The sequence below is a fragment of the Adlercreutzia sp. ZJ141 genome (genome assembly GCF_011038965.1).
In the GTDB taxonomy this organism is placed as follows: domain Bacteria; phylum Actinomycetota; class Coriobacteriia; order Coriobacteriales; family Eggerthellaceae; genus ZJ141.
Window position 1 is genome coordinate 1 of record NZ_JAAKEB010000014.1, and the last position, 56,314, is coordinate 56,314.

45 protein-coding genes are annotated in these 56,314 nt (G+C 55.9%); 17 read left to right on the forward strand and 28 right to left on the reverse strand.

Annotated elements, in window-relative coordinates:
- Positions 1 to 239 precede the first annotated feature (239 nt).
- The 4 genes from moaA to G7Y44_RS07605 all read right to left on the reverse strand — a co-directional run bounded on the left by moaA (position 240) and on the right by G7Y44_RS07605 (position 5,146).
- A complete protein-coding gene (gene moaA / locus G7Y44_RS07590) occupies positions 240 to 1,247 on the reverse strand; it encodes a GTP 3',8-cyclase MoaA (RefSeq protein ID WP_165248793.1) in 1,008 nt (335 codons plus the stop codon).
- A 136-nt stretch (positions 1,248 to 1,383) separates the two neighbouring features.
- Positions 1,384 to 2,514 carry a sulfate/molybdate ABC transporter ATP-binding protein gene (locus G7Y44_RS07595; RefSeq protein WP_165248795.1) on the reverse strand — a complete coding sequence of 377 codons (1,131 nt, stop codon included), beginning with the start codon at positions 2,512 to 2,514 and terminating at the stop codon, positions 1,384 to 1,386.
- Positions 2,511 to 4,034, reverse strand: a complete 1,524-nt coding sequence (gene modB / locus G7Y44_RS07600) for a molybdate ABC transporter permease subunit (RefSeq protein WP_241158172.1) — start codon at positions 4,032 to 4,034, stop codon at positions 2,511 to 2,513. Before modB ends, G7Y44_RS07595 begins: the two co-directional genes overlap by 4 nt.
- 179 nt (positions 4,035 to 4,213) lie before the next feature.
- Positions 4,214 to 5,146 carry a molybdate ABC transporter substrate-binding protein gene (locus G7Y44_RS07605; RefSeq protein ID WP_165045054.1) on the reverse strand — a complete coding sequence of 311 codons (933 nt, stop codon included), beginning with the start codon at positions 5,144 to 5,146 and terminating at the stop codon, positions 4,214 to 4,216.
- A gap of 891 nt (positions 5,147 to 6,037) precedes the next feature.
- Here G7Y44_RS07605 and G7Y44_RS07610 point away from each other — a divergent pair.
- A complete protein-coding gene (locus G7Y44_RS07610; protein ID WP_165248797.1) occupies positions 6,038 to 7,816 on the forward strand; it encodes an AAA family ATPase in 1,779 nt (592 codons plus the stop codon).
- Between the two features lie 620 nt (positions 7,817 to 8,436).
- The gene (locus G7Y44_RS07615) at positions 8,437 to 9,828 is read left to right on the forward strand and encodes a TrpB-like pyridoxal phosphate-dependent enzyme (protein ID WP_165248799.1); all 1,392 of its coding nucleotides are present in this window, start codon (positions 8,437 to 8,439) and stop codon (positions 9,826 to 9,828) included.
- A gap of 172 nt (positions 9,829 to 10,000) precedes the next feature.
- Here the strand turns inward: G7Y44_RS07615 and G7Y44_RS07620 are convergent, their stop codons facing one another.
- The 22 genes from G7Y44_RS07620 to G7Y44_RS07725 all read right to left on the reverse strand — a co-directional run bounded on the left by G7Y44_RS07620 (position 10,001) and on the right by G7Y44_RS07725 (position 33,976).
- Positions 10,001 to 11,584, reverse strand: coding sequence for a helix-turn-helix transcriptional regulator (locus tag G7Y44_RS07620; RefSeq protein WP_165248802.1), 1,584 nt, complete (start codon positions 11,582 to 11,584; stop codon positions 10,001 to 10,003).
- Positions 11,585 to 11,867: 283 nt separating this feature from the next.
- The gene (locus G7Y44_RS07625) at positions 11,868 to 12,551 is read right to left on the reverse strand and encodes a ferric reductase-like transmembrane domain-containing protein (RefSeq protein ID WP_165248804.1); all 684 of its coding nucleotides are present in this window, start codon (positions 12,549 to 12,551) and stop codon (positions 11,868 to 11,870) included.
- A gap of 33 nt (positions 12,552 to 12,584) precedes the next feature.
- Complete coding sequence (locus G7Y44_RS07630) at positions 12,585 to 13,337, reverse strand: TorD/DmsD family molecular chaperone (RefSeq protein ID WP_165045044.1); 753 nt, start codon at positions 13,335 to 13,337, stop codon at positions 12,585 to 12,587.
- A 206-nt stretch (positions 13,338 to 13,543) separates the two neighbouring features.
- Positions 13,544 to 14,158: a 4Fe-4S dicluster domain-containing protein gene (locus G7Y44_RS07635; protein WP_165045042.1), complete on the reverse strand. Its 615-nt coding sequence runs from the start codon at positions 14,156 to 14,158 to the stop codon at positions 13,544 to 13,546.
- On the reverse strand, positions 14,158 to 17,040 hold the full coding sequence (locus G7Y44_RS07640; protein WP_165248806.1) for a molybdopterin-containing oxidoreductase family protein: 2,883 nt from the start codon (positions 17,038 to 17,040) through the stop codon (positions 14,158 to 14,160). Before G7Y44_RS07640 ends, G7Y44_RS07635 begins: the two co-directional genes overlap by 1 nt.
- A 26-nt stretch (positions 17,041 to 17,066) precedes the next feature.
- Positions 17,067 to 17,843 (reverse strand): hypothetical protein, encoded by a 777-nt coding sequence (locus G7Y44_RS07645; protein WP_165248808.1) that lies wholly within the window; start codon positions 17,841 to 17,843, stop codon positions 17,067 to 17,069.
- A gap of 431 nt (positions 17,844 to 18,274) precedes the next feature.
- Entirely contained in the window at positions 18,275 to 18,625 is a 351-nt protein-coding gene (locus G7Y44_RS07650) for a winged helix-turn-helix domain-containing protein (protein WP_165045036.1), read from the reverse strand.
- 36 nt (positions 18,626 to 18,661) lie between these two features.
- Positions 18,662 to 19,933, reverse strand: coding sequence for a 1-deoxy-D-xylulose-5-phosphate reductoisomerase (dxr, locus tag G7Y44_RS07655; RefSeq protein WP_165248810.1), 1,272 nt, complete (start codon positions 19,931 to 19,933; stop codon positions 18,662 to 18,664).
- A gap of 98 nt (positions 19,934 to 20,031) precedes the next feature.
- Positions 20,032 to 20,934, reverse strand: coding sequence for a phosphatidate cytidylyltransferase (locus G7Y44_RS07660; protein WP_165248812.1), 903 nt, complete (start codon positions 20,932 to 20,934; stop codon positions 20,032 to 20,034).
- Between the two features lies 1 nt (position 20,935).
- Positions 20,936 to 21,715 carry an isoprenyl transferase gene (locus tag G7Y44_RS07665; protein ID WP_165248814.1) on the reverse strand — a complete coding sequence of 260 codons (780 nt, stop codon included), beginning with the start codon at positions 21,713 to 21,715 and terminating at the stop codon, positions 20,936 to 20,938.
- A 405-nt stretch (positions 21,716 to 22,120) separates the two neighbouring features.
- Positions 22,121 to 22,678: a ribosome recycling factor gene (gene frr, locus G7Y44_RS07670; protein ID WP_165045028.1), complete on the reverse strand. Its 558-nt coding sequence runs from the start codon at positions 22,676 to 22,678 to the stop codon at positions 22,121 to 22,123.
- Between the two features lie 109 nt (positions 22,679 to 22,787).
- Entirely contained in the window at positions 22,788 to 23,504 is a 717-nt protein-coding gene (pyrH, locus tag G7Y44_RS07675; RefSeq protein WP_165045026.1) for a UMP kinase, read from the reverse strand.
- A 206-nt stretch (positions 23,505 to 23,710) separates the two neighbouring features.
- Positions 23,711 to 24,223, reverse strand: coding sequence for a DUF2752 domain-containing protein (locus G7Y44_RS07680; protein ID WP_206214431.1), 513 nt, complete (start codon positions 24,221 to 24,223; stop codon positions 23,711 to 23,713).
- A 6-nt stretch (positions 24,224 to 24,229) separates the two neighbouring features.
- Positions 24,230 to 24,901 carry a DUF4234 domain-containing protein gene (locus G7Y44_RS07685; RefSeq protein ID WP_165248816.1) on the reverse strand — a complete coding sequence of 224 codons (672 nt, stop codon included), beginning with the start codon at positions 24,899 to 24,901 and terminating at the stop codon, positions 24,230 to 24,232.
- Positions 24,902 to 25,134: 233 nt separating this feature from the next.
- Positions 25,135 to 26,043 carry a LysR family transcriptional regulator gene (locus G7Y44_RS07690; protein ID WP_165248818.1) on the reverse strand — a complete coding sequence of 303 codons (909 nt, stop codon included), beginning with the start codon at positions 26,041 to 26,043 and terminating at the stop codon, positions 25,135 to 25,137.
- Positions 26,044 to 26,046: 3 nt separating this feature from the next.
- The gene (locus G7Y44_RS07695) at positions 26,047 to 27,021 is read right to left on the reverse strand and encodes a LysR family transcriptional regulator (protein ID WP_165248820.1); all 975 of its coding nucleotides are present in this window, start codon (positions 27,019 to 27,021) and stop codon (positions 26,047 to 26,049) included.
- A 57-nt stretch (positions 27,022 to 27,078) separates the two neighbouring features.
- Positions 27,079 to 27,837, reverse strand: a complete 759-nt coding sequence (locus tag G7Y44_RS07700; RefSeq protein WP_165248822.1) for an energy-coupling factor transporter transmembrane component T family protein — start codon at positions 27,835 to 27,837, stop codon at positions 27,079 to 27,081.
- A 1-nt stretch (position 27,838) separates the two neighbouring features.
- A complete protein-coding gene (locus G7Y44_RS07705; protein ID WP_206214432.1) occupies positions 27,839 to 28,825 on the reverse strand; it encodes an energy-coupling factor ABC transporter ATP-binding protein in 987 nt (328 codons plus the stop codon).
- Positions 28,822 to 29,658 (reverse strand): energy-coupling factor ABC transporter ATP-binding protein, encoded by an 837-nt coding sequence (locus tag G7Y44_RS07710; protein WP_165248824.1) that lies wholly within the window; start codon positions 29,656 to 29,658, stop codon positions 28,822 to 28,824. Before G7Y44_RS07710 ends, G7Y44_RS07705 begins: the two co-directional genes overlap by 4 nt.
- 40 nt (positions 29,659 to 29,698) lie before the next feature.
- The gene (locus tag G7Y44_RS07715; protein WP_165248826.1) at positions 29,699 to 30,271 is read right to left on the reverse strand and encodes a hypothetical protein; all 573 of its coding nucleotides are present in this window, start codon (positions 30,269 to 30,271) and stop codon (positions 29,699 to 29,701) included.
- Positions 30,272 to 30,702: 431 nt separating this feature from the next.
- Complete coding sequence (locus G7Y44_RS07720; RefSeq protein ID WP_165248828.1) at positions 30,703 to 32,475, reverse strand: DNA repair protein RecN; 1,773 nt, start codon at positions 32,473 to 32,475, stop codon at positions 30,703 to 30,705.
- Between the two features lies 1 nt (position 32,476).
- Entirely contained in the window at positions 32,477 to 33,976 is a 1,500-nt protein-coding gene (locus G7Y44_RS07725) for a Fic family protein (RefSeq protein WP_165248830.1), read from the reverse strand.
- Positions 33,977 to 34,441: 465 nt separating this feature from the next.
- On the opposite strand from G7Y44_RS07725, the gene G7Y44_RS07735 reads away from it, so the two are divergent.
- The 3 genes from G7Y44_RS07735 to G7Y44_RS07745 all read left to right on the forward strand — a co-directional run bounded on the left by G7Y44_RS07735 (position 34,442) and on the right by G7Y44_RS07745 (position 37,477).
- The gene (locus tag G7Y44_RS07735; protein WP_165248834.1) at positions 34,442 to 34,762 is read left to right on the forward strand and encodes a type II toxin-antitoxin system HicB family antitoxin; all 321 of its coding nucleotides are present in this window, start codon (positions 34,442 to 34,444) and stop codon (positions 34,760 to 34,762) included.
- 28 nt (positions 34,763 to 34,790) lie between these two features.
- Complete coding sequence (locus tag G7Y44_RS07740) at positions 34,791 to 35,696, forward strand: MarR family transcriptional regulator (protein ID WP_165248836.1); 906 nt, start codon at positions 34,791 to 34,793, stop codon at positions 35,694 to 35,696.
- 146 nt (positions 35,697 to 35,842) lie between these two features.
- Entirely contained in the window at positions 35,843 to 37,477 is a 1,635-nt protein-coding gene (locus G7Y44_RS07745; protein ID WP_165248838.1) for an FAD-dependent oxidoreductase, read from the forward strand.
- A 294-nt stretch (positions 37,478 to 37,771) separates the two neighbouring features.
- On the opposite strand, the gene G7Y44_RS07750 is transcribed toward G7Y44_RS07745, so the two are convergent.
- Positions 37,772 to 39,841, reverse strand: coding sequence for a leucine-rich repeat protein (locus G7Y44_RS07750; RefSeq protein ID WP_165248840.1), 2,070 nt, complete (start codon positions 39,839 to 39,841; stop codon positions 37,772 to 37,774).
- Positions 39,842 to 40,029: 188 nt separating this feature from the next.
- Here G7Y44_RS07750 and G7Y44_RS07755 point away from each other — a divergent pair, with 188 nt between their 5' ends.
- From G7Y44_RS07755 to G7Y44_RS07770, 4 genes are read left to right on the forward strand one after another with little or no spacing between them, the layout of a single operon-like run.
- Entirely contained in the window at positions 40,030 to 41,550 is a 1,521-nt protein-coding gene (locus G7Y44_RS07755) for a vWA domain-containing protein (RefSeq protein WP_165248842.1), read from the forward strand.
- Positions 41,551 to 41,553: 3 nt separating this feature from the next.
- Positions 41,554 to 43,131: an ATP-binding protein gene (locus G7Y44_RS07760; protein WP_165248844.1), complete on the forward strand. Its 1,578-nt coding sequence runs from the start codon at positions 41,554 to 41,556 to the stop codon at positions 43,129 to 43,131.
- Entirely contained in the window at positions 43,128 to 43,574 is a 447-nt protein-coding gene (gene dtd / locus G7Y44_RS07765; protein WP_165248846.1) for a D-aminoacyl-tRNA deacylase, read from the forward strand. Before G7Y44_RS07760 ends, dtd begins: the two co-directional genes overlap by 4 nt.
- The gene (locus G7Y44_RS07770) at positions 43,564 to 44,475 is read left to right on the forward strand and encodes a glycoside hydrolase family 25 protein (RefSeq protein ID WP_165248848.1); all 912 of its coding nucleotides are present in this window, start codon (positions 43,564 to 43,566) and stop codon (positions 44,473 to 44,475) included. The genes dtd and G7Y44_RS07770 overlap by 11 nt, the downstream gene beginning before the upstream one ends.
- Positions 44,476 to 44,556: 81 nt before the next feature.
- On the opposite strand, the gene uvrB is transcribed toward G7Y44_RS07770, so the two are convergent.
- Positions 44,557 to 46,707, reverse strand: a complete 2,151-nt coding sequence (uvrB, locus tag G7Y44_RS07775) for an excinuclease ABC subunit UvrB (protein ID WP_165248850.1) — start codon at positions 46,705 to 46,707, stop codon at positions 44,557 to 44,559.
- A gap of 202 nt (positions 46,708 to 46,909) precedes the next feature.
- Between uvrB and G7Y44_RS07780 the strand changes: the two genes are divergently transcribed.
- The 8 genes from G7Y44_RS07780 (at position 46,910) to G7Y44_RS07815 (ending at position 55,520) form a co-directional block, all read left to right on the forward strand.
- A complete protein-coding gene (locus tag G7Y44_RS07780) occupies positions 46,910 to 48,091 on the forward strand; it encodes a YeiH family protein (RefSeq protein ID WP_165248852.1) in 1,182 nt (393 codons plus the stop codon).
- Between the two features lie 51 nt (positions 48,092 to 48,142).
- On the forward strand, positions 48,143 to 48,406 hold the full coding sequence (locus G7Y44_RS07785; RefSeq protein WP_165248854.1) for a hypothetical protein: 264 nt from the start codon (positions 48,143 to 48,145) through the stop codon (positions 48,404 to 48,406).
- Positions 48,407 to 48,468: 62 nt separating this feature from the next.
- The gene (locus G7Y44_RS07790; protein WP_165248856.1) at positions 48,469 to 50,253 is read left to right on the forward strand and encodes an AAA family ATPase; all 1,785 of its coding nucleotides are present in this window, start codon (positions 48,469 to 48,471) and stop codon (positions 50,251 to 50,253) included.
- Positions 50,254 to 50,629: 376 nt separating this feature from the next.
- On the forward strand, positions 50,630 to 51,646 hold the full coding sequence (locus tag G7Y44_RS07795) for an alpha/beta hydrolase (RefSeq protein ID WP_165248858.1): 1,017 nt from the start codon (positions 50,630 to 50,632) through the stop codon (positions 51,644 to 51,646).
- A complete protein-coding gene (locus G7Y44_RS07800; RefSeq protein WP_165248860.1) occupies positions 51,619 to 52,854 on the forward strand; it encodes a phthiocerol/phthiodiolone dimycocerosyl transferase family protein in 1,236 nt (411 codons plus the stop codon). Before G7Y44_RS07795 ends, G7Y44_RS07800 begins: the two co-directional genes overlap by 28 nt.
- A gap of 158 nt (positions 52,855 to 53,012) precedes the next feature.
- Positions 53,013 to 53,525, forward strand: a complete 513-nt coding sequence (locus G7Y44_RS07805) for a DUF3990 domain-containing protein (protein ID WP_165248862.1) — start codon at positions 53,013 to 53,015, stop codon at positions 53,523 to 53,525.
- The gene (locus tag G7Y44_RS07810; protein WP_165248864.1) at positions 53,522 to 54,007 is read left to right on the forward strand and encodes a hypothetical protein; all 486 of its coding nucleotides are present in this window, start codon (positions 53,522 to 53,524) and stop codon (positions 54,005 to 54,007) included. The genes G7Y44_RS07805 and G7Y44_RS07810 overlap by 4 nt, the downstream gene beginning before the upstream one ends.
- A gap of 229 nt (positions 54,008 to 54,236) precedes the next feature.
- Positions 54,237 to 55,520, forward strand: a complete 1,284-nt coding sequence (locus G7Y44_RS07815; protein WP_165248866.1) for an ATP-binding protein — start codon at positions 54,237 to 54,239, stop codon at positions 55,518 to 55,520.
- Positions 55,521 to 56,314 lie beyond the last annotated feature (794 nt).

Genomic DNA, 56,314 nt, shown 5'->3' on the forward strand with positions numbered 1-56,314 from the left:
ATATGTGTCAACTGCCGGTCAGTCATGGGGCTTCCCTTCCGTCATTCGATTCAAACAGCGCAGTTTACGTGCAGGTATCGTAAACAAGCATGCTGCAAACGCGCAAGCAATATCTATGCTATACTACAGTTTCACTGGCAAAGCCCGTCGTTTGGTCAAACGTGGGTACGGGCGGCGCAGGTGTTAACGATTGATGCGGCCGACGCCCATCGGCCGCATTTCTCTTCCTTCGTCGTCCGTTATCCCCCGATTTGGCTCATGCCGCGGTCGGTTCCTACTTTGTCGTGGTGCTCGTCGGGTTTGGCACCCAGCGCTTGCAACAGCACGGCCCGAACCGCCTCGTCGTCGGCATGCGCATCGCGCAGCACAGCGCGCACGTCGTATTCTTCGTCAGAGAATAGACAAGGGCGAATCTTTCCGTCAGCTGTCATGCGCAAACGATTGCATTCGCTGCAGAAATGACGTGACAGCGGCGATATAACACCCACCGTACCGAGCGCTCCGGGGAACTGGTAGTAGCGTGCAGGCCCCCACCCTTCAGGGCGGCTTTCTGTAGCAGGCTGCAAGGCCGGCAGCCCTGCGGCGGCGGCACGCGCATTAATGGTTTCAATTAGCTCATCGCTCGGAACAACATCTTGTTTGCCCCAACCGCAGCCGTTAGCCCCCGTACTTTCACCTACCGGCATGTACTCGATGAACCGCACATGTAGCGGCCGGTCAACAGACAAGCGTGCGAACGCCAGGTAGTCTTGGTTCAAACTGCGCACCGTAACCGCATTCACCTTTACGGGATTGAATCCGTATTCAAGCGCTGCGTCGATGCCGGCTAGCGTCTGTTCAATGGTTCCCACGCGCGTGATACGCTTGAACTGATCGGGGTCGAGCGTATCAAGCGAGATGTTCACCCGCGACAAACCTGCATCCTTTAGGTCAGCGGCCATGCGTGGCAACAACACGCCGTTCGTGGTCAGCGACACCTTGTCGATACCGGGCGTAGCCGATATGTCGCGAATCAGATCAACCACACCCTTGCGCACGAGCGGCTCGCCACCCGTCAGGCGAATCTTGCTGATTCCCATGTTGGCCGCAACGCGAACCACGCGCAGGATTTCTTCAATGCGCAGAATGTCATTGTGTGCCATCTGCTGAACGCCTTCTTCGGGCATGCAGTAGATGCACCGGAAATTGCACCGGTCTGTCAACGATATGCGCAGGTAGTCGATGGTCCTGCCGTGAGCGTCCTTCATGGTTTTCCCCTTCGTAATTCTCATGCGAGAATATTCTAGGTCAAGACACGAAGCACAGCAAGACGCCGTGTGGCGCAAAGTCGCTCGACCTACCCTCGACCTACCCTCAACCGACCGCCCTCCGCCACGCAAGTGGCTATTTCGTCACCAGGTACATGCTGCTCGAGGGAATCTCGATGAGCAATTCATCGCCTTGTGCTGGCAGCTCGTCTTCGGAAACCGACAGCTTATCCACCTTCCACTGGATGTGCAGCTTTAGAAACTTCATCGTTTCGTCCTCTTCGGCAAGGTCCTTCTGTAGCTGCGGACCTACCTCGGCGTCCAAAAACGACAGCATCACCGTGCGCTCGAAACGCGAATCGCTTACCCGGTCGGCGCGCATGCGAAACACGTTCGGGCCCATTTCGCGAGCCTTCCGCAGATGGAACGCGCGCACGCCGAAGTAGCGCACATAGCGTGGAACTATCTGCTCGGTCGAAAGCCGGATTCCCCATTCAGGCAGACACACCTCGTGGTCGCTCACGTATTCGGCCGGCGTGGTGTTCTTGCATCCCGACAGCTTAATTGCCGCGAGACTTTCTGGGTTGCTCACAATGTCGTGCTTCGGCCCGATCTCGCTGATGTGTCCCGCTTCCACCACGGCGATGCGATCGCAGAAGCGAAATGCCTCATCGATGTCGTGACTCACGTACAAAATGGTACCGTTAAACTCTTCAAACAGCCCGATCAGGTTCTGCTCAAGCGAGCTTTTCAAATGCGCGTCGAGCGCCGAGAACGGCTCGTCCAGCATCAGGATTCCCGGGCGTGCGGCCAGCATGCGCGCCAGTGCCACACGCTGTTGCTGCCCGCCCGACAACTGGGCAGGATAGCGCTTCTCAAGCCCCACCAGGCCAAATCGGCGCAGCTGTTCGCTGACCATACGCATACGCGTATCGGCCGACTCGCTTTTGGGAATGCCGGCCGCCACGTTTTGTTCCACCGTCAAGTTCGGAAACAGCATGTAGTTTTGGAACAGCAGTGCAGTCTTGCGTTCTTGGGGGGTTAGGTTCACACGTGGTTTCTTGCCGGCCTCGCGTTCGAAGAACACCTGATCGTTCACCACGATACGCCCTTCATCGGGTGTTTCAATACCAGCAATACAACGCATAGTCAAACTCTTGCCGCACCCCGACGCACCAAGAAACCCCAACGTTTCACTGCCGGCTTGAAAGTTGACATCAAGCTTGAATCCCGAGAAGCGCTTCTTAATGGAAACCTCAAGGCTCATTCCTCAACCCTCCTGCGGTACTTGGTGGTATGTCTACTCCACAAATTAATGAAGAGAATCACCACGAAGCTAAAGATCATGATGATGACCGTCCAAAAAATGGCCACGTCGGTATTGCCGTTCATCCATTCGAAGTAGATGGCGATGGGAATAGTACGTGTCACGCCCAGGTAGTTGCCCGCTAGGAACATGGTGGCACCGAACTCACCTAATGCGCGAGCGAACGACAGCACCGTACCCGCCGCAATCGAACTCCACGACAGCGGCAACATAAGCTTGAAAAAGATGCGCGCGTTACTCCACCCTAGTGTACGCGCCGCATCAAGCATGTTTGCGTCGATGCTCTCGAATGCACCACGCGCGTTGCGATACATCAGCGGAAACGCCACCACCACGGCGGCGATAACGGTGGCCGGCCAACTGAACACCAGCGGGAAGCCGATGTCGATGAACCACTGCCCTAACGCCGTGTTGCGCCCGAACGCGAGCAGCAATAAAAAGCCACACACAGTGGGTGGCAGCACCATGGGAATGGTGAAGATAGAGTCGGCTAAATCTTGCGCACGAGATGGAATTCGTAAGCTGAAATAGGCTGCCGCCAACCCCAGCACGAAAATGAACACGATAGCCGTAAGCGTAGTTTTCAGCGTCACCCACAAAGGACTTAAATCGACGCGCTGCAAAAACTCGACGAACGCCTGCCAACCCGTCGCTTCCTCCTGAACTGACACGGCATCGACAGGCGCAAATTCGGCCAGTGTTGCGTGCGTTAGCTTAATATGGCTCGGATTATCTGCGCTCGTAACGTCGCTGCCATCTTCACCGATGACGCAGGCATAGTACTGGTTTTCTTTCACCTGCTCGTCAAAGAGGAACTGCACGCCACCAACCGTATACGAGGTTTCGTTCGTGAAATGCCATTCAGACGCGGCATTAAGCGAGCTGCCGCCCTTGTTCGCCTTCGTGTCGAGCGCAACCATCATCGCCTTGAACGCCGCCTGATCGTCAGTGTTATTGATGTCGAACCCCACGGTTTCCGCCACGCGATCCGATACGTACGCCACACAATACTCCGATGCGTCGATGACCACCAATTCACCCGGCTCGGCAGCGGTGAAGTAGCGGTAGCCCCGGTACTGGCCGTCAACAGGAGTGTTCGTTCCCACTTCAGCTCGGGAAAACCCCACCAGGCCGAACCGCACCCCTTCGATTGATGCCGACTCGCCGTCGGTGAGCACGTTAGCAAGCGCGCCTTGCTCGGAAGCGTCTGGCGCAGTCTCCGCTGCCTGGTTGCCTTCGCTCCCTTCGGCAGCCATCGCCGATGCGGGCGCAGCAAACGACAACGCAAACGATGCTACCAGTATAAACGCCACCAGAGCGCGCACGAGCGCGACAGCGGTGCGACGCGGCACCATCGCATACGCACTATCGTACGCACCTTCGCAAACAGCCGCGCAGTGAACGTTGCTGTGCGAAATCGCAACGCGCACAGCATAGCGCTGCCCGAAGCCAAACGTCATAACAGTCCCCCTGCCCCAGCCGCCCGCCAAGCACAGCGCAAGCGGCACTGTTTATTCTCGCGCAGAATTATACTCTATGAAACATGAAGGGACGAGCTTGCATCGAATAGCAGCTCGCCCCTTCCCTTGCGGCCAGCACGCACTGCTGCGCACCGCACCGAGCCATCAACAGTAACGGCTTACGCCAGTGCGAAGCCCCACTCCTGCCATACGGCAATGGCGGCGGGATCGGTCGCGCACCACTCCATGAACGCCTTTGCGGCATCAACGTGTTCAGACTGCGTGGTCACTGCACCGGGATACACGATGTCTTTGTGGGTGTCGGCAGGAACAACACCGATCACGACCAGTCCATCGTTGCTATACACGTCAGAGGTGTACACAAATCCCAGGTCAACGGAACCCGACGACACCTGAGCAGCAACGTCGCCCACTTTCGCCTGCAAATTCACCTTGCCGGCAAGTGGCGTGTCAGCGTAACCGTCGGCGTCACCCGCCTTGCCGTTCGTGTCAGCCCCTGTTTTGCCGTCAGCAGCGTTGAAGCTGCCAATCGTGGACAGCGCCTGGTTGGCATAATTGCCAGCAGGCACGGAGTCATCGCCAATAGCAACCGTATAATCGCCCGAACCGGCTTGTTCAAGCGTGAAGTTCTGATCGGCACCATACTGCTCAGCCAACTCGGAACCTTCAGCAGCAACGATAACCAGATCGTTCATGAACATAGTGCTCATGGTATCGCCATCGGCCAGATCAGCGTCGATAGCGTCTTGCATCTTGGCCTTTGAGGCGGAAATGAGGATGTCAGCATATGCGCCGCCTTCAAGTTCGGCATTTAAGTCACCAGACGACAGGTACTGAGCATCAGCGAAGGTTACTTCGGGGTGAGCTTCGGTGTAGAGCGCCATAGCCTCGGGCATTGCCTTCTTCAGGGAATTGGCGGCGAACACCTGCAGCTCAACCTGTTCGGTAGGCTCGGCAGCAGTCTGCTCAGCAGCTTGGTTCGAGGCGGGCTGTTCCTCGGCCGCCTCATTCGACGAGCAGCCAAACAGCGCAAACGACCCCACCATCGCGACGGCGCATCCCGTCGCTAACATCACGCGCAACTTCTTCATCGGTTTCCCTTCCTTGTGGTTTCCAACTCAACATCAAAGGGAGACATGTGCCCCCTAGAAACACCGATTACCTCCGCCAACCCTACGTTTGTGGGACGGTGTTTGAGATTCTCAAACCTCATTTTCACACGCACACACGCATTCGGTTTTTGGCCCTCAGCCATCCAATCCACAAACCCAGGACAAGACGGTCTTAATCAGTGCTTCCCTCAGAAAGACGGCTACGTTCGGCATCGTAACAAAACGCGCGCCATATGGCGTGACCAACGTACGCTTTGTGGCGCAGCCAACGCAACAAAAGCTCGCGAGGCAACCAGCGTTTTGTCCGTCCCCTACCGACCGTCTTTCATGCTGAAATCAGAATAGTCTTATTTAGAATTATTGTCAATTGTGAATAATGTTGCATGTAAAGACTCACTGAGCAGAGTTAGCCACCTCTGCTGCCACTTTTTTCTCGAAATGCGCGATTGAGCAAAGTTAGCCGTGGCTTCGGCCACTTTTTTTACGAAATGCGCGACGTGAAGCGATAAAAATAGGTAGGAAACGAGCATTACTCTTCACTTCTTGAGACTGCTCTTACGTTTTCCCTGATCAGAGGCAACCGCTGTTTTTTCTGAAACTTCGACGAGCTTTACCGACTCCGCCAAATCGTACATTTCGTAAAAAAAGCTCCCGAAGCCACGGCTAACTTTGCTCAATCGCGCATTTCGAGAAAAAAGTGGCGCGAAAAAGCGCTTCGCTCCTGTGTTCATACGGCAGGGTTCAGACAGCGGCATCGAAGCAGCGTGTTTCGCGTGTTTCGCGCAGATTGACACTTAGCGACACAAGACACTGCCCTTTGTTCAGTACGGTATAATCGGAAGGATTCAACGATAAAGGAAAGGACGCGCCATGGCCCAAGGCACCTATGAGAGCGGCATCTACCGTAGGGGCGACGTACGCCTATCCGACTTGGCCGGGCGCAAAGCGCTACCCATCGGGGTCAGCGACTTCCGTACGGTTCTTAAGAACTACGTATTTGTAGATAAGTCGCTCTTGATCGCCGATGTACTGGCAACGCCAGGAGCGTCCCTGCTCTTCTGTCGACCTCGCCGTTTCGGCAAGTCGCTCAACTTGAGTATGCTGCAAGCGTTTTTCGAGACAACAATTCCCAGCATTCCGGGCGTCACCGACACCACGGAGCTTTTTCAGGGCCTGGCCATCTGGGATGCAGAGGACGGGCGCTATCGCGAGCACCACGGAGCCTATCCCGTTGTGCGCCTTTCGTTCGGAAACACCAAAGGAAATGAATGGAATGAAACGCTGGAGAGCATTCAGGCAAACATAGCCGCCGAGTACGAGCGGCATAACTATCTAGCCGTAAGCGATGTTCTTTCCGAGCGAGATCAGGAGTTGTTTCTCCAGGTGGCTAGCCGCAACACCTCACAGGGAGTCTGGAGTCGCTCGCTGCTTACCCTATGCGAACTTCTGCACAAGCATCACAAAACCCAGGTTGTGGTGCTTATTGACGAATACGACGCACCCGTCATGGCAGGCTACACCTACGGCTACTACGATGAGGTGGTTGCCTTCCTCAAGCGATGGCTCACCGGCGCACTGAAGGACAATTCCGCTTTGGCCGTGGGCGTGCTCACTGGCGTACAACGCATTTCCAAAGAATCCATTTTCTCCGATTTAAATAATCTCATCGTGAGCACGTCGCTCTCCGTGGCATCAGACGAACGCTACGGGTTCACGCAGATGGAAATTGATACCCTCGCCTTCTATCGAAACCAGACAGATGGCATAGCCGAGGCGCGCTCTTGGTATGACGGATACCGCTTTGGCAATGTAGACGTCTACAACCCTTGGAGCGCACTAAACTACTTCAATAGCCAATGTACCGCCGATGTCTACTGGGGAAACACCTCCCGGAACGACATCCTCACGAGCCTCGTACACGATACCGACGACAAAACGATGAGCGAACTCTACACACTTATGCAACCTGATGGAACTCTCGACAAGGCTATCGACACGAGCATTGTCTTCCCTGATCTCGGTATTCGCCCTGAAGCCGTATGGTCAATGCTGTATCTTGCAGGATACCTGACCACCAACGACACCAAGCTTCCAAACAACATCAGTCTTTCGCGAGTTCTGCGCATCCCGAACCGTGAGGTAGCTCACCTTTTTCGCAGCGACATCATCGAACGATTCTCTTCCATAGCAGGAGATCGCGAGCGTTTGGGACAGCTCCACCGCGCCCTTACGGAGTGTAAAGACGACGTTGTTGCTAAAGAACTCGAGTGTATTCTGAAAGACAATGCCAGCTACCATGACCTATATCATGAAGCGCCGTACCATACGCTTTTACTGGGACTGTTATTTGGAATGAGCGGCTACGAAGACCCCATGTCCAATCGCGAGGCTGGGCACGGTCGATTTGATGTGCGCGTGCAACCGATCAGCCCCGATCGCGACCCCCTTATAACTATCGAAGCTAAATGGGCCGCCCCCAAAAGCTCCGAGGCAACCAATTTGCCTGCGTTGGCGCAAGCAGCTCTTGCACAAATCGAACAACAAGTCTATGAATCAAGTGCTTTTATCGGCGCAGCCGGCACCGTCCGCTGGGGTGTAGCCTTCAGCGGTAAGCACGTCATATGTAAGAGCGAACGAGTTGCAAGATAGTTCTACGCTAAAGAGTTAATCAACACTGAGAAGCTAGCCTGTGATCTGCGGGAAGATGCGGGGGTGGGATACCTTGTTGAGTAGACTGCTCTCAAACACAGAGAGGATTATCCACTCTTCTTTGGTAGGCTCTCTTGGCTGTTTTCACCGAAACGTATCGTTGAGAATCCAGAGTGCCCTCTCAACGCCACTTTTTCTACGAAATGCGCGATTGTGTTCAGGCAGCAGGGTCTAGGCAGCGGCATCGAAGCAGCGTGCTTTGCTCGTTCCGATTGCAAAAAAGACGGTTGGCAAAAGCGGCAAGTCTGCTATAGTTGGGCGCATCCGATAAACCGACAGGAGAAAAGCTTGTTCGACCATATTGCATACACGCGCGAGGTAACTGCTCAGGCAGCGCTCTGCGCTGGTGCGTGGTGGTGGTACAAGCGAATATAGGTCGGATTATCGGAAGCTTTCCTTGTGCATGCTTTGAAGCCCCTCGATAATCCGAGGGGCTTTTTCGTGTCGGGGAATGCGCGGCGCGAACGCAGGCCAAGAAAGACCTTTGAAACAGCACCGCAAAAACCCGCGATGCGAACCCGCAAATGCCGCCTTGCACGGCCGAGTCGAAAGGAACCGTCATGACTGACACCGCCACCGCGCCCTACCGCCTGTACCTGCGCGAGGACCAAATTCCCACCCAATGGTATAACCTGCGCGCAGACATGCCCGAATCTCCCGAGCCCATGCGCCTGCCGAACGGCAAGGTGGCCGAACCCGCCGACATCGCACCAGTGTTCTGTGACGCATTGGTGGCCCAAGAGCTCGACGACCACACCGCCTATATCGACATTCCCGAGGGCGTGCGCGAAATGTATAAGGTGTACCGCCCGTCGCCATTGTGTCGTGCCTACAATTTGGAGCAGGCGCTGGGCACCCCCGCGAAAATCTACTACAAGTTCGAAGGCAACAACACGTCAGGTTCACACAAGTTGAACTCGGCACTAGCCCAAGCTTACTATGCCAAAGAACAGGATCTTACCCATATCACAACAGAAACAGGCGCCGGCCAATGGGGCACCGCCCTCGCCGAGGCGGCCGCGCACTACGGACTCAACCTGGATGTATTCATGGTGAAGTGCTCTTACGAACAGAAGCCCTTCCGTCGCAACATCATGGAAACCTTCGACGCCACCGTAACCCCCTCGCCCTCCAACACCACCGAAGTAGGGCGGCGTATGTTGCAGGAAAACCCCAACTCCTCGGGGTCGCTTGGCACCGCTATCTCCGAGGCCGTGGAGCGCGCCTTGAACATTCCCGGAAACAAGGGCCGCTATCAGCTGGGCAGCGTGCTGAACCAGGTGTGCCTGCATCAATCCATCATCGGCCTGGAAAGCTATACCGCCATGGAAGAGCTGGGCGAATACCCCGATATGGTCATCGGTTGCGCGGGCGGCGGCTCCAACTTAGCTGGCCTTATTGCTCCTTTCATGCGCGACAAGCTCAACGGTACTCACCCCAACACCGAATTCATTGCCGTTGAGCCCGCTAGCTGCCCGAGCCTTTCCCGCGGCAAGTACGCCTACGACTACGCTGACACCGGCCGCACCTGCCCTCTGGTGAAGATGTACACCCTGGGCAACGGATTCTTGCCTAGCCCCGATCACGCAGGCGGTCTGCGCTACCACGGCATGAGCCCGATCATTTCCAAGCTGAAGCACGACGGCTATCTGGACGCCCGCGCCGTGCGCCAAACCGATGTGTTTGCCGCTGCCGAAGAGTTCGCACGCCTGGAAACCATTCTGCCCGCACCCGAGAGTGCCCATGCTATCTATGTTGCTATAGAAGAAGCGAAGAAGTGTGCTGAAACCGGCGAAGAGAAAGTAATCTTGTTCGGTCTCACGGGAACGGGCTACTTCGACATGTACGCCTACGACGCCTTCAACAAGGGCATAATGAGCGACCATATCCCCACCGACAAGGAACTGGAAGCAGGATTTGCCACCATTCCCTCTATTCCCGGGGTGCAATAAGCGCACGTCAGGCGCTTTGACAACGTGGCTGGATACGAAGAAATCTCCCAGCCATCAACGTGAAGAGGTTGCCGAAGTGGCAATGCCGAAGTGGCGGCCTCTTCACATAACGAAGCGCACGTGGTTTTGACTCGGGTGAAACTGGCGGCAACCACGCTGTGCAACTTCCCCGCTACTCGTCCTTGTGTTTTTCGGTGTCTACCAGGTCTATCAGCTCTTGCCGGGAATGCACGCCCAGTTTCGCATACACGTTGCGAGTGTGCGTACGTACGGTGTTCTTCGACACCTGCAAGCGCTCGGCCGTAGCGGGAACATCGTAACCCATAGCCAAACACTGAAACACGTCGGTTTCTCGCGCCGACAGCCCGAAGCCCTGCGCCAACGTATCGATAACCTCCGCAAACCGCTTGCGCACCGGAGCCTCCTGCACGACCACCACCTGCGGTGTTACCAATTCTTCGGCGAGCAGCTCTTGAATGGGAGACTCTTCCTCGCTTTCGGGCTCGAACAACGCCTCGAAATCCTTCTCGGAATACATGAAGAACGCAACGGCGAGCACCACCACCGCCAACACAATGTAGATAACAAACTCGTTCGGGGCACCCGCGAAACGGCTCAGCTCGTAAGCACCCAATGCCCATCCCAAGCTGTTGCCCATCAGGTATGCACCATATGCCCAGCCGAACACCATGGTGGGCGAATAGCGCTTTTGGTACAGCACGAACGACACGATGCACCACAACAGAAACTCAAACAAAAATGAAACAAGCACCGCTACCTGTGCAACCTTGGCGTTGGGGATGTTGAGAGCAGGTAGAACCGCAACCACCATCACCGCCAGCACCATAATGGCCGAATAGGCCTTCCCTAAGTTCAACGCCTCCATGTTCATGCCAACCGCCATGCACACAAACGCCGTCGCTAATACCATATGCAGCAGCATAACCACCCGCGTACGATCGAGCGTTTCCCCAATGGGAGAAGACTGCACAGCCACGGCATGAATAGATACCAGCGTCACCGAGAAAACAAACACCACCACAACCAGCTTGATAAACGTTTTCGGAAGCGCTTCAAACGACACCGACTGCCCATCAGCGCCGCGCGGGTGTTCTTCATCGCCTGCAGCTAGCTCGAACGAGTTGGTCGGCATAACAGCCAGCAAACCCGCCGCAAGCGGCAGCAGTACGAAAAACAGGATGCCGCACAAAGATGGACCGCCCGCAACCGGCGCCCAGGTAGGAGAGCCAATAATGACGAAGTACGCGCATGCGGCAACCAAATGCGAGCACGCCACATAGAAAACCACTCGTCGGGGGGGTAGTTCTGCATACAGCCGACCACACCGCAGCAGCACTGGAGCCATACCAATGCCGCTCACCACCCCCGACAGATAGAACAGCGGGCGGATAACTTCGTAGTCGAGCATGGGTAGAAGATAGTACGGCCCGATGGCGATAATGGCAAAGCATCCGAATGCCGTAACAGCCGCGCCTCCAACCACCCAGGGCGGGTCAACGAACCGGTCGCGCAAACTGGTGGGCAACAGCGCAATCGCAAGCATGATCAACCCCGTCGCGCCGCTCGAACAGATAAACAGCGACGAAATGTTCGAGCCATTGACCTCGGTGTCAGAGAGCCACACCGAACCGCTGAACAGCACAAAGAACCACGCTTGCCACATAGCGAACGCCATAAACGGCAGCGCCGGACACACCTGAACGAGGCGCTTCACGAACCCGCTAAGCTTTTCCATGATCTCCCCTCCGCAACACGTGCGATCATTCTACCACCAGTTCCCCGCAGCTCAGGCAGAAACACCCCACATATGCAGTCGCACTATCAGCACAATCAGAGACAGCAGGAAACACAAGAGTAAGAGCACGTGACAGAGGTCAAAATGTCAGGGGGCTGTCAAGAAAGCAGCGGTATCCGCATTCTCTGATACCACTCCCTCTTCTTACAGCTCCGACAACCCAAAATCGCAACGACGCCCGAGCGAGCGCCCGGGCGTCGAGAAGCTATCTTTCTTGCTGTGTCTAATCGGCAATGCCAGCGCGCCTGTCGGCAAGTGCGCGGTACACACGTAAAACGGCATAAGCAATGAACACAACCGAATACACACCCGTGGTAATACCCGCCTGAATGCCGCCATGCAACGCTGCGGGAAGCAACATCGCCAGCAAATGGATGTACACCAACGCATAGAACAGGTACGCAAGCTTTTGCAGCTTCACCCACGAATCGTTGTCCATGCGTTTCTTCACGAAGTTGAACGACGTAACGCCCAACACGATAAGCAGCACAAACAGCACCACCGCCAGCACGAAGGCGAACATGACGTTCCCTTTGATGATGCCACCGCCGAAGATGCGCGGCACATACGACATCAGGTACACTACCATATGACCAAGCGACAGAATCCACGCGATAATGGATAGCTCAGCACGAATACCCTTCAGCCACATGTATGGTTTCGAGCCCTTGGCAAACACACCCACGTACATGACGACGATAAAAATTGCCAGCGACAGCGTGCATTTTTGAATGAGCGTAAACAACACGATCCATACGGCACGCGGCAGCTCGTAGAACGAACCCACCACATACACCAGGTCGATGATGACGGCTAGCGCGTAGAACAGCATCGGCCATTTTTTGATGGGGTTGCGCAGCGCGAAGCATGCGGCAACCGTGCATGCGAGGATGATTGCGAACGTCATCTGAACCCCCTGTTTCTCTCTCCATACAATTCGCTAGTTTTCTTCCAATTCGGCACGGAGCTCGTCGAGCACGTCCGCATCGAACAGGAAAAACCCCTTGCTGATTTTGAGGATGCCGCGATAGAAGCGGGTCTTCTGCAGCAGAGTCGCGCGTTCAACCAACAAATCGAACCACGACAGCACATGCGCCTGCAGGAAGTCCTGCGAGATCTTCACATTCTCAAGCGCCGTTGCACGATCACCCTCGCGCAACGCGGTAACCGTACGGTTTGACATGATGACCAAAAACTCAAACATAAACGACAAGTGATCGTCGGGGTAGTCGTAGCCCTCGGCACGCCCAACGCCATTCTGCTTGAACAGCTGATACACCTCGTGATACGACTCCTGGAACATGAAGCCTTCTTCGCTGGTGAAGCACGATTCGTAGGGCGTGGCATACATACCCTTCCACGAAGCTGCACCACCGAATGACGTAGTGAAATCGACTGCTAGCTCTTGACGCGTGCCGGTGTTGCGCTTGCGCAAATATCGGGTGATATCATTCAATCCGTCAGCGAACTGCTCGTTTACGTCGGCATACACGGATAAGTCCATGGCGGCAATGTTTTCTATCTGCTCCTGCGTGAGCGGCCTGAAATAAATGGAGGCGAGCAGATCGTAGAACGCCGCACGCCCTTCCAGCGCCTCGATCATCTGGGCAGTTGTCTCGTCTTGTGCGAAATCAACCTGATCCTCGGCGACGGGGGTTTTCTGCTTTTCTTCGATGTTTGCTTCGTCTGCCATACGGTCACCTCTCAGCATCAGTACGCATTATCCTCAACATATGCGAAAACTCCCCTGGCAAGCCAACGTGGAGGGATGCTCGCCAGGGAAGCCCTCGCGCCTCGATATCCGAAGCCTCAAACGAAGCTTCGGATATCGAGGATATCAGGCGGCGCGCCCGTGCGCATGCACCCTGCAACGCCGCCTTTCTGCCGTTTTCCGGCTCGCTACTTCTCGTAGCGCGTGGTGGTGATGTCGTCAAGACCTTCCTGCCACTTAGCGTAGGACAGAATGTACACCGTGGAGGGCTCCAAACCATTCTCGTCGGGCAGATGATAGCAGTTCTCTTCACCAGCCGCAGCAATGGCCTTCGAAGCGGAGCTCTCGGGATCGTCCAGGTCGCCGAAGTAACGGGCGCCCGTGCAGCAGTTGTGCACGCAAGCCGGCTCCCAGCCATCAGCGTCGTTGCGACGCTGGAAGCACAGGGTGCACTTCTCCACAACGTTGGTGTTCGGGTTCAGCGTACGCACATTGTACGGGCAGCCGCTGATGCAGGTTTCGCAGCCGATGCACTCGTCGGCGTTTACCAACACCACACCGGTTTCCTCATCGCGGTAGCTCGCACCAGTGGGGCACACCTCAATACAGCCCGGGTTGACACACTGCTGGCACTGCATAGGGCGCCAGTACATTTCGATATCCGGGAAGGTGCCGGTCGGACCGATGGCCGGAACGCGGTTGTAGTACACGCCCAGGTCAACGGAGTTCTCATGCTTGCAAGCGGCGATGCAGCCGTCGCAGCCGCTGCAGCGATCCAGATCGATAACAAGGCAATTTTTCATTAGAACACATCCTCAGTCTGAGCTTCAGCGAGCATTTCCTCAGTCGGCAGGAACGGTGCGAACTCCTCGGGCTCGATCCAGATGTTGGCCGGGCGCTCGGACTTCTCGATTTTCACCGTGAAGCCGCGGTTCGTGTAGGAACCGTATACCTCGTTGAACGGGGCATTATTCTTGGTGAGCACGTTGACGTTGCACTCGCGCCAACCACCGGTGATCTCGGACTGCGAGGCATCGTAGCACTCGGGATTCCAGAAGCGCTCCATCCATACCGTGTTGGGATGCACACCCTCGGTGAGATACGCACGCGCATGCGTTTCGGAACGGCGGCTGGTAACCTTAACCCAGTCCATGTGCTCGATACCCAGCTCCTTGGCGGTTGCCGGATTGATGCGAATCTCGGCGCAGGGGAACAGCTCACGGCTGAACGCAGCGTGACGCATCGTGCCATGATGGAAGTACGGCACGCGACCCGAGGTGAGCACGTAGGGGTACTCGGTGTCGCCGATTGGGCTTTCTGCGGGTTCGATGGGCACACAGATGGGGCTGTAGTCGGCACAGGCTTCCTGCGGCTTCGGGTAGCAGAACGGATAGCCGGTACGGGCCGTCTTCAGCAGGATCTGGCAGTACGTCTCAATCTTGCGGGACTCAGTACCGAAACCAGCCGGCAGACCGTCATCACAGATGACCAGATGGTTGTCGTAGCTGAAGTAATCCGGCGTGACGAGCGGCGTATACTGCTCGGTGTTGGTGGACAGGTCTTCCCAGTCCTTGGCACCGAACTGCTCGACGAGCGCATCCTTGATGGCACCCTCGGTCGGTGTGGCAAGCAGACCCGGCTTCAAGCCGTTCGGGATTTCGCCACCCCACTTCTCAGCACACGCAGCCACAACCTGAGCGGCCGGAATGGAGTGCGACACGGTTTCGCCGATGTGCACGCATTCGTTCTGCAGCCACTGGGTGTCAAGCTGCGTCATGTTCACCATGGGCTCTTCCAGCCACTCACGCAGCGGGAACACCAGGTCGGCAGCCTCAATGTGGAACGAGGTGAGCATCGGGTACTGACCAATGACGAAGTCAACCTCAGGGAACACCTTGTACCACGACTCGGCGTTGCCCAACACGGCCAGCTTGTTGCCGGACATGTCGAACCACACACGCGGCTTGAACGGCTCGCCGGTCTCGATAGCATCGCGCACCGTGGGAATGTGGCTGTGGCACCACGCGTACAGACCCTTGTGGTCCTTCATACCCAGACGGTCGATGAGCAGCTGGTTTGCCAGCTCTTGCTGCGACACATCAGCCTTGCCATAGGGGGTTTCCTCACCCTTGGCCCACGCCTCGTTCTCGGCGTCGGAAGCGCCGACCACAGCGCCGATACCGTACATGGCAGAGAACATGCCGTCGAAGCCGTTGTTGAAGGTGACGGGACGGGTGGGAGCAGCGTCGCCGCCGTTGGCACCAAACACGCCAGCCTTCTTCTTCGTCATGGTGACACCCGGCTTGTTGATGCGGCCCATGATAGAGTCGAGACCCATGCAGCCCAGCGGCACCTGAGAAGCCGACTCGGTCATGTCGGAAGCAACACCATTGACGATGCCACCCCAGTTGTCACAGTAGATATTGATGGCTTCCTCAATCTTGTCAGCCTGCAGCCAGCAATCCTCGGCAGTTGCCTCGAGCGTCCAGGGGTCAGCCGTCTCCTTGTAGATCTGACCAGCGGTCTTATAGGCCTTGCCATTGAAGTCGCCAGCCCAGAAGATCTCGGGGTCAACCTTGGAGTCCTCGGGCAGGCTGTACTCGAAGGGCTGCACCGAGTTGGTCTTCAGGTCGTAGCACACGTACACCGGCGTGTTCGCAGGCATCTCAGCCGGAGGCTCGTAGCCCTCAATAACGTCAACAGCCTTCACGGGCAGCTTGTAGTTCTCGCTCGCTTCGTCCATGTCGATGAGGAACGGCAGGTTCGTCCAGTACTTGGTGAACTCAGCGTCGTACTTCTCGTTTTCGAAGATGTAGCGGAACCAGCACAGCAACAACTTGGTGTCGGTGCCGGGACGAACGGGTAGCCACACATCGGCCTTCACAGCGTCGGGGCTAAAGTTCGGGTCAACAACGACAGTCTTAACGCCCTTGGCCTTCAGTTCAGCCATGCCACGACCAGATTCTGCGGTCTCAGAGACGGACGGCTGAGCACCCCAGATGACAACCATTTCGGTCTTGTTGTCGTCGCCCGTGCGGAAGATCTCCTGGACGGCGTTGTCAGCCACGGACTGGTCGTCGCCGCCGTAGAAGAGCTTCGACATGGACCAACGGGGCAGGTAGCACTGCGCGCAGCCCGGCTCGAACACGGTGGGGGAACCGAACGCCATGGGAAGCGTCATGGCTTCCATGAACGAATAAGCACCGCCGCCGCCGACGCTAGCGAAGAACGCATAGTTGCCATACTTGTCAATAGCGTCAACGATCTGCTGGGAAGCCAAGTCGATAGCCTCATCCCAGGAGATCTGCTCCCAGTCGTTGGTGCCGCGCTCGACATGCTTCATCGGGTGCAGGATACGACGAGGGCTGTACATGGTGTGCAGCTGGTTTAAGCCCTTGATGCACAGCGAACCACGGGAAACCGGGGCACGCTTGTCGCCCTCGAGCTTGACCACCACGCCGTCCTTCAGATATGCGACAACAGGGCACATCTGAATGCAGCCGTGGCAAGAGGTGTACATCTTGGTCAGACCCTCTTTGCTGTCACTCGCAGAAGACGTGGTGCCACCGGTGGAGCCACCATCGTCCTTCATGCAGCCAGACATCGAAGCGCCGATAGCCGCGGCAGCACCTGCGAGCGCAGACGCTTTCACGAAACTACGACGTGTCAACGTTGCTTCTGACATCTTTCTTCCTTTCCTCCTACTTTTACCTACTCGTCCGCCTTCATTTCCTCGAGAAACTCGACCCCCTCTTCCGTAAGGGTCCAGCCCTCTTTCCAAACCAGAGCGCCAGCGCGCTCAAGCTTGTCAACAAATACGCTCGGCTGCATGGTTTCCACATGGCCGTCAATGACGGTCTGTAGCGCCGGGCGGCCAGCCAGCAGCTTTTGAATTTCTGCATATGTGCGCGGCTGAGCGTGCACGAATTCGAGTACGTCAACGTACGTTTCCGTGCGCTCAGGGTTAAGCTGAAGCATCTGCACAAGACGCGCCTTCGGGCTGTATTCCTCTACGAAAGCACGGCCTACCTCGGTGGTCTTGTAGTGAAAGCTTGCAACCAGATCGTCTTCCTCGTCCTCGGTCAGACCCACCTTCTGCTCCGGTGTAACCACGTTGCCGTCGACGTCCTTCTCGATAAGTTCGAGACCATACGCACCCACCAGCTTCGTGATGAGGTAGTACTGGTTGGTGGTACAGCTTGCGAATTCGGGATAGGTGGCCATTTCCTGCTCGATCACGTTTAAAGGACGCTCTTCGAGACAGAACACGAGCGTTTTATACAGCAGCTCGCGATCGAGTGGTTGACGAGTGACGGTGTAGCCCAACTTGTCGAGCTTTTGATCAAACGTGAGCTCAGGTTGCGGCTGCGCCTCCTGCTCGGCGATTTCCGCCATATCGTTCGCAGCCGGGTCAGCGAAGCCGTTGTCTTCTTCTGTCTGATGTTGGGATTGCATCATCGGAACCGATCGCATTTGCTCTTCCGGCATATGGTTCCTCCCCCTTCTTCGATTCTGGAATGGCGCGCAGACTCGCAGCCGCCTGAGTGCGGCTCGAGCGCGCTCTTATTGCTCGTTTGTAGCTGTTTTGTTGTGCGCATCTTATGAAGAAAACATGGTGCGCACCATCCGCAGCGTGGATGAAATTCACGATTTTTTGAACTTTTTTCCTCATGCAAAATGGATGAGGTGTTGCATTATGCCTGGTAACAAGAATGCTCATTCAAGAATGATGATGTATGAGTTGGATGAGACTTCTCCATAACCCAGTTCACCTACCGCCCTTGTTCACGTTAGCTCACGTTGTGAACTACTACCAAGCGCAGTCATATCAATCTGCAAAAAAGAGGGCGACCGCGTTCTATGCGGTTCGCCCCAACGCGCGATCACGCAAGCGATCGCAAGCTTGTTCGCGCCACCTGTCAGTCGGCAACAGCCTCCGCGTACTTCAGAGCCGCATAACGATGTAGATCCGCCTTCAAGCTGTCATAAGCGTCAAGCAGCGTAGTACCATCATCAGTAAGCACGCTGCCGCGCGCACCATCGCGAATGATAAGAGGCATACCAAGCGCTTCTTCGGTTTCGCCCATAATACGCCAGGCCTTGCTGTACGCCATACGCATGCTCTTCGCGGCAGCATTCAGCGACCCAAGGTCGCGCACACCCCGACAAAGTTCAGCCACACCTGGACCGAACATAACCTTGTCGCCATCCTCCCCAATGGAAACGATAGACAGTTTGATTTGGGGTTCAAGGGTTGCCAACTTGTTCATGCGGAATCCTCGCCTATCCTTCGCGCTTCGACCGTGTTATCTTACCATGCCTGCCGCAACCTCACGCGCCCAGGCATCGATTTCCAACAGCTGGTCGATACTCTCCACACGCTGCACGCCACCGCCGCCTCCCGCTTCGTGAGCGTCCATGACAGCTTCCACACATTCGGCAATTCCAAGATAGCTTCCCTGCTGCGACAAAAAGGCTGCCACCGCAACCTCGTTCGCCGCATTCAGAACACACGGCAGCGTGCCGCCGCGCTCGCCCGCCGCACGTGACAGCGCCAAACAGCGAAATGTGTTGGTGTCAGCAGGCGCAAAGTCAAGATGCCCAAGCTTCGTGAAGTCAACGGGTGTAACTGGTGCGTCCCACCGATCGGGATAACTCAGCGCAAACTGGATAGGAATTCGCATGTCGGTAGTACCCAAATGAGCCTTCACGCTGCCGTCGGTGTACTCCACCATGGAATGAATGGCGCTTTGTGGTTGCACCACCACCGAAATGCGCTCGTAGGGCATGTTGAACAGATGATGCGCTTCGATAACTTCAAGCCCTTTGTTCATAAGCGTCGATGAGTCGATAGATATTTTCGCACCCATGTTCCACGTGGGATGCGCAAGCGCTTGAGCAGGCGTGATCTCGCGAAGATCATCTTTTGTTCGTCCTCGAAACGGACCACCGGAAGCTGTTACCCACAACCGCGACACCTCGCGCGCGTTTTCGCCGAGCAAGCACTGGTAGATGGCGCCATGTTCTGAGTCGATGGGCATGAGCGCCCCCGCTGGCCCTGCGGCAGGTGATGCGCCCGCAGCACGACGAGCAGCGTCAACCCGTGCCGCCAACGGCATAATGAGATCGCCTCCCACCACCAAAGATTCCTTGTTTGCCAAGGCCAGCACCTTGCCTGCACGCAGCGTCTCGTAGCTTGCCTTCAGGCCCGCCGCACCCACAAGCGCGTTCACCACAACGTCAACCTCAGGCAACCTCACCAGATCAACCACAGCATCGGCCCCAAAACCAAGCGACCCATGTGTGGGTAGAGAAAGCGCGCCTACGAGCGACGATACGGACGTCGGCGACGGACACGTTTGTTGCTGCAAGTCTGCAGCAATGGCGGAATCGCGCAGGCTAACGTCACCCATCGCCAAATGCCGCACGTTGAATTCACGCGCTTGTGCAAGCAGCTCTGCCGCACGCGTACCAGCGCCTAAAGCGACAACCTGCAGCTTGTCGGAATGTTGACGAACCACATCGAGCGTCTGCACACCAATGGATCCGGTTGATCCTAAAACAGCGATGCGCCTCATAGCTTCGTCCTTTCAATTCATGGCGCAGAAACGCGAGACCCAATCTGACAACTTTGGAGGCAGTTTTGGGTCAAGTCCTGCGCTTTTTCTTTTAGTGGTTAGAAAACGTTGGGAATACACCCTCCCAAAACGAGCAAAACGGCAGCAACCGTAGACACTAAAAACAGCGAGTCGGTGCGATCGAGCAGACCGCCATGCCCGGGCATAATGGTGCCAGAGTCTTTGAATCCGGCATTGCGCTTAATGCGGCTTTCAGCGAAGTCGCCCAGCACGCCCGCGCACCCACACGCCAGGCCAAAGCAAAGTGCTTGGGGAATACTGATAACGACACCAGGGATAAACGTGAAGAGACACCATGCAGCCATCGAACCAATAAGCCCGGCAACAAACCCTTCCCAGCTCTTCTTCGGGCTGATACGCGGGGCCATCTTGTGCTTGCCGATCTTGCGGCCAACGAGGTAAGCTGAAGAGTCATTCGCCCATACGGTAGCAAACACACACAGCGCCAGCACGCCACCCCAAAAGCCCGGAATGGACATGCGAATCACCATAAAGCCGCACAGCAGCAGCCCACAATACGCCGAGCCGAAAAAGCTCACGCTAACGTCGGCAATACGTGCCCGCGAATAGAACACATACCACACCAGGAGCGCGATCATCTCGCCTATGGCAACAATCGCAATTCCGTTATGCCCACAGAAAAACACGCCGATCGGATACATCACCGCACTTGCGATGCCTAGAATCTCGTTTGGAAGCTTCGCATCCTTGCGCAACATGTAGAAAAATTCACCAGCGCACACGCCAGCCGTAACCGCCAGCAAGATAAGCGTCGTGTATTCGCTCGCCAGCAAACACACCACCGACAACACCACGTAGATGAAGCCCGTGCGGAACCGCACCTGCAAATCCGAAGCGTTCTTGAATCGATCGGGCGTCTTGCCGTACGCGTAGTCTTTTATCTTCGCCGCGGCATTGCGGCCCTCCCCCTTTGTCTTCATGCTACTTCACCGCCCCGAATCGCCGATCTCTTTGTTGATACTCGAGTAGCGCCCGCAACAATTCGTAGCGATCGAAGTCGGGCCAGAGCACATCGGTACACACGAATTCGGAGTACGCGATCTGCCACAACAGAAAGTTCGACACTCGCATCTCGCCCGATGTCCGAATAAGCAACTCGGGGTCGGGAATACCTGCAGTGTAGAGCCCGCGCTCAAACAATTCTTCGGTGACGACAGGCATCTTACCTGTTTCCGCAAACTCGCGCGCTATATCACGCGCACATGCTTGCACGGCATGTAGTACCTCTTGACGCGCGCCATAGTTCACCGCAACCACAAGCGTCATGCCGTCGTTACCCTTTGTTTTTTCCCAAGCATCGTCAAACGCCTCGCGCGTTTCGGCAGGCAGCATAGACATATCACCGATAGTCATCACGCGCACATGCTCTTCATGCAAGCCATCGACTTCGGCGAGCATGGTTTTGGCGAACAAGTCCATAAGACCCACGACCTCTTCTTCAGGTCGCTTCCAGTTCTCTGTCGAGAACGAGTAGATGGTGAGATAGCGAACCCCCAAATCGGATGCACACCGAATGGTTTCGCGCACCGCTTCGATGCCGGCTTTATGTCCACGCAAGCGATTCAGCGCACGTTTTTTCGCCCACCGGCCATTACCGTCCATGATGACAGCAACATGCTGCGGGATGGCGCTTATGTCAAGCGCCTTTGGATTAAGCCCGACCGGGGGATTCGGGAATATGTAATCAAGCGGTTTGTTCACAGCGTCATCACCACCTCAAGGCGCTAAATAGAACGAAACAAGCATCGAAGCCCACGCCGTTCGTAGCATTGGCAAACGAGAACTTCTCCCAGATCGTTCGTAACGTCAGCGAGAAGCGTTTCAGGTGCTCCAGATTGCCGTGAAAGTGCGAGGAAGTGTACCAAAGGTACACGACGAGCGCTTGGAGCGGCAAGATGGAGTGCCCGAACGCTTCGCAGCATCGGCCCGTTCCGTTGATCGTAGATCAACGGAACAGATTGCTTCGTAGCGTCGAGTTGTTCCGTTGATCGTAGATCAACGGAACGGATTGCTTCGTAGCGTCGAGTTGTTCCGTTGATCGTAGATCAACGGAACGGATTGCTTCGCAGCGTCGAGTCATTTCGGCGATCGGAGATCGGCGAAACCTTAGATCTCCATGACCTCGGCTTCCTTTTTCTTGAAAGCCTCTTCAATTTCGGCGACATACTTGTCGGTGAGCTTCTGAACGTCGGCTTGCGCACGCTTCATATCGTCTTCGGGAAGACCCTCGTCCTTCATGAGCTTTTCGATGCGGGAATTGGCATCGCGGCGCATGTTACGAACGGCTACACGCGCATCCTCAGCGTATCCCTTGCACTGCTTCACCAGATCACGACGACGCTCTTCGGTCAGCGTTGGGAACGGCAGTCGAATGACCGAACCATCATTTGAGGGCGTTACACCCAAGTCGCTCGCCAAGATAGCCTGTTCGATGGCTTTCAGCACGCTCTTATCCCACGGTTCGATGACCAGCATATGCGCGTCGGGAGTTTTGATACCCGCCATCTGGTTCACTGGCGTGGGTACGCCGTAGTAGTCAACTCGGATACGATCGAGCACCATGGCGTTCGCACGACCAGTGCGTACTGCCGAGAAATTGCCGTTTAGCGACGAGAGGGTTTTCTGCATGTGCTCTTCGGCATCCATCATAATTTCGTCAACCATAGCCGTTCCTTTCGTTCCGCTTGCGACGAGACGGTCGTCCGCTCCGGCGTCGCATGCGAAACCGACCGCGAACCGCGCGTTTCTTACAAGGTTCTTACGCGCTTGACGCCTATTCTACCGTTGTTCCGATGCTTTCACCCTTGAGGGCGCGAGAAATGTTGCCGGCAACGGTGAGATCGAACACAATCATAGGAATGTTGTTGTCCATACACAGCGATGTAGCCGTTGCATCCATAACATGCAGGCCGCGATTGAGTACGTCCATGTAACTGATGCGATCGAATTTCTTCGCATCGGGATTGCTCTTCGGATCGGAATCGTAGACGCCGTCGACTTTCGTCGCCTTCATCAGACAATCGACGTCGAGCTCACACGCGCGCAGTGCCGCCGTGGTGTCGGTAGTGAAATAGGGGTTACCGGTACCCGCCGCCAAAATGACCACGCGCCCCTTTTCCATATGGCGCAGCGCACGACGACGGATGTAAGGTTCCGACACCTCTTGCATGTTGATGGCACTCTGAACGCGGGAATAGATACCACGACGCTCGAACGCGTCTTGTAACGCGAGTGCATTCATAACGGTTGCAAGCATGCCGATGTAGTCAGCCTGCGCGCGATCCATACCCTCGGCCGATCCCGCAAGACCACGGAAGATGTTTCCGCCGCCCACCACGATGGCCAGCTGCACACCGCCGTTCACGACTTCCCCAATCTGATCAACCAGGTCATCGACAACTTTCGGGTCGATTCCGTAGCCGAGGTCACCCGCCAGGGCCTCGCCAGACAGCTTCAGCAGCACGCGCTTGTATTGGTAGTCTTCAGACATGGGCATCTTCTCCCGTCTTCCGGTTGGTATAACTGTTGCATAAACGTTCACATAGTACCCGAAAACAAACGCCCGCGTACACAACGCAGGCGTTTCCAGCTATTCAACGCAAACGGAAAAATGAGATTGAGCACACAAAAGAACGCAGAAGCATGAGACAGCGTAAGATAAAGCAAGGCAAAGCCGAACAAGACAACGTGCGGCACCTACATCAGGTTGCGTACAACACCGAACACGAGCAGTACCACCACCATGGCGATGGCAAGCACATTCGCCCATGTAGGCAGACGCATCGACCCCTCACACACGTAGCCTCGCACAAGAACTGCGGCCAGCACCGCACCAGCTGGCAGCAAACACAGAATGGCGGCGTTATGATGAAACGCCGCCTCGAAATCGAGTCGAAGCAGATCGAGGCACATGCGGCTGACCCCACACCCTGGGCAGAGCAACCCCGTCAGCTCATGAAAAACACATGGCACCCCGATGCCAGTTACCGCAAAGAACACTGCGTATACAAGCCCCACCACAAGGGCGATACCCGCAGCTTTTGCCAGGCGGCGGGCCCGCGTGCACCGATCGGATAGATCGGACGAAGCAAGGTTCGCAGGCGAAGCAACCGCTGCGACAGCTATCTCGCGTGGTGCACACGGGCGCACGGAGCCACAGGTGCTCGGTGCGCCCTGTGACGGCATGCTCAGTTCGCGCTGATTTTCCATTCGGTACTACGCAAGCGGAGCTAAGTTGTTCAGCTCGTTTTGGATCAGACAGTCGTTCACGATACCGAAGCCGAACAGCGCCAACACCAGATACAGGATGGCGCTGCTGTTGTCGGCCGCACCCGTTTGACGACGGCGGATTTCCGCAACTTTCTCGCCAGCCTTGTAATACCAGTAAATGCCGTAGATGCCACACGTAAGAATGGAGAACAGGATAACCATGCCACCCGAGGTGTCCTGCGGATGACCACTTGCCGTATTCAACTCATTCACCAGGCAATATATCCAGTATATGCCGTAGATGCCACATGTAATGATAGACAGCAGAATGCACACGGCAATGTTGCGGTTGACTGGCGGATACGGCCCCGTGGGTACCGCATAAGCCACAGACGGAATCGCAGTTGGCGGAACCTGATAGCCCGGCTGCCCATACGCTGCATAGGGCTGCCCGTAGCCGGCGGCGTCGTAAGGCTGTTGGTAACCCGGCTGTTCATAGGGTTGCTGATAACCCGAAGGTACTGCGTCTTGACCCGGCTGCGACATCATAGGCTGAACCACAGGCATAGGCTGACCCACTGATGGCTCATTAGTTTGCGCACCTGATAAAGATGCGCCGCATCCTACACAGTACATAGCTTCTTGAGTGTTCTCACGTCCGCAATGGGGGCACAGCATGGCCAATCTCCTATCATGTCTTCGCCTTCAGCTCGGTTATTCTTCTTGACGCCACATTCTTTTGAAAAGCAACACAGCCTTCCCGAACCGAAAGCAATGATAGCGCACACCCCGGTCACAACCGCGCCGAAACGCACCCGTTACGAATCTGATACAAAAGGAAGGTTGTGTAATTCCGTCGACCCAAAAGCCACGGAACAAGTCCCTTCAATACAGTGATATCTCTGTTTAGCTTACTGACATTGGGCCGGCCCACCGTGCGCGCCGTCATACGAACGAACGTCGTTCAGGTAGTCAAGGAAGCGCTTCGTTGCCAGCGACAAGGTTTGCTTCTGCCGCTTCACCAGACATATATTGCGAAACACCGGGTTTTCCAGCGGACGAATTACGATGTCGTACGGCATTCGGCGCAGCACTAAATCGGGCTGAATGCCCACACACAAACCACTTTCCACCATGCTCATCATCGACAGGTCGTCCCACGTGGTAACCAGCGTGTTCGGTGTGAAGCCCGCCTCATCGAACGCTTTCTTGTACAGCGCTTGATCACCCTTCTCGGTGAGCGCGAACAGTTCGTTGCGCAGCTCATTAATAGGCACACGGGAACGCGAGGTCAGACGATGCCCGCGCGGCAGCAGCACCTTAAGCTCGTCTTCCTGGAGAAACTCAGACGTTAAACCCGGCCGCGTCGACTCGCGGGATATGGCGCATTCAACGCGACCTTGCTCCACCTTGTCTTCGAGTTCTTCATAGTCGCCCACCACAAACTCGAATCGTACGCGTGGATACTCTTCCTGAAAACGCTTGATAACCTGGGGAAACCAATGCGTTGCGATGCTGGACATGGTACCAATGCGCACCAAGCCCGTATGTAGGCCATTCAAATCGTCAACTTGCATCTGCAGCTTGCGATGCTCTTCACATACACTCAGCACATACGGAAGCAGTTCCTCGCCATCGGAGGTGAGGCGAACACCCGACCGATCGCGTTCGAGCAACGTCACCTTCCATTCGCTTTCAAGGTCGCTGATCATACGACTTATGCCCGACTGCGAATACGACAGTATTTCGGCTGCCTTCGTGAAGCTGCCGTAACGTACGGTTTCTGCAAACGCGAGATACTTTTGGATGTTGGTATCCATGGACTATTCCCCTCCCCCGCGCACATCGCTCGCGGCGCGTGCCGCCAGGCCGCCTGCCGCCGCTTCGTTTGCCGCCGCGTCGACCCCAAACCGGTCGCAGTTGCGGTACGGCAGGTACTCTAAAAACTTTCGAGTAGCCACCGATGCCGCATCGAGGCTTTTCAGAATGACGCCCACGTCGCGGCTGCGCGCATGCGCAAGTGGCCGCATGACAATACGGAAAGCCTTTCGCCGCGTGCACATCTCGGGCATAATACTCACACCCAGCCCGCGCTCGACCATGGCCAATGCGGCGTCGTCGATCCAGCCGGCAGCAATGGTGTTGGGCGTAAGCCCCCACCGCTCGATCGCCTTTGACACCACGTCGTTCTCTTCCTTGTCACCGAATCGCTCAGGCAAGATGAACGGGTATTCGAGCAATTCTTCGGGTGGCACCTCATCGAGTTCAGCGAGCGGGTGTCCTTCCGGCAGCACCGCCACCCACCCTTCGCTTTCCAGCGGTATCTCGTGAAAGCGACCCGACGCAGGCAGGCGCAAAAACGCGCAGTCGAGGGTTCCCTCGCGCACCTTCGTTTCGAGCTCGCCGTAGTCACCCTGCACGACCTCGTAGCGAATGCCCGGGTAGTCGGCGCGAAATGCCCCTATGATGTTGGGAAGCCACACAGTTGACAACACCGACGTGGCCCCAATGCGAATGAGACCCGTGTCGATGCCGCGCACCTGATCGATATGCATGCACAGATCGTCGTACATCCGGCACATCTTCTGCATAGGACCGAGCAGCTCTTCGCCGTCGGAAGTAAGACGCACGCCCGCGCGATCGCGATCGAGCAGTACCACGCCACATTCGCGCTCGAGCTCACCGACCATGCGACTGATACCCGATTGCGAGTACGACAGCAGTTCGGCCGCCTTCGTGAAGCTGCCGTAACGCGCCGTCTCCACGAACGCCCTGCATTTCTGCACGCTCACTTCCATGCCGCGATTCCCTGCCTTTCAACGCGTTTCTTACACCCTGCGGGCTACGCGTTTATGCTACAGGATGATCGCCACCACGAACAGAGCAAAGCACGCCACGATCATGATGAAATCAGCTAAAGCAAATGCGTGCTTCTTCCAGGCACTCGTACGCGTGCGCAGGTTGAACCCGCGCAGCTCGGCCGCCACAGCAATGGCGTCAGTACGCTTCACCGACGATATGAGCAGCGGCACGCACAACGGCACCATGAGCGCAATTCGCTTCACCACGTTGCCCGTGTCAAACCGCACACCACGCGCCTTCTGAGCCTCCATGATGGCCGACATCTCATCCATGAACACGGGAATGAAGCGAATTGCGGTGGTAACGGTGAACGCATACTTATACGGCAGGTGCCATTTCCCCACCAGCTCGTTGGTAAGGTCGTTGATCTGGGTGGTCATAAACGCAATGGACAGCGGCAACACCATGCACACCACTTTGAGCACCACGAGCACACCGCTGAGCAGGCCCTCGTCGGTAATCATGAACCACCCCGCCTGGACAAGCGGGGTGCCCGTACGTACGCACAACACCTGCAGCACCAGCACGATAAGCGCAAGCGAGCCAAGCGCGGTAACTAGCTTCGCACAGGGTTTGAAGCAGCCACAGATTGCCGCCACGATAAGCTGTGCCACAATGAGCGCCAGCACGTATGCGTGATTACCGCAAACGGCTGCACCCACGCACACCGCAAACGCTGCAACCAACTTGGTGAGCGGATGCATCCGATGGAGAAAACTCTCGCCTGGAATGTAGGAAAACACGCTATCCATACTACTCACCTGCCTTGCATTCGAATGTTTCGCCAGATGAGGCAACAGCTTCGCCACCGGCGAGCGTGGCGATGGCGCTCGCCAACTCGTCGGCACAGAACTTGCCGCCAAGCTGCGGATAATCCTTCGCCAGCTGCGTTGACAGCTCGCAGATCTGCGGCGGAATCAGCGAAGCACGCTGTAAGGTATCGCGCTCGGAGAACACATCGCGCGGCGTACCATCGAGCAGCACACGACCTTCCGCAAGCACGATTGCTCGGCTGGCGAAATCGAGTACCACTTCCATGTCGTGACACACCATGACCACCGTGGCACCCGCTTCGTTCATGCGCTTAATATGGGTCATCATCTCCATGCACTCGCTGTAGTCAAACCCAGTGGTGGGCTCGTCGAGCAGCAGCACACAGGGATCAACCGCGATCAGACCCGCCAAAGCAACGGCTTGGCGCTGACCACGCGACAGGTTGAACGGATCGGCGTCTCCATCAAGGTGCAACAGCTCGAGCACCTCGTCGGCGCGCGCTTTCTGCTGCTCTGCCGTACCACACTGCAGCGCGCGCAAACCAAACAGCACTTCGTCGTAAACGGTGTTCTGGCAGATCTGCCGGTCGGGGTTTTGAAACAGAAAGCCCACATGGCGCGCAATATCGCTCACCTTCGCCTCGGCAGTGTCGAGACCGCATACCCGCACGTGCCCAGAAGCTGGAGCAAGTAGCCCGTCGGCAAGGCGCAGTATGGTCGATTTGCCGGTCCCGTTTGGCCCGAGCACAGCTACAAACTCGCCCGGCTGTATGCGGAAGCTGATACCACGCAGCACCTCGGCTTCTGCATATCCGAAGTGCACGTCGGAGAATTCGATGACAGGTTTTTGGTCTGCACCTTCGATGCTAGGCGCGCAGACACCGGCAAGCGAACAGGATGATTCTACGGATTCCTCGGCCACCTGTGTCCGCACGGCGGGCGCGGCTTTCTTCTCGAATAGGCTCACGACAGCACCTCCTTCACGTAACTGCAAGCGTCGGCGACCGTTGCCACCACGCGTCCGTCACCAACGCCGCGTTCGGTCATGCGGTCGCACAGTGTCGCCACGCGAGGGCAGTTGATACCAATTCGCTCCATATCCTTATAGCGGCGCAGCACGTCGGCAACTGTCCCTTCAAGCACGATGCGACCTTTGTCCATAACCGCGATGCGCGCTGCGTACTCACACAGCAACATAACCTTCTGTTCGACGACGACAACCGTCACGCCGTGCTGGTTAAGCTCGCGCAGCACGTCGAAAATCTGCCGACTTGACACCGGATCGAGCTCACCAGTAGGCTCATCGAGCAAGATAACATCGGGTCTTAAAGCAAGAATTGCTGCAATGGCAACCTTTTGCTTCTGCCCACCGGAAAGCGTCGCGATGCGCCGATTGCGCAGGTCGGGAATACCCACCGCTTCGAGCGCCTGCAACATGCGACCTTCTATTTGGTCGTGTGGCACACCGAAGTTTTCAAGTCCAAACAGCAGCTCATCTTCGACCACGGCAGCCACCATTTGGCTGTCAATATCTTGACTCACCGTGCCGATGACAAGCGACAGATCGGAAAGCTGTGCGTCGAACGTATCAACGCCGTCCACTTCGACCGATCCGAAGTAGTCACCATGATAATGATGCGGAATAAGCCCGTTGATAGCTGATGTCAGTGTGGTCTTGCCCGCACCACTTTCCCCAATGATTCCGAGGAAGTCGCCTTTTTTTACATGAAGTGTCACATCTTTGAGCGCCGGCGCGCTTCCATGCTCATACGTGAACGACAAGTTGTTTACCTTGATCACGCGCTTCCCTTTCCCAACGTCGGAGCCGATTGTCGTAAGACTACTGGCGCTTCAATGCGCGCAGCAACGGAATGATAAGAATTTGCACCAAAACGGTGTTGATGACGGCGGTAATCACCACAATGGGAGCGAACTGAATCAGACCAGCCATAACGTCCATACTCTTTACTACCACCACGATGGCCGAGAATACGCTACCTGACACGAACGTACCCAAAAACGTACCCACAGCAGGGCGGAAGTCAAACGACTTCGGCGTTGGCAAACCCGCAATAGCACCGATGACGATGCCGCCGAGCAACTCTGACACAAAGTTTACGAACGGTGTGCCACACAGAAGCGGAATCTGGCAGATGGCGGCGGCAAGCAAGCCGATGATGGCACCGTACATGGCTCCCTGACCTGGGTTGCTCGGACGAATGAGCAGCACCGCCAAGCAGTACGACGCAATAACGAAGTTCGGCTTCACGCCACCCTGAAACATCATGCCCACCACAAGCTTCAGAACCGCACCAGCCGCAAGCAGCACCGCCACTAACACCAGATCGCTGATGTCTAAGCCCTTCTTCTTGCCAGTGTTTTTCATCTCTCGCTTTTGCGCAACGTTTTCCATAGTTTCCACCTTTCCCTTCTGGCCGCTTACAGCGCTTCCCGCGCAGCTTCGCCCATCGTTCTGCCCACAAAAAAAGACCTGTCCTTCGCTTCCAAAGGACAGGTCTTCAAACCTGCGGTGCCACCTTTGCTTGACCCTTTCGGGCCCTCTCATGAGCGAGCCATCACCCGCTCTGCCTTTAACGCAGGCTCACGGTCCAGATACTCAGCCGGAACCGCTCCGCAACGCGCTTGGAGGCTCCAACTTTTCCCCTTTCCCTCGGCGATCCATTTGCCATCCAGCATTTCTGCGGGAATCTCAGCTGCACCCGCTCTCTGTGAGCGCTTATGATGGTTTAACCTTCGCCTCATCGGTTTCAAAGGTATTAAGTTGTGGCCGAAACTCTAACACAGCAAAACGAGCCGCGCAAGGTACTTTTTCTAGCGCTTTTTCTAGCGAGCTGCAGCCAGCAGTTCACGAGCGTGGGCAAGCGAGACGTCGGTTGCTTCGCCTGAAAGCATGCGGGCTATTTCGGCTGGCCGTTCGTCAACGCCAAGGCAGCACAGGTCGGTTTCGGGAAGACCATCGGCTCCTTCAATCTTGCGAACCACGTAATGGGTATCACCCCGTACCGCGACCTGAGCAAGATGCGTGACCACAATCACCTGATGCGTGCGCGCCAGATCAGCCAGCACGTCAGCAAGTGCGACAGCGGTTGAGCCGCCCACACCGGCATCAACTTCATCGAATACGAGCGTGTCAACCTCGTCGCGATCGCCGAGCACCACCTTTACAGCCAGCATCACGCGACTCACCTCGCCACCCGACGCAATGCGCGCAAGTGGACGGGCCTGCATGCCGTCACCTGGGCGAAACAGGAACTCAACGGAATGCGCACCTGCACGTGTCCACTGCTCACGAGGCAGCGGCGACACATCGCATACGAGCTGCGAGCCACCCATCTCCAAACGAGCCATCTGTGCCGTAACGGCGCGGGCGAAACGCGGGGCTGCTTCCGTCCGCACATCACCAAGCACCGCAGCCGCACATGCAAGCTCGGATTCGGCCTGATCAAGCGCCGCACGGGCAGCGCGTTCACGCTCGGAAGCGTCGTCCACAAGAGATACCACCTCAGCCGCGCGCTCCCATGCATCAATCACATCCTCCATGCGCGGCCCGTACGCGCGCAGCAAGCCTTGCAACTCAGACATACGCTCCTGCTGTGCGCGAAGCTGCGCTTCATCAAACTCGATGTCATCGCGATAGGCGCGTGCGTCGCGCGCTACGTCTTCAAGCACGTAGCCCGCCTCGCGAAGTGACTCAGCATACGCGGCCAGTGATTCGTCATAGCACGACGCCTGATCAAGTGCAGCCACAGCGGCATTCAGCCCGTCAAGTGCGCCCCCTTCGCCTGCGAGCGACTCATGCGCCGCATTCGCGGCAACCGCCAAGGTTTCGGCGTGCTCCGCCTTGCTAAGCGATGTGGCAAGCGCGTCGTATTCCCCTGCTTCGGGGCGAACAGCTTCCATACGTTTCAGCACAAAACGCGCCTCATCGAGTTTTGCTGACGAAGATTCTCGGGCCTCAAGCACGCGGGCAAGGTTTGCCGCTGCATGCTCCGCCTGAGAAAACGCCTCAGCGTACGCCTGTCTTGCCGTCGCAACCTCGTCACCCGCCCATGCGTCGAGCAAGCGAAGGTGCGATGCAGACTTCATGAGTTGCTGGTGCTCATGCTGGCCGCATAAATCGATACGCGGGGCAATACAGCGCGCAAGCTCACCAACACTCGCCATATGTCCGTCAATGCTCACGCGAGAACGACCATCCGCAGTCACGCTGCGTACGGCAACAAGCTCCACGGAATCAGACGCATCGGGGCCAACATATTCAAGAAGACTCTCACGAGCAACTTCGACAGGTTCGCCGCCAAAACCCTCAGGGTCGGCAGCCACTGCGCCGACAGCAGGCACATGCGCAGACTCCTCAAACGAAGCAGAATCTCCCGGTTGAGCGTTGAAATAGAATCGCCCGCTCACCCGCAGCGCGCTTTCACCATCGCGCACTGCGTCTTTGTCGGCACGCGCACCCATGAGCAGCTTACATGCCGACAACAGCGCCGTCTTGCCCGCACCTGTTTCACCCGTGACTACTGTCATACCACGCGCCGGACACAACGCCGCCGAGCGGATAAGCGCGAGGTTTTCCACCTGAATCTCATCGATCACGTTAACCCTCCCAGCTTCTCAATGCAGCATTGCCTCGTGCCGTAAGGCGATACCGCTGGTTTTTACTCTTCGGCTTGTCGGGAATCTCAAGCTCGATCAGGCCTTTTTTCAACGCCGGAACAATGTAGCGTTCGCGCAGGTTTTTTCTATCTGAAAGACCAAGTGCCGCAAGCAGGCTATTGCGACCCAGAGGACCTCCCGCAAGTGCTGCCACAATGGCTGAATCATACGAAGACAAGCTCTGAGCGAAGGTTTCTTGGGGGGTCTGGGATCCTTCTTGGGGGGTCTGGGATCCTTCTTGGGGGGTCTGGGATCCTTCTTGGGGGGTCTGGGATCCTTCTTGGGGGGTCTGGGGCTTTTCCTCTAAGATGTTCTCAAAGAGCGGATTCCGATGGAACACAAGTTTTGTACCTTCAGCAACTCGAACGTACTCGACACGAATGCCTGCTTCGTCACAGAGCTCTTTGATGCGAGGGATTCCCGACCCATACGCCTCAATGTCCCCAGAACGGTAGAGTGTTTTCGTAATCAGGCCATTCCTGGTTTTCGACGACACGCTTGCACCACTCAAGTGATCGTTGGGATCTTGTCCATCAATAAACCAGCCTGGGCTGATTATCTCAACCGAATCATAATAAATATCGACAACAACACTTCCGCCATCAAACCAATCTCTATGTGCATATGCGTTCATCAACGCCTCATGGACAGCTTTTCGAGGAATCTCCGGTACATCTTCGCGAGGTTTTCCCCCTTTAATCACAAGACGACGACGCGTATTGTTCATAATGTAAATCTCCGCCTTGCGAACTAAATCGAACACAAGCCCTTCTTCTTGCTGAAGATCGAGGATCTCCGTTCGCGTATGCGATTCTAAAATACCCATTTTCAAATCGATTCGACCTGACGGGCAGAAAAGGGCAGCACCCGCATTCAGAAGCCGACCATCTTCTAGAAGCCCTAAGCGCTCGAGCACCTTTGTCGCATCATCATATTCCTCAACAATGCGACCTTTATCATTGCCGCGCTTCACGAACGCACGTAATGCCATCTGGTCAACGTCATTAGCATTCTTGTCGGAGACCCGCTCATCCCATGGATGCCTTCGTAATCCTGCTTTGGCAGAACGCAGACGAACTTCTTCAGGGGACATCAAAACGTCCTCGTCAGCTACGCGAATTCGATAACGTCCATCACATGCATACGGACCGTCGTCCCCCGCAAAGCTAACTCGAACATACTCGAGACCATCATCAGTTGTTTCTCTGACGATCAGAGGATATACAGTCGGTCGAATGTAGTTCCCAACCGCTTGACTGATAGCGCGCAGTGTCGAATCGGAAACCTGCTGGCCACATACTTCTCCATTGTTCCTTACGCCGAAGTAAAGCGTCCCCGATCCATGCTTGGTAAGGATTGCAGCAAGAGAAGCCATACCCTCTTTGAGCTCGGCTGTTGATTTTTTGAATTCAATAAACTCTGTTTCGCGTCCCAGATTCATAGCATCACTTCTTCGACGGAATAGCATGAGTTCGCATATTATCTCATAGTGCCTAATAGTATTTGGGGAAACGTATCTCCACAGACAGGTATCTCACCCATCTCGCCCGAACAACATCGTCGCGTAGTAATGGAAGCTGCCGAGCAACACGTGTCTGTCAACCGGCCGCTAGCCGTAAATACCCATCTTGACCAGGTTGTTTTACTATACGAGGATTCGTGTAAGGTTTTTTCGGATTTTCGCAAGGCTTGCGTTAGAAAAGCGCCGGTGTTTTGTTTGGTGATCATTAGAAGCAACAAGCTATAAAGGCGCATTTATGAGACTAAAGCAAAGCATCTTCTTGATAGCATGCATTCTGTTGTCTTTCAATTTGATATTGTATTTGATATTATCTAAAGATAAGGGGTGCGCCGCCGTACCAGGCGAAACAGCTGCTGACCGCAGTCGAGAGGATGGAGTCGCATCATGGCTAATGCGCAGGAGTACACGTACCGGGTGTTCTGGTCAGAAGAAGACGGTGCGTTTGTTGCAACGGTCGCCGAGTTTCCGAGCCTGTCTTGCGTCGAAGATACGCAAGACCAGGCCTTCTTTGGCATGGTTGGACTCGTGCACAACGTTTTGGTTGATATGAAGGAACAGGGCGAAGAACCGCCCCGCCCACTGGGTTCGAAGCGCTACACGGGGCGTTATCCGCTGCGCATGTCACCTGAGCAACATCGTCGCGTAGCGATGGAAGCTGCCGAGCAGCACGTATCCGTCAACCAGTTGCTCGTGTCACGGATATAAGGAAACACCGATCATAGGGGATTATCAGATGAAGAATGAACGTATTCTTTTTTCCCGACAGATGCTTAGTGTGATGGTAGACCATGTTCGAATCACTACTGCGGCTTTAAAGGAGAACTTCGGTCTCTCGTACAATGACTTCGCTCTTCTCTATACGTTACAGGGAATTGATAGGCCTGTTGACACTCAGTCAATTGCTCGGTATCTACTTCTTCAGCAGAAAACAGTTTCTTTGGCGTTGCGCCGTCTTGAAGACAAAGGATCAGTAATGCGCAGCAGAGGTTTTGACGATCGGCGTGAGTCGTTCTTCTGTTTGACACATGGTGGCGTTCAACAGGTAAATGATGCTTACCGCTTTGTGGAAAAACTTCTCGTTGAGACTTTTCTAGAGACAATAGATAGCGATTTGTTTGAGGAACCAAAGCAGGCAATGAAAGAGAATGTGGTGATGCTACGAGGGTTTAACGTGCCTGCATTTGACAACAGGCAAAACAGGAAGGCTCTTTTCGATGTCGAGCACTTTCTCTTTTGGCGGTATTTTACGGAAAGAGCTTCAGAAATAGTTCAGAGAGAAGGCGCAATGACACTCACGGATTATCGAGTACTCGTCTCGCTTTGTGAGCTCGGCAAGGCTACTTCAGGAGATCTGGCTGACTTATTGAATATATCAAAAGCAAGCATGTCTCAGGCGAAAATGAACTTATATGAGAGGGGGCTTATGATAGAGCTTCCCGATGACGATGATGGACGCAGAGGCGTTCTCCGTCCGACAAGAGAAGGTCAAATTAAAGCCGGACATGTTTTCTTTGAACTCACCCAAATGACACAAAGAAGCCATCTGGCCTTATCTGATGAAGCTGTTATTCTCATCAACGAGTACTATCTGAAGATGTATTCAACCTTTCATAAAAGGCGAATTGAGCCGCAGGGCTAAACAAGTTACAGCGATGGAGTAAAACAACGCCGTTGGGAACAGCGGATAGTGTGCTTATCGTCTTATCGAAATAACCATAGATCGAACAAAACTCCTTTTCTAGAATTCGCCCCAAGGCAATAAGGCCTTAAGGAAGGGAGTTTATCATGGTGTTTCAGGCTGGCAAAATGAGACCAGAGTCTCTCATGCATGTATCTCGTCGTAGCTTTCTGACGGGTGCTGCGGCCCTCGGAATCGTTGCTGCGGGAAGCCTGTCGGGGTGTACTGCAGGTGGGGGATCTGCGAGCGATACCAATTCGTCAGATTCAGCTAACGAGGATCAAGCGGCAGAAGTGAGTGCCCCAACTACAATTGATGAAACTATTGACGTGGATGTCGTGGTTGTTGGAGCGGGTATTTCCGGACTATCTGCTGCTGTTCAAGCTTCTGAAAATGGACTCAAGACCCTTGTTCTCGAAAAGGGCTCAGAGGCAGGCGGTAATGGGGTTGGTACTGAAGGTATTTTCGGTGTAGATTCGGCGATTCAGAAGGATCTTGGCATTGAAATAGAGCCTGCCGACATCATTCGCACCGAGCTGGAAGAGTCTCAATGGCGATCGAGTGGAGCTCTCTGGTACGACCTTGTTAGTAACTCTGCAGATAATATCGAGTGGCTTAAAACCAATGGGGTTGAGTTTAGCGGAGTTGTTGATAATTATCACACAGGTCTCTACGAGACCATGCACTGGTGGAAGGGTGATGCTGGAGCTGTGGGCTATGTGCCGCAGATGCAAACAGCAGCTGAAAAAAACGGTGCAGAGTTCCGTTTTTCTACTCCTGCCACCGCACTGATCTTCGAGGAGGATACTGCCAAGGGTGTATTTGCACAAGACGAAGAAGGCAAGAATATCCAGGTGAATGCAAAAGCTGTTATTCTCTGCTCCGGTGGTATTGGCGCGAACGCCGAATTGCTCCCTCTCACCGGGATGCCTCAGTCGATGATTGAGGAAATGCAGGTCATGTGCGTTCCTACCGTTTCTGGTGATGGATACAATATGGCCCGGTCGGCAGGTTGTAAGAGCAATCTAAATAACGCATCCATACAGGCATTCTGCGCTATCGAGGGATTTCCTAATGATACAGAGCCGCCGTATAGCCAGCTTGCATGCGGAATGGGGCTTGTGAATTGCGGTTTTGCGATGTGGGTCGATCAAGACGGAATGCGCTTTACCGATGAGTCTATTGGTGTGAACTTCAATGTTGCCACTCCGGCCGTTACTTGCATGGGAAATCGCGAGAGCTACGTACTTTTCACTCAGGAGTTCGTGGATACTCTTGCAGCGAATCCCGACGACAAGGAATACTTGGATAGCGCTATGGCTGCTACGCTCGGTAAGTCAGTGTTTGAAGCCGAGACCATCGAAGAGCTAGCCGATATGTGTAGCCTACCTAAAGACAACCTATCTGAAGCGCTAAACATGTACAACGGGTTTTGTGAACAGGGATTTGATGGGCAGTTTGGAAAGCCCGCAGAATTCTTAAAGACCCTTTCGTCTCCGCCTTATTATGCTGCAAAGATTTCGAGTCTTTTTATTGTTGTGGATGGTAGCATTGCAACAAACATTCGTGCTGAAGTGTTGAATGAAAACTCGATGCCTATCTCGGGTCTCTACGCTGCTGGTTTAGACGGAGCCATGCTCTGGCACAATATCTATACTCAGAATATGCCTGGTAGCTGTGTTGGGAACAATGTGCATACTGGTCGAGTTGCCGCCAACAGCGCCAAGGAGTATATCGGCTAGTGGATTAACATGCAGTGTTCCGAACTACGCCATGTGTACACACATAACGTAGTTCGGAACATGAAAAAGCGTCTTTCACGATTCGCTCTGTTGTGCTAGAAGCCCAAGTTTGACAGTTGCAAAGAGCCGTATTCGCCATTGAACAGCGGATACGGCTCTCATGCTGTTAGACTTTGCCGTAGTGAGATTACTCATCGACAGCAAACTCACTTACTTCTTTCGAACAATAATCTTCTCTCGAGCATCAAGCCGAAACCAACAGCGGATAGCGAACCGTTGGTTTCGGCTTTTGCGTTACAGTGCGAAGCGGGCGCGGGCTGATTTCGGTTTGCCGGCTTGTTCCTCTTGTTTGCGATGGCGTTCCATAAGGAACATCACGCAGTCGGTACGGTTGCACGCGCGCAATAGCTCAATCTGTCGGTCGAAGTTTTCGTCGTTGATAAAACCTGCCTCAAGCAGTGCAGCTACCATGTCGATGTTACCCTCGCGTGCTACGTACTGCAGCGCGTCACGCCCTTTGGCGCGCGCCTGCGACACGAGTGTCTGCTTGGTCGCAGGAGCAAGCCCTTCTGGATGCGCCAACCGATGAAGCAGCGCGCCCAGCCGATCAGGAATATTCTTGCCCGACAGCAGCACCTGGTCGTAGCGGGCAAAATCGAACAGGGCACCTGTCGAAGAAGAACTATCGCCTGCGCCACGCACACCAACTTCGGCGCCTTCCCTCTGTGTGCACTCAATAAAGCAGCTGAGCAGCTGGTCGGCAGGCACATGCACAACAGCACCATTTGCTGCCAAGCGGCACACCGCATACTCGAAGCATCCCTCACCCACCGATTCGACGCTGGCAGGAATAAGTACCGGGGGCTCTAACGTACGCGAGCGGAAGCTGTGGGCCCCAATGCTGCGCACTCCGTCGGACAGCGTGAGGCGCTTCGTGCCCAAACACGCATTTTCTTGCTCGATAACCTTCACGCTCGAGGGAATGACCAGCGTTTCGGGAGCAGTCGGCAGCGCGCGCACACCAATGCGAACAAGCGGACGACTCTCAATCTCGCGCGGCAACACCAGCGTCGTACGCGTTGACACAGCTGCACCACCAGAGCCTACGGTGCCCGACACTCGCTCACCTGCGGCACCAGCCGTCGATGCGTCCGAAGTGCCCGCACCACCCGCAGCGCCGCCCGCCTTCGCACCGCCACTCTTCCCGAACGCGAATGCTTGCGCCGCAAACCGCGCAGACGCCGACTTCGGAGCAGGCGGACCGGCAACGAGCACTGCTCCTTGCTCGTCGAAGTCGTACCAGCACCCATCATGCTCGACAACGTTTTCGCTAGCCAAACGAACGCCTCTGCTTTTGAGTTTTTCGCGGACTGTCGACGCAGGCGGGCACACCCACACGGCATCGCGCCACGCCTTCGAATCGACCTTCTCGAGCGTTTCCGGTGCCAGCACAAACAACGGCTCATCGCAACCCGCGCAGAACGCCGCCGAGCCTATACGGCGCACGCCTTCGGGAATGGCGCAGCGTTGCTCGTAGGGTGGCGCGAACAGCAGCAACGTCTCGCCGTCCTTCGAGTACAAGCTGCCGTCACGTGCGGCGTAAGCCGGATTGTGTTCGTCAACCGTGTACGTGCGGCTTACCAGGCGCGGGTGTACGCCGGCCATATCACACGCTTGGTCGCCACCAGTTTCTACGCTTGCCCCCAAGTGAACGTGACGGCACGACAGGGCCGCGAACGCATCGCCCCCAATGCGGCGCACCGTATGTGGCACCACGAGCAGCCGCACATCGACACCCTGTACCAAGCGGCGAACGAACGCCTCCTGCGCGATACGCACAATAGGCACGCCATCAACAGTAGCAGGCAGCACCACAATCAGGTTGTCGGTAGAGCCGAGCGCCTGAGCGTACCGGCGAATGTCGATACCCACCAGCACGTAGCCGTCGGTATCTTGTCGCACCGAGATAGCACCACGCAGGTCATCGTCGCCATCGAACACACGCCGCTTCACCACGGCGGCGGCCAACGCCTCGGAGTCGCCCTTCTCGCGTGCCTGTGCAATCAGTTTTTCGCGCAGGTCGTCGTCGATGAATTCCAAGCGACCCCATGCGAGCAGCCCTTCGTTGTATGCGTCGTCCTGCCCCTCGATGCGCAAGACCTTCGTCTCGATATCCTGATGCTTCGTCCAATCGTCGTACGGCAAAAGCTGCGGCGACCACACCTCACCTTCCACGGAATGCGCAGCGCGTTCGATACTCACCTGGTCAGCGTCAAGGTTCACTTGCAACGCACACAGCTCTTCAACCAAGTCGTCAATTGGTGTTGTTTTGTCGCAAAACACCAGCGAACTCGCTTGAACCATAACCACACCTCTTCCGTCGCTTTCATCCGACTGCATTCGGACCACATTCAAACCGCATTCGAACACAACAAAAAACTACACGCGTTCATTTACCGCCCATCCTGCGAATGCTACACTTCAATTGGCTGCGAAGGCAAGCGAACAACGTCTGCCTTCGCATATTTATCCCGTCAGCGTTAGGAGAGGCCGTGACTGCCGGATCTGTCGATGAGCTCGCGCGAGATGCGCTCGATCTCTCGAAGAACGCCCTACTTGTGAACTTACGGTTCATGAACTCGGCGTTCTCATTCCTGCACCCGCTCGCCATTCCGCACAGCACGTTCGCAACCGATGGCACCTATCTGCGCTACGACCCCGCAACCTTAGCGCGAACGTACGCCGACGAGCCGGAGCGTATCGCCCGCCTGCTGATGCATGTCACGCTACACAACGTGTTTTTGCATCCGTTTTCGGGCAGCGCGCTTGACCAGAACTGTTGGGATGTCGCCTGTGACATTGTGGTTGAGCACGCTATCACCGAACTTAACCTGCCCTCCGTGCACACCACGCGCTCGGAGCAACAAGCGGCCACGCTCGCACGCATTGCGGCGTCGGTGCCCCGCATGACCGCCGAAACCGTGTATCGCTGGCTAGTTGACCAGTCCCTTTCCGCCGATGAATTGGCCGAAATGCGCGCTCCGTTCTTCATGGACGACCACGATGTGTGGTATCGCCTGATCACCGCCGAAAGCACGAAAACCGACGGCAAGTCGGGCCTGCGCGAGGAAGGCTCGGGTGAGCGCGGGGCGGTTGCTACCTCGGCTGCGGAAAGCGGCACACTTTTCGACGTTCCCGAAGACGCCACACCACCTAAAAGCACGCACACCTCGCATCGTGCCAAGATCAAAGATGACATCGTGCAGAAAGAAGCGCCCGAGATTATGTCCCAGGCGATGGAGCGTCCCTTCGGCAACACCATCAACTTAGACCGATCGGCATTCCAATGGAAGGAAGCCGCCTATGAACTGGGCGTGCAGCTAGACTCTTATGCCAAACAGTGGGGTGTTTCGGGCTCAAATCTGTCCATGAACCTGCGCCACGTAACACGTGAGAAGCAGGATTACCGCGTATTTCTGCGCAAGTTCGCACGCATGGGTGAGCATATCCGCGTGAACAACGACGAGTTCGACTACGTGTACTACTGCTACGGCCTTTCCCGCTACGGCAACTTACCGCTCATCGAGCCACTCGAGTACACCGAGGAAAAGCGTATCCGCGACTTTGTTATAGCTATCGACACCTCGGCGTCCACGAAAGACGGACTCGTGCGAAAGTTCGTGGAGAAGACTTACACCATCCTATCCCAGGAAACCGGCTTCTTCACCGACATCAACGTCTACATCGTACAATGCGACGCTGCCATCACACACGTAGCACACTTAACAAACGTGGACGACTTGAACGATTACCTCGATGGCCTGCAGATACACGGCCTAGGCGGGACCGACTTCCGCCCGGTGTTCGAGTTCGTAGAGGCCGCTGTCGAACGAGGCGACCTTCCCAACCTAGGCGGGCTCATTTACTTCACCGACGGACAGGGAACCTTCCCCGCGCGAAAGCCCGACTTCGACGCCGCTTTCGTGTTTGTGGAAGAAACATCGGACGACGTTACTGTGCCCACGTGGGCCATGAAGGTGGTATTAGAAGAAACCGCGATCGTGGAGGATTAACAGATGGATATCCGTCAAGCAAAACAGCAGATCGAAAACGCCATGCAGGCGTATTTCTTAAAAGACGAGTTTGGCAACTACCGCCTGCCTACCCAACGGCAGCGCCCCGTGTTTTTGCTGGGCGCGCCCGGCATCGGCAAGACGGCCATCATGGAACAGATCGCGCAGAACTTGGAAGTTGGCTTCGTGTCGTATTCCATGACGCACCACACACGCCAAAGCGCCCTCGGCTTGCCCTTCATTGCGAAGAAGAGCTACGACGGTGTTGAATACGACGTGTCGGAATACACCATGAGCGAAATCATCGCCGCCGTGTATGACTCCATGGAGGCAACGGGGCGTCGCGAAGGCATTCTGTTCCTCGACGAGATCAACTGCGTGTCAGAAACACTCACGCCCGCCATGCTGCAGTTTTTGCAGTACAAAGTGTTCGGACGTCATCGCGTGCCGGATGGCTGGATTGTGGTAACCGCCGGCAACCCGCCCGAGTACAACCGCACCGTACACGACTTCGACATAGCCACGTGGGACCGCTTAAAGCGCATCGACGTGGAACCCGACTTCGGCGCATGGCGCGAATACGCTGTAGAAACCGGTGTGCACCCCGCCGTACTCACGTACCTTGACATCGAGCGCGACCATTTCTACCGCGTGTCGACCACTGTGGACGGTAAAACGTTCGTCACCGCGCGCGGCTGGGATGACTTGTCGTCGATGATGAAGCTCTATGAGGAACAGGGGTTGCCCGTAGACGAGCTGCTCATCGGGCAGTACGTGCAAGACCCCGAAATCGCCAAGCGCTTCTCGGTGTACTACGACCTGTTTACCAAATATCGCGCCGACTACCAGATCGACCGCGTGCTGACAGGAGACGCCGACGCGGCTATTGTCGACCGCGCGCAGGCGGCGGCCTTTGACGAGCGCGTGTCGCTCATGGGCCTGCTCGTGGACGCGCTGGGCGAAACGCTGCGCGACACCGTGACAGAAGACCGCGCGACTGCATTTGTACATAGCGAGCTGGCAGCTGTGAAGGAAGCGCTCGCGAGCGAGGGCGCGGGCGCGGACGGCGGAGCAGCCGCGGACGAAGCCGACCTGGGAGCGACTGATGCCACCGCACTCGTACGCGAGGCAACGGCACGCATTCAACGCACCATGCAGACTGAGCGCAAAGCGGGGTTGCTTTCCGACGAGCGCTATGTTTCCTACGAACGCGCGATCAATCTGTTCGACCGAGCGCTGCGTGGCGAAGGGGCAAACCCAGCAGCTGGCGTGCCCGTATGCTCGTTCGACGCGCTGCGTGCGCTGTTCGGTGAACAACTCGACGCGCTCGACGCGCGCATCGAGCGAACCTCAGCCGCACTTGACCACGCGTTCGCATTCGTGGAAGATGCGTTCGGCGATGGACACGAAATGCTCATTTTGGTAACCGACCTGTCGGCGAACAAGTACGGCATGGCGTTCATCAACGACCATGGCTGCGAGCGCTATTTCGCACACAACCGCGAGCTGCTGTTCTATGAGCGCGGTGCCGACCTTGCCGACCGTATCAATCGACTCGACCTGACCGCGAGCGAATCGTGAGGGCGCTTATCCAGCGCGTCACACGTGCAAGCGTTACAGTAGACGGACAGGTGGTGGGCTCGTGCGAGCGCGGCTACCTCATCTTCTTGGGCGTCGGACACGGCGATAGCGAGGAACAGGTAGAGCAGCTGTGGAGTAAGGTGTCCCGACTGCGCATTTTTGAAGACGAGAACGGGAAGATCAACCGATCACTTGCCGACATTGAAGGCGACGTGCTGGTAGTGTCGCAGTTCACGCTGTACGCCACCTGCAAGCGCGGCAACCGCCCCTCGTTTACGTGTGCCGCGCCGCCAGACGAGGCGCGCCGACTGTACGAAGCGTTCGCGGATCGTGCCCGACGTGATGTCGCGCGGGTGGAAACCGGCGAATTCGGCGCAATGATGAGCGTCGAGCTGGTAAACGACGGTCCTTTCACCATATGGCTGGACACCGATGAACTCTAAACGAAGGAACGTAAGCAGCCGAAAACCACCCACAAGCCGCAACCACGCACGCCAAGCGCGGCCCCACCTGATCGCGCTGGGCGCTGTTGTTCTCGCAGCATTAGCAATGGTGCTGGTAGCAGGCATGTCGTGCGTGCGATCATGCGGACGCGATGGAGCGAGCGTAGACGATGCCTTACGGACACAACCCTACGTGAGCCCTTACGATTGGAGTCAGATCGCCTGGGAAGGCGCATCGGGTGATCGAGCCGTGCTATACCGTGGCGGCGCGATCATTTCCGATACCGGTATCGACGTGTCGGAATTCAACGGTAACATCAACTGGGACGCTGTGGCAGCCGACGGCGTGTCGTTCGCATTCGTGCGCGTGGGCAACCGCGGCTACACTGAAGGCGCACTTTCGGCCGACGCCCGCTACGAGCAGAATCTCGACGGTGCCGCAGCCGCCGGGTTGCAGGTGGGAGCGTATTTCTTCTCACAAGCGACCACTATTGAAGAGGCGCGCGAAGAAGCTGACTTTTTGGTGCAGCTACTCAACAGCCGCACGCTTGATTTGCCCGTCGCGTTCGATCACGAAACGATTGTCGGCGCAGGCCGCGCAAACGACGTGAATGGCGACACGCTGGTTGCTATCGCCGAAGCGTTCTGCGAACGTGTCGAGAAGGCGGGTTACCACACACTCATCTACGGAAACGCGCACGACATGCAACGCTTGGGCTACGGGCTTGGCGGAGCGGCAGGCGGGCGCGAGGTTCTACAGGGCCGTCCCACCTGGTTCGCAGAATACGGTGTCGCGCAGCCCACCGCACGGTTCGACTTCACCATCTGGCAGTACAGCAATACCGGCACCGTAGCAGGCATAGATACGGCCGTCGACATGAACTTGCGCCTGCTGCAGTAGCAATACCTTAGGGAAACCTGTTGCGCATGGCAGGAGGGCGAACGCTTACTCCTACCCTTACCATGCGGGCTTGGTCACCTTCTACGACCGGTTACTGCTGCCGTAGGCTGCGTGTTTGCGATTGCCGTAGGTACTTCCCTTGCGTGCGGTTTTCTTCAGGTTCTTCAGCACGTCGCTTTCGCTTTGACCCTCAACTTGCGCGCGCAGCTTCACCACCTGGTCGCGCAAGCGAGCGGCTTCCTCGAAGTCCATGTTCGCCGACGCGGCGGCCATTTCGTCTTCCATGCTGGACACAATGCGTAGCACTTCCTCGCGCGACAGCTCAGCTAGCTGCTTGTTCACCTGCTCGGCACTGGCACCTTCCACATCCTCAGTCACAAACGCCATAATATCGCTGATGGCTTTGCGAATGGTTTGCGGCTCAATGCCGTGCTCGGTGTTATATGCCATTTGCAACTCGCGACGGCGGCGCGTTTCACTGATCGCACGATCCATGGAGTCGGTGGTTTTGTCGGCATACATGATCACCTGGCCGCTCACGTTACGCGCGGCGCGGCCGATAGTCTGAATAAGGCTGCGGTGGTTGCGCAGGAATCCCTCTTTGTCAGCGTCGAGAATAGCCACCAGCGACACCTCCGGCAGGTCAAGCCCCTCGCGCAGCAGATTAATGCCCACCAGCACGTCGAATTCGCCACGGCGAAGGTCGCGCAGGATCTCCACGCGCTCAAGCGTGCCTATGTCGGAATGCATGTAACGAGCCCGAACCCCCTGGTCAAGCAGGTGATCGGTTAAATCCTCAGCCATCTTTTTCGTCAGCGTGGTTATGAGCACGCGCTCATCGCGCGCGGCGCGCTCCTTCGCCTCGTCAATAATGTCGTCAATTTGGCTGGCAATCGGACGTACCACGATGTCGGGATCGAGCAGACCAGTGGGGCGAATAATCTGCTCCACCTGTTTCTGCGTTACCTTTTCCTCGTAGTCACCAGGCGTAGCCGACACATAAATAAACTGCGGCACGCGCCCTTCAAACTCATCAAAACGCAAGGGGCGGTTATCCAGACAGCTGGGCAAGCGGAAACCATGTTCGGCAAGCGTGATTTTGCGGCTGCGGTCGCCCTCGTGCATGCCGCGAATCTGCGGCACTGTCACGTGGCTCTCGTCGATGATGCACAGAAAATCGCTGGGGAAGTAGTCGATAAGCGTGTAGGGCGGCTCACCCGGCTCGCGCCCGTCAAGGTGACGCGAGTAATTCTCGATGCCGCTACAAAACCCCATCGTCTCGAGCATTTCGAGATCGTAGTTCGTGCGCATTTCCAAACGTTGGGCTTCAAGCAGCTTGCCTTCGTCGTTGAATTGCTGCAAACGGTCGCGCAGTTCCTCTTGAATGGTTGTAAGCGCATGCTCGATCTTCGGGCGCGCCGTCACGTAATGCGACGCAGGCCAGATGGGCAACGCCTCGAATTCGCCGATCACTTCGCCTGTGACCAGATCGACCTCGGCAATGCGCTCGATCTCGTCACCCCAAAACTCCACGCGCACCGGATTGTCGGCATACGGCGGAAACACGTCGAGCGCATCCCCTCGCACGCGGAACGTGCCACGCTTCAGCTCGTAGTCGTTGCGGTCGTATTGGATGTCGATAAGTTCGTAAATCACCTGGTCGCGATCAGCCTCGCGTTCCTTATCCAGAAACACCGCCATACCTGCATAGTCCATGGGGCTACCGATGCCGTAAATACAGCTCACCGACGCCACCACAATGCAGTCGCGACGCGACAACAGCGCACTCGTTGCCGCATGACGCAGCTTTTCCACCTCTTCGTTGATAGAGGCGTCCTTTTCAATGAAGGTATCGCTTGAGGGAACATAGGCTTCGGGCTGATAGTAATCGTAGTAGCTTACGAAGTATACGACGGAATTGTCGGGGAAAAATTCCTTTAGTTCGGCGGCCAACTGCGCGGCGAGCGTCTTGTTGGGAGCTAACACGAGCGTGGGCTTTTGCACCGCTTCAATGGTCTTGGCCATAGTGAAGGTCTTACCGGAACCGGTCACGCCAAGTAGCGTCTGATAACGTAGTCCCTCGCGCACACCACGAGCCAGCGCGTCGATTGCCTGAGACTGATCGCCTGCCGGCTCATAGGGCGACACCACCCGAAACGGCGTGTTCGCAAGCCGCACCTCGGGAAGCTTGCCCTCCATGAGCGTACCGTTGATGTTCGACAAATGAGCCATCGAGTTGTCCTTTCGTGTGAGAGCGCAGGACTTCGAGAAGTACCGTTTAAATCCGCCTTGATGCCTTACCAGCCGGGACAGTCTAGCACACCTGCCACGCACTGCCCCTTCCGAAGCAATGACAGCTCGGCTACAATAATTTGGTTTGAATAACGTTGGATAACGTTGCCGAAGGCCGTGGTATGGATGGGGTTGATATAACGTGAATTTCATCAGGAACAACGCAGGCGGCATTGGCATCTGTGCAATTATCGCCCTTCCCTGCTGGTTTTTGGGCCAGGCGTTCCCTATCGTTGGCGGGCCAGTGTTCGCCATACTGGCGGGCATGGCTATCGCACTTCTGTGGAAACCACGTGCTCGCGGCACTTTACAGAAAGGCATTGGATTCACAGCCAAGAAGGTACTGCAGTATGCCGTGATCCTGTTAGGGTTCGGGCTGAACCTTATCCAGATTGCCCAGGTAGGAGCCATGTCGCTGCCTATTATCTGCTCCACCATAGCCACCGCGCTCATCGTGGCGTTTTTGATGAGCAAGGCACTACACATGCCCGCAGGCATATCCACGCTTATCGGCGTGGGATCGTCCATTTGCGGCGGCAGCGCCATCGCGGCAACGGCTCCGGTTATCAACGCGAAGGACGAAGACGTCGCACAGGCGATTTCGGTTATCTTCTTGTTCAACGTGGTGGCTGCGCTCGTATTTCCCACGCTGGGAAACCTACTGGGCATGAGCAACGACGGCTTTGGCCTGTTCGCCGGAACCGCCGTGAACGACACCTCGTCAGTCACGGCCGCTGCGGCCGCTTGGGACGGCATGCACCCCGGATCAAACGCGCTTGACCATGCCACTATCGTAAAACTCACGCGAACCCTGGCCATCATTCCCATCACGCTGGTGCTGGCGCTTCTACAAGTACGTAAAGCAAAGCGAGCGGCTGAAGATGCTGGTAGTGCGGGCGTGAGCATGGTGGCATCTGACGCGAGCGCCAGCGAAGTGGCAGGCGACAGCAGCAACGCGGTTGCCAACGCCAACAACAGTGTGGCAACCACTGCAAGTGATAGCAGCGCAACACGCCAGACGGGCGGCAAGCAGCTGGGTAACTTCAGCTTGAAGCGCGCCTTCCCGATGTTTATCTTGTGGTTCGTGGTGGCAAGCATCATCACCACCATCGCCGTGGCGGCGGGCGCAGACGCTGCAGTGTTTGACCCCTTGAAAACTCTCTCGAAGTTCTTCATCTGCATGGCTATGGCGGCTATCGGGTTAAACACCGACATCGTGAAACTGGTGAAATCGGGCGGCAAGCCTATTCTCATGGGCTTTGTCTGTTGGATATGCATCGCCGCTGTAAGCCTGGGAATGCAGGCGCTGCTGGGACTGTGGTAGCCACTGCCCTACTTGGCGCATTGTGTCGGCAATGTCGAGACCGTCGCAATAGTGCCATTACGCTCAGCAGAGACGGCGAAAGGCTGGCGAATTCGAAGTGTTCTCTACGGTGACTGGTCTCTGTCTGCTAAGCTTGGCGTCGTTGGCATAGGCGCACATAGCCTCGACGAGGCGTTTGACAAGGCCGATCCGGCGTTCGCACGCACCGCTATGGATATCTTCGAGGTGTTTGGCTTTCACATGGTGCTGGCAACTCCCTTCAAGCTGATAACGGTGCTCAAGCCCTACGTTGGTGCTGTAGCGCATTTGGGCTAGCAGCCACTTCGGCAACAGGACCGATCACCTATAATAGAAGAAGCAGCACAGAAAGGATCGGCATGGCACACAATGTGGTAATCAGCGAAAACGGGGTGTATTGTAAAGACGGCGCTCGTTTGTCTGACCGCTCGGGACGCAAGATGCTCCCTATCGGCAACGACGACTTCATTACCGTTGCTCAAAACTCCATTTTTGTTGATAAAACAATGCTTATTGCCGACGTATTGAATTCTGGAAGCGTTGCCACGCTGTTCTGTCGACCTCGACGCTTTGGCAAATCCCTTAATCTCTCCATGCTCCAGCGGTTCTTCGAGATCCCCTCGCCAGATGACCCAGCCGCCATAGACACGTCTTCTCTTTTTGAAGGACTTGCCATTTGGAGCGCCGAGGATGGCCGCTATCGTGCGCACCATGCGTCCTACCCGGTCATTCGCTTTTCATTCAATGACGTAAAAGCTCTTACCTGGCGCGATGCCTTTCGTGCAATTCGCAGCAAAATGGCTTCCGAATATCGTCGTCATTACTACTTAGCTGATAGCCCAAACCTGTCAGATGCAGAAAAAGCCCAGGTAGAACAAGTATCTTACGACCAATTTAACGACCTTCCCCTCGGTAGATCTCTCATGGTGCTTTCCGATTTACTCTTTAAGCATCATGGGAAGCGATGCGTTATTCTTATTGATGAATACGACGCCCCCGTTATGGCGGGGCACACCAACGGATACTATCGCGAAGCTGTGAGCTTTATCAAAGGATGGCTGACCGGTGCCCTCAAAGGCAACTCATCCCTTGCTTTTGCCGTGCTCACTGGTGTACAACGCATCTCCAAAGAGTCGATTTTCTCGGATCTGAACAACTTAACCGTAAACACGGCTCTCAATGTAGCCTCCGACGAACGCTACGGATTCACCCAAGACGAGGTGCGAGCGCTTGCCTGCTACTTGGCAAGCGAAGATGATTTGCAAGAAGTGCGCTATTGGTACGACGGCTATCGCTTCGGAAATATAGACGCCTACAACCCGTGGAGTGTGCTTAATTATTTCCAAAACCATGGCGTCCCCGATGTGTACTGGGGTAACACATCAAGCAATTCAGTACTCGGCGAGTTAATAGCATCAACCGAAGAAGCCACACAAGAACAACTGTATACACTCATGGAACCAAACGGCGTGGTGGAAGAGACTCTCGATCTTTCCGTCACCTTCCCCGATGAGCCGGGTGTTGATACCCACGCACTTTGGAGCATGCTTTACCTGGCAGGCTATCTCACCACCGACGACACTGAGTTACCAAACAGTCGCCGCCGCGTGCGCCCCTTACGTATTCCTAACCAGGAAATTCGCGAACTCTACCGCACCGAAATCGTCGACCGCTTTACCCGCGCTATGGGGAGTTCGGGACGCTTACTGCGTCTTCACCAGGCTTTTATCGAAGGGAATGTCGAAGTTGTGAAAGCAGAGCTTGAGAAGGTACTGCTCGATTCCGCTTCGTCGTTCGATCTCGTTCGCGAGAATAGCTATCACATGCTCGTATTGGGACTCATGTTCGGCATGCGAGAATACGAAGATCCGCGTTCGAACCGTGAAGCCGGATACGGCCGCTATGATGTGCGCGTTAAGCCCTGTGACCCCAACCGCGACCCTCTTCTTATCATCGAACTCAAGTGCGCCGCAGGAGTTGCATCCGATACGGAATCCCTCAAGATTCTTGCAGCCCAAGCCTTACAGCAAACCGATGCTTCGCGCTATGAGTCGGGTGTAACTATTGGTAAGGCTGGAATCCGCCGCTGGGGCCTCGCTTTTTCTGGTAAACATATTGCCGTGGATACAAGAACGTCCTTGTAATAGCGGCATCTCTTTCCCGCTTGGAAGGCGGCATGTACGAGACGGCTCCCTGGACGGCTCCCTGTTCTGAGTCTGTCCTACACCTGTTCGGCACCCGTTCTGCACTTGTTTTCTGCACACACCCTACGCCTGCCCGTGTTGCGAACTTATGGCAGTCTCGTAGCGGCTTGAGCATCGCCTCAGCATGTACAGGGCGAATAGGTTAGCATGGCAATCGTCGCTTGCGCGCTTGCAGAATGCGCAAGGCTACGACACGATGGTGGTTCCCACGAAACTCGGGCGGCAGCCAAACGGCAGCCACCGCGCGAGATTCGCTTGCCGCCGTGAAGCCAACTACTCACCTTCCGCCCCAACGCGGACGAAAGGAGTTTCTCCCATGGCCTTGAGCAAAGCGGCGCTTGCTGCTGTGCGCGCTATCACCCGCATGCGCCCCGACATCGCCTCTACCTACGACGACCAACGAAAACTGGAAGATGCAACCGCACGTCTGACCGTCGCCAGCCCGCACTGCCGCATCGACGATGCCACAGCCACCGCACCCGACGGCTACAGGATTGCGTTGCGCGTATTCACACCACTCGATATTGATTTCTCGCTAAAACGCGGACTGCACGTTAACGAAGATTACCGGGGCACCATCCTGCTTTTTCACGGAGGCGGCTGGGCTAACGGAGATGTGAGCTTCTACACCGATTGCTGCATGAGAACCGCGCTTAAGCTGGAACGTAGGGTAGTGGCTGTCGACTACCGCCGCAGCCCCGAGTACCGCTTCCCCACCGCGCTGGAAGACTGCTATGCAGCCACACGTCAGCTGTTTGCAGGCCAAATCTTAAGCGACATCAACCCAGAACACATCGTGTTGTTGGGCGACTCAGCCGGCGGCAACCTAGCGGCCGGCGTGTCGCTTTTGGCGCGCGAACGAGGCGATTTCCGCCCACGCACGCAGGTTTTGCTGTACCCGCTTACCTACAACGATCACAGCGAAACCACCATTTTCGATTCCGTGCGCGACAACGGCGACGACTTCCTGCTCACCCGCCGAAACATTGTCGATTACGTTGACATGTACCTGCGCGACGAGGCCGACTACACCGACCCGCACTTCGCTCCGCTGCTTGCCCCAAGCCTTGCGGATATGCCCCGCACCCTGCTTATTAGCGCCGAGTACGACCCGCTGCGCGATGAAGGCGAAACGTTTGCGGCCCGCTTAGAAGCGGACGGAAGCCCCGTGGAGTGCTACCGACTGCTTGATGCCGTGCACGGTTACTTCCTTTACCCTTCAGTGCTCTCGCTCGTGCGCGACACCTACCGCCTTATCGCGAACTTCCTGGACAACGCCCCTCTTCCTGAAACGGAGAAGGACTCATGGCTGCACTTACTTGGTACCGTTTAGATAATGTGGGAAAATACTACTCAGCACAGGCGGGCAGCCCGAACCAGGCAGTGTTTCGGCTGACCGCAATTATGACCGACGAAGTTGACCCGGCCTGCTTGCAGCGTGCCCTTGACACGACGATCGCTCTGTTTCCCGGCTTCAACGTGTGTTTGCGCGACGGCGCATTCTGGCACTATCTGGTACCGGCCTCTACCGTTCCGCGCGTACAAGCCGACGATTTGCCAATCTGCCACAGTTTGCATGTCGGACCTCAGTCGGTGCTTTTCCGCGTGAGTTACCATGCTCAGCGTTTCAACGTAGAAGTGTCGCACATGATATCAGACGGACGCGGGAGTCTGGAGTTTTTAAAAGCACTCATTTCCAGCTACGTAGCCGAGCGCTACGGCGTACAAAGTGCGCCACCTGCCTACCACGGCACCGAAGAAACCAAAACCGAAGACAGCTTTGCGGTTAACTACGAGCGGCACCTTGCTGGTGCAACCCCGCGGCCGCGCGGGTTTCGTCTTCGCAAGCGCAAGAGCATAAAACATACCGATTACCTGGAGCTTCACTATTCGGCAGGCGCCGTGTATGCAGCAGCGAAAGCGGCGAAGGTTACCGTTACCTCCTACCTTATTGCAGCTATCATCTGCGCCGTGCGCACGAGCATGCCTACCGCAAAGCGCAACCGCGCCATCCGCATAGACGTACCTGTTGACTTACGACCGCTTTTCGAATCCACCACCTTGCGCAACTTCTTCGGACTGGCATGCATCGCCTACACACCGGGCGCCACCGACGAGCCGCTTGCCGCTGTAGCCGCGCATGTGCAACGTCAGCTGATCGCAGAAACCCAGCCCGACGCCTTGAAGCGCCGCATGATGCATATGATTAGGCTCGAGCGCAACCCCTTTGTGAGCTTTGTGCCCCTGCCGCTTAAAGATGTGGCTCTCGGCGTGGCCGCACGCAAAGCCGCTCTTGATGTCACCTGTACCGTATCGAGCCTCGGACGCATGAGTGTAGACCCCGCCGTCGCGCCCTACCTACACGGTATCACCCTACTGTCCTCACCCACCAACGCCAACTTCGTCCTGTGTACCTACGACGACGATCTGTCCATCGGGATTTCCAGCCGTCTTGCCGACGACCAGGTGATTCGCAACCTGAAAAGCATTCTTTCTGACGAAGGTCTTCATGGACAAACACAAGACCCAAAGGGTCGCTAGAAAACCTGATAACGAGAAGCCTATTGTCACACTCGCAGTACCGTTGATCACGAGGACAGACTTGCGTTTGTCCTGGAACTAGCGCAGCGCGGTTAGGTCTTTCGATGAAACAGTGCCATAATGACCGAGTTAGATTACAGCGAAGCGAGGTGATACCGATGATCGAAGATGTCATGCTGCTATTCCACGGCAGCTACTTAGTCGTGAGGGAGCCGCGAATAGTGTCGGGAACCTACGCGAAGGACTTTGGTGAGGGCTTCTACCTTACGCTTCTGCAGGAGCAGGCAGAACGATGGGCACTGAGGAAGTTTCGCAATCTTCGGCGCACAAATCCTGAGGCGCGGCCCATCGTCACTGTCTACCGCTTCGATAAGAGTCTCGCGCTGAAGGCGTGTTCATCGTTGCTCTTCCCGCAGATGAGTGACGAGTGGCTCGATTTTATCGCCTCGTGCAGGGGTGGCGTTCCCCATTCCTACGCCTACGTCGAGGGACCCATGGCCGATGACAAGGTCTACAACTTTGTCGAATCTTTCCTCGCAGGGTCCATCGATCGCGATGAGTTCTGGCAAAAGGCACGGTTCAGTTATCCCACCCATCAGGTGATGCTCGCAGAAAAGGCCCTTTCTTTTCTCCATTATATTGAGGCTTATGACGTTGAGGAGCGACGATGATTGCTTATCCTGTTCTCACTCGCTCGGCTGTCGTCAAGAGGTTCGAGTTCGACGACGTGCGATACACCGTTGCCCTGCTCCTTGCCATGGCACGAAGTATGGGTGCCACCTTAGGGGAGCTCGTTGTCCTTCTCTGCCTAGAGAGTGACGATATTGCCGACCTGATTGACGACGCCCCCTGCAACCACGCCCTCCCGTTCGAGGCCGCTGTCGGCGAAATGTTACTGCGCTTCGGTGCGTGTGCCGACGAGGCCCCGATTCCTCCCTACGGCTCCGTCGAGAGCGAGGCAGAGATTCCCTCCCTTTTGGTGGAGCTCGTGGCGTTTAACAGCGGGCAGGACGAGTCCGAAGCCCTCTATGGACTCATGCGCGACGGCACACTCGATTGGCTGGGAAGCGACGATTTCAGGAGCCTACCTGTCCCTCTCAACCAAATTACCGCCGAGCGAATTGCTTCCGTCGCCACGACGACCTCTTTGTGACAATAGGGTCAGGGCATTCTGTCACGTTTTGAAACAAAACAGAATGACCTGACCCTATTGTCACATGACAGACTAAGCACCTTACTTAAAATGACAATCAATCCTCGTAAACTCACTCCTGTATTTTCCCAGAAATCGTTCGATATTTTCCCAAGATTGCTCCTGTTTTTTCCCAGAAAAGCACTAAAATACAGGAAGTCTAACTATCTCACACAAAAGGGCAGAATACATGGAAAACAGCGCTTATATCCCACGGCTTGTTGACTCGCTCGTACAAAAGCACTTGGAGGCATTTGGTGCTGTTGAGATTACGGGAACCATGTGGTGCGGGAAAACATGGACGTCGCAGCAACATGCAAAAAGCTCTATCAGGCTCGACGTGAGGGCAAACAGAGAGCTAGCGGAACTATCTCCTGAGACAGCACTCAGCGGCGAGCATCCCCACTTGATTGACGAATGGCAAGAGGTTCCGACCCTGTGGGATGTGGTGCGCCATGCGGTTGACGATGCCGCCGGGCAGCGCGGGCTGTATCTTCTCACAGGATCTTCCCGCCCTGCAAAAAAACAGGTCCACCATTCCGGATCTGGACGAATCTCCCGGTTGCGCATGTGGCCAATGACACTTGCAGAGACAGGCGTCTCTGCAAAGTCCGTTTCTCTTAAAAGTCTTTTCGAGGGTTCTTTTGCGACTACACCCACCGAAACAAGCCTCGCTTCTCTAGCAGATCAAATTGTACGCGGCGGATGGCCCGATGCGATTAATGTGAGCGCGGACGCTGCCAAGCTTATTCCCAATCAGTACGTTGACACGCTGCTGTCCGCCCAGGACAACAATGCACCGGAGGGAGAGCGAGACCAACGACGATTCCTGCAATCTCTGGCGCGGAACCTGGGCTCATCCGTGAAAATCGATACGCTTGTGACGGACATGGGCTACGAAGTTGAGAAAGCAGTAACCGAAACAGGAAGGAAGCGCGTACGAGACTTGCTCTTGTTCTTTACGGGGAAATTCGTCATCGATGCTGTAAGCGGGTGGGATGCACCTATTCGCTCGCCGCAAAGGCTAAGAACAAAGCCACGATACAACTTCGCCGACCCGTCGCTTCCGGCAGCGTTGCTCGGCGTGGATCAGAATGGTCTCATGGGCAACACGCAGCTTTTCGGCCAGCTGTTCGAGCAGCTATGCTTGCGTGACCTCAACGTTTACTCTTCGGTTCTTCCAGCAGCCGGGCCTTCGCCGCTTTTCTACTATCGGGATGCCGATGGACTCGAAGTAGACGCCATCATAGAGCTGCGCGACGGCCGATGGGGTGCCATTGAGACCAAACTCAGCGGCACGAAGGTCGCCCAAGCCGAGGAAAGCCTCTTGCGTCTCAAAAAGAAGATCACCGCAAACCCAGCAGCCCGCAACAAAGAGCCAAGCTTCATGATGGTGTTGGTGGGCCTTTCTGACTATGCCTACCAGACGAAAAACGGTATCTATGTTGTGCCGCTTACAGCGCTGACAGCGTAGAGATTCCGGCCTTTCTGAATCTGGTGTTGTTTTGCCAATTTCTGCCTCCATTTTAGGTCTAGCAACACAACTCTCGTGGAGAGTAGTGTTGCTCACATCCCCTGAACTGGGGTATTGCGATTTCATGCGGCCACTTTCATGATTGTGTCAAGCTTCCGATTGCATCTATTAACAACGATTTCCGATAGCGCAGATCCGATAGCGTATCGGAAGCGAATATACGAGAGGTGTAAGGTGCTAGCACCACCCCACACCCCCCCTTGCGGCATCTGCGTCATCAAAGGATTGGAGAACTCCTATGAACGGGATTCCACCTCGCGATGGACACCCTTGCATTTGGCTATGCACTTCCCGCTATCGGGCGTGCTAGGGACTTTCACCCATGAGAAACGCGCGCATGCTCGGCGCACCAAGGAGATAGCTGGGCGCGCCTGAGGCGGGTCCAGCTATCGGCGGGGAACAGTCCCCCGCCATTTTCTTTCCTCTGAGAAACGGCCTTTCTGAATCTGGTGTTGTTTTGCCAATTTCTGCCTCCATTTTAGATCTAGCAACACAACTCTCGTGGAGAGTAGTGTTGCTCACATCCCCTGAACTGGGGTATTGCGATTTCATGCGGCCACTTTCATGATTGTGTCAAGCTTCCGATTGCATCTATTAACAACGATTTCCGATAGCGCAGATCCGATAGCGTATCGGAAGCGAATATACGAGAGGTGTAAGGTGCTAGCACCACCCCACACCCCCCCCCTTGCGGCATCTGCGTCATCAAAGGATTGGAGAACTCCTATGAACGA

What these genes read in the sequence shown, in the direction of transcription:
- moaA (WP_165248793.1), bottom strand. Translation starts at nt 1,247, where the DNA reads ATGAAGGACGCTCACGGCAGGACCATCGACTACCTGCGCATATCGTTG.
- G7Y44_RS07595 (WP_165248795.1), bottom strand. Translation starts at nt 2,514, where the DNA reads ATGAGCCTTGAGGTTTCCATTAAGAAGCGCTTCTCGGGATTCAAGCTT.
- modB (WP_241158172.1), bottom strand. Translation starts at nt 4,034, where the DNA reads ATGACGTTTGGCTTCGGGCAGCGCTATGCTGTGCGCGTTGCGATTTCG.
- G7Y44_RS07605 (WP_165045054.1), bottom strand. Translation starts at nt 5,146, where the DNA reads ATGAAGAAGTTGCGCGTGATGTTAGCGACGGGATGCGCCGTCGCGATG.
- G7Y44_RS07610 (WP_165248797.1), top strand. Translation starts at nt 6,038, where the DNA reads ATGGCCCAAGGCACCTATGAGAGCGGCATCTACCGTAGGGGCGACGTA.
- G7Y44_RS07615 (WP_165248799.1), top strand. Translation starts at nt 8,437, where the DNA reads ATGACTGACACCGCCACCGCGCCCTACCGCCTGTACCTGCGCGAGGAC.
- G7Y44_RS07620 (WP_165248802.1), bottom strand. Translation starts at nt 11,584, where the DNA reads ATGGAAAAGCTTAGCGGGTTCGTGAAGCGCCTCGTTCAGGTGTGTCCG.
- G7Y44_RS07625 (WP_165248804.1), bottom strand. Translation starts at nt 12,551, where the DNA reads ATGACGTTCGCAATCATCCTCGCATGCACGGTTGCCGCATGCTTCGCG.
- G7Y44_RS07630 (WP_165045044.1), bottom strand. Translation starts at nt 13,337, where the DNA reads ATGGCAGACGAAGCAAACATCGAAGAAAAGCAGAAAACCCCCGTCGCC.
- G7Y44_RS07635 (WP_165045042.1), bottom strand. Translation starts at nt 14,158, where the DNA reads ATGAAAAATTGCCTTGTTATCGATCTGGATCGCTGCAGCGGCTGCGAC.
- G7Y44_RS07640 (WP_165248806.1), bottom strand. Translation starts at nt 17,040, where the DNA reads ATGTCAGAAGCAACGTTGACACGTCGTAGTTTCGTGAAAGCGTCTGCG.
- G7Y44_RS07645 (WP_165248808.1), bottom strand. Translation starts at nt 17,843, where the DNA reads ATGCCGGAAGAGCAAATGCGATCGGTTCCGATGATGCAATCCCAACAT.
- G7Y44_RS07650 (WP_165045036.1), bottom strand. Translation starts at nt 18,625, where the DNA reads ATGAACAAGTTGGCAACCCTTGAACCCCAAATCAAACTGTCTATCGTT.
- dxr (WP_165248810.1), bottom strand. Translation starts at nt 19,933, where the DNA reads ATGAGGCGCATCGCTGTTTTAGGATCAACCGGATCCATTGGTGTGCAG.
- G7Y44_RS07660 (WP_165248812.1), bottom strand. Translation starts at nt 20,934, where the DNA reads ATGAAGACAAAGGGGGAGGGCCGCAATGCCGCGGCGAAGATAAAAGAC.
- frr (WP_165045028.1), bottom strand. Translation starts at nt 22,678, where the DNA reads ATGGTTGACGAAATTATGATGGATGCCGAAGAGCACATGCAGAAAACC.
- pyrH (WP_165045026.1), bottom strand. Translation starts at nt 23,504, where the DNA reads ATGTCTGAAGACTACCAATACAAGCGCGTGCTGCTGAAGCTGTCTGGC.
- G7Y44_RS07680 (WP_206214431.1), bottom strand. Translation starts at nt 24,223, where the DNA reads ATGGAAAATCAGCGCGAACTGAGCATGCCGTCACAGGGCGCACCGAGC.
- G7Y44_RS07685 (WP_165248816.1), bottom strand. Translation starts at nt 24,901, where the DNA reads ATGCTGTGCCCCCATTGCGGACGTGAGAACACTCAAGAAGCTATGTAC.
- G7Y44_RS07690 (WP_165248818.1), bottom strand. Translation starts at nt 26,043, where the DNA reads ATGGATACCAACATCCAAAAGTATCTCGCGTTTGCAGAAACCGTACGT.
- G7Y44_RS07695 (WP_165248820.1), bottom strand. Translation starts at nt 27,021, where the DNA reads ATGGAAGTGAGCGTGCAGAAATGCAGGGCGTTCGTGGAGACGGCGCGT.
- G7Y44_RS07700 (WP_165248822.1), bottom strand. Translation starts at nt 27,837, where the DNA reads ATGGATAGCGTGTTTTCCTACATTCCAGGCGAGAGTTTTCTCCATCGG.
- G7Y44_RS07715 (WP_165248826.1), bottom strand. Translation starts at nt 30,271, where the DNA reads ATGGAAAACGTTGCGCAAAAGCGAGAGATGAAAAACACTGGCAAGAAG.
- G7Y44_RS07725 (WP_165248830.1), bottom strand. Translation starts at nt 33,976, where the DNA reads ATGAATCTGGGACGCGAAACAGAGTTTATTGAATTCAAAAAATCAACA.
- G7Y44_RS07735 (WP_165248834.1), top strand. Translation starts at nt 34,442, where the DNA reads ATGGCTAATGCGCAGGAGTACACGTACCGGGTGTTCTGGTCAGAAGAA.
- G7Y44_RS07740 (WP_165248836.1), top strand. Translation starts at nt 34,791, where the DNA reads ATGAAGAATGAACGTATTCTTTTTTCCCGACAGATGCTTAGTGTGATG.
- G7Y44_RS07745 (WP_165248838.1), top strand. Translation starts at nt 35,843, where the DNA reads ATGGTGTTTCAGGCTGGCAAAATGAGACCAGAGTCTCTCATGCATGTA.
- G7Y44_RS07750 (WP_165248840.1), bottom strand. Translation starts at nt 39,841, where the DNA reads ATGGTTCAAGCGAGTTCGCTGGTGTTTTGCGACAAAACAACACCAATT.
- G7Y44_RS07760 (WP_165248844.1), top strand. Translation starts at nt 41,554, where the DNA reads ATGGATATCCGTCAAGCAAAACAGCAGATCGAAAACGCCATGCAGGCG.
- G7Y44_RS07770 (WP_165248848.1), top strand. Translation starts at nt 43,564, where the DNA reads ATGAACTCTAAACGAAGGAACGTAAGCAGCCGAAAACCACCCACAAGC.
- uvrB (WP_165248850.1), bottom strand. Translation starts at nt 46,707, where the DNA reads ATGGCTCATTTGTCGAACATCAACGGTACGCTCATGGAGGGCAAGCTT.
- G7Y44_RS07790 (WP_165248856.1), top strand. Translation starts at nt 48,469, where the DNA reads ATGGCACACAATGTGGTAATCAGCGAAAACGGGGTGTATTGTAAAGAC.
- G7Y44_RS07795 (WP_165248858.1), top strand. Translation starts at nt 50,630, where the DNA reads ATGGCCTTGAGCAAAGCGGCGCTTGCTGCTGTGCGCGCTATCACCCGC.
- G7Y44_RS07800 (WP_165248860.1), top strand. Translation starts at nt 51,619, where the DNA reads ATGGCTGCACTTACTTGGTACCGTTTAGATAATGTGGGAAAATACTAC.
- G7Y44_RS07805 (WP_165248862.1), top strand. Translation starts at nt 53,013, where the DNA reads ATGATCGAAGATGTCATGCTGCTATTCCACGGCAGCTACTTAGTCGTG.
- G7Y44_RS07810 (WP_165248864.1), top strand. Translation starts at nt 53,522, where the DNA reads ATGATTGCTTATCCTGTTCTCACTCGCTCGGCTGTCGTCAAGAGGTTC.
- G7Y44_RS07815 (WP_165248866.1), top strand. Translation starts at nt 54,237, where the DNA reads ATGGAAAACAGCGCTTATATCCCACGGCTTGTTGACTCGCTCGTACAA.